Origin of the sequence: Marinobacter algicola DG893, from assembly GCF_000170835.1 — a bacterium.
In the GTDB taxonomy this organism is placed as follows: Bacteria; Pseudomonadota; Gammaproteobacteria; order Pseudomonadales; family Oleiphilaceae; genus Marinobacter; species Marinobacter algicola.
On sequence record NZ_ABCP01000028.1, the window covers coordinates 1 to 46,238 of the forward strand.

The 46,238-nt window shown below is 58.6% G+C and carries 42 protein-coding genes; 19 read left to right on the forward strand and 23 right to left on the reverse strand.

Features of this window, described 5'->3' with window-relative positions:
• Both MDG893_RS14920 and MDG893_RS14925 read right to left on the reverse strand, forming a co-directional pair.
• Positions 1-510 (reverse strand): sucrase ferredoxin (locus tag MDG893_RS14920; RefSeq protein WP_007154645.1); only part of this gene is annotated, 510 nt, incomplete at its 3' end.
• Complete coding sequence (locus MDG893_RS14925; protein ID WP_007154646.1) at positions 507-1,373, reverse strand: ABC transporter ATP-binding protein; 867 nt, start codon at positions 1,371-1,373, stop codon at positions 507-509. The genes MDG893_RS14920 and MDG893_RS14925, both read right to left, overlap by 4 nt.
• A 111-nt stretch (positions 1,374-1,484) precedes the next feature.
• On the opposite strand from MDG893_RS14925, the gene MDG893_RS14930 reads away from it, so the two are divergent.
• From MDG893_RS14930 to MDG893_RS14940, 3 genes are read left to right on the forward strand one after another with little or no spacing between them, the layout of a single operon-like run.
• A complete protein-coding gene (locus tag MDG893_RS14930; RefSeq protein WP_007154647.1) occupies positions 1,485-2,441 on the forward strand; it encodes an ABC transporter substrate-binding protein in 957 nt (318 codons plus the stop codon).
• The gene (locus MDG893_RS14935; protein WP_007154648.1) at positions 2,435-3,439 is read left to right on the forward strand and encodes a FecCD family ABC transporter permease; all 1,005 of its coding nucleotides are present in this window, start codon (positions 2,435-2,437) and stop codon (positions 3,437-3,439) included. The genes MDG893_RS14930 and MDG893_RS14935 overlap by 7 nt, the downstream gene beginning before the upstream one ends.
• Positions 3,436-4,482: a FecCD family ABC transporter permease gene (locus tag MDG893_RS14940; RefSeq protein ID WP_007154649.1), complete on the forward strand. Its 1,047-nt coding sequence runs from the start codon at positions 3,436-3,438 to the stop codon at positions 4,480-4,482. The genes MDG893_RS14935 and MDG893_RS14940 overlap by 4 nt, the downstream gene beginning before the upstream one ends.
• Before the next feature lie 50 nt (positions 4,483-4,532).
• On the opposite strand, the gene MDG893_RS14945 is transcribed toward MDG893_RS14940, so the two are convergent.
• Together MDG893_RS14945 and MDG893_RS14950 are read right to left on the reverse strand one after the other, a co-directional pair.
• Complete coding sequence (locus MDG893_RS14945; RefSeq protein ID WP_007154650.1) at positions 4,533-6,671, reverse strand: TonB-dependent receptor; 2,139 nt, start codon at positions 6,669-6,671, stop codon at positions 4,533-4,535.
• Positions 6,672-6,840: 169 nt separating this feature from the next.
• Entirely contained in the window at positions 6,841-7,470 is a 630-nt protein-coding gene (locus tag MDG893_RS14950) for a YbhB/YbcL family Raf kinase inhibitor-like protein (RefSeq protein WP_007154651.1), read from the reverse strand.
• A gap of 165 nt (positions 7,471-7,635) precedes the next feature.
• Between MDG893_RS14950 and MDG893_RS14955 the strand changes: the two genes are divergently transcribed.
• The gene (locus tag MDG893_RS14955) at positions 7,636-8,166 is read left to right on the forward strand and encodes an ankyrin repeat domain-containing protein (protein WP_007154652.1); all 531 of its coding nucleotides are present in this window, start codon (positions 7,636-7,638) and stop codon (positions 8,164-8,166) included.
• Here the strand turns inward: MDG893_RS14955 and MDG893_RS14960 are convergent.
• Positions 8,144-9,091 (reverse strand): putative RNA methyltransferase, encoded by a 948-nt coding sequence (locus MDG893_RS14960; protein ID WP_341857562.1) that lies wholly within the window; start codon positions 9,089-9,091, stop codon positions 8,144-8,146. The two genes, MDG893_RS14955 and MDG893_RS14960, sit on opposite strands and share 23 nt — an antisense overlap.
• 11 nt (positions 9,092-9,102) lie before the next feature.
• Here MDG893_RS14960 and MDG893_RS14965 point away from each other — a divergent pair, with 11 nt between their 5' ends.
• Positions 9,103-9,840, forward strand: a complete 738-nt coding sequence (locus MDG893_RS14965) for a spermidine synthase (RefSeq protein WP_007154654.1) — start codon at positions 9,103-9,105, stop codon at positions 9,838-9,840.
• 137 nt (positions 9,841-9,977) lie between these two features.
• The gene (locus MDG893_RS14970; protein WP_007154655.1) at positions 9,978-12,080 is read left to right on the forward strand and encodes a NosR/NirI family protein; all 2,103 of its coding nucleotides are present in this window, start codon (positions 9,978-9,980) and stop codon (positions 12,078-12,080) included.
• A gap of 31 nt (positions 12,081-12,111) precedes the next feature.
• Here MDG893_RS14970 and MDG893_RS14975 read toward each other — a convergent pair whose 3' ends face one another.
• Positions 12,112-12,666 carry a carboxymuconolactone decarboxylase family protein gene (locus MDG893_RS14975; protein ID WP_007154656.1) on the reverse strand — a complete coding sequence of 185 codons (555 nt, stop codon included), beginning with the start codon at positions 12,664-12,666 and terminating at the stop codon, positions 12,112-12,114.
• A gap of 122 nt (positions 12,667-12,788) precedes the next feature.
• Between MDG893_RS14975 and MDG893_RS14980 the strand changes: the two genes are divergently transcribed.
• The 5 genes from MDG893_RS14980 (at position 12,789) to MDG893_RS15000 (ending at position 17,807) form a co-directional block, all read left to right on the forward strand.
• Positions 12,789-13,394, forward strand: a complete 606-nt coding sequence (locus tag MDG893_RS14980; RefSeq protein ID WP_007154657.1) for a TetR/AcrR family transcriptional regulator — start codon at positions 12,789-12,791, stop codon at positions 13,392-13,394.
• 166 nt (positions 13,395-13,560) lie between these two features.
• Positions 13,561-14,871, forward strand: a complete 1,311-nt coding sequence (locus MDG893_RS14985) for an NAD(P)/FAD-dependent oxidoreductase (RefSeq protein WP_007154658.1) — start codon at positions 13,561-13,563, stop codon at positions 14,869-14,871.
• Between the two features lie 51 nt (positions 14,872-14,922).
• The gene (locus MDG893_RS14990; protein WP_007154659.1) at positions 14,923-16,638 is read left to right on the forward strand and encodes a potassium/proton antiporter; all 1,716 of its coding nucleotides are present in this window, start codon (positions 14,923-14,925) and stop codon (positions 16,636-16,638) included.
• Between the two features lie 217 nt (positions 16,639-16,855).
• Entirely contained in the window at positions 16,856-17,302 is a 447-nt protein-coding gene (locus MDG893_RS14995; RefSeq protein WP_226910032.1) for a L,D-transpeptidase family protein, read from the forward strand.
• 223 nt (positions 17,303-17,525) lie between these two features.
• Positions 17,526-17,807: an Lpp/OprI family alanine-zipper lipoprotein gene (locus tag MDG893_RS15000; RefSeq protein ID WP_007154661.1), complete on the forward strand. Its 282-nt coding sequence runs from the start codon at positions 17,526-17,528 to the stop codon at positions 17,805-17,807.
• Positions 17,808-17,872: 65 nt separating this feature from the next.
• On the opposite strand, the gene MDG893_RS15005 is transcribed toward MDG893_RS15000, so the two are convergent.
• The 7 genes from MDG893_RS15005 to MDG893_RS15035 all read right to left on the reverse strand — a co-directional run bounded on the left by MDG893_RS15005 (position 17,873) and on the right by MDG893_RS15035 (position 25,487).
• Entirely contained in the window at positions 17,873-18,667 is a 795-nt protein-coding gene (locus MDG893_RS15005; protein ID WP_007154662.1) for a slipin family protein, read from the reverse strand.
• A 58-nt stretch (positions 18,668-18,725) separates the two neighbouring features.
• A complete protein-coding gene (locus MDG893_RS15010) occupies positions 18,726-20,198 on the reverse strand; it encodes an NfeD family protein (protein ID WP_007154663.1) in 1,473 nt (490 codons plus the stop codon).
• Between the two features lie 42 nt (positions 20,199-20,240).
• On the reverse strand, positions 20,241-21,308 hold the full coding sequence (locus MDG893_RS15015) for a L,D-transpeptidase family protein (protein ID WP_007154664.1): 1,068 nt from the start codon (positions 21,306-21,308) through the stop codon (positions 20,241-20,243).
• A gap of 44 nt (positions 21,309-21,352) precedes the next feature.
• Complete coding sequence (locus MDG893_RS15020; protein ID WP_040474664.1) at positions 21,353-21,922, reverse strand: TMEM165/GDT1 family protein; 570 nt, start codon at positions 21,920-21,922, stop codon at positions 21,353-21,355.
• Positions 21,923-22,153: 231 nt separating this feature from the next.
• The gene (locus MDG893_RS15025) at positions 22,154-23,545 is read right to left on the reverse strand and encodes a DHA2 family efflux MFS transporter permease subunit (protein WP_040474661.1); all 1,392 of its coding nucleotides are present in this window, start codon (positions 23,543-23,545) and stop codon (positions 22,154-22,156) included.
• 39 nt (positions 23,546-23,584) lie between these two features.
• Complete coding sequence (locus MDG893_RS15030; protein ID WP_007154667.1) at positions 23,585-24,010, reverse strand: MarR family transcriptional regulator; 426 nt, start codon at positions 24,008-24,010, stop codon at positions 23,585-23,587.
• A 190-nt stretch (positions 24,011-24,200) separates the two neighbouring features.
• Entirely contained in the window at positions 24,201-25,487 is a 1,287-nt protein-coding gene (locus tag MDG893_RS15035) for an MFS transporter (RefSeq protein ID WP_007154668.1), read from the reverse strand.
• A gap of 307 nt (positions 25,488-25,794) precedes the next feature.
• Between MDG893_RS15035 and MDG893_RS15040 the strand changes: the two genes are divergently transcribed.
• From MDG893_RS15040 to MDG893_RS15055, 4 genes are all read left to right on the forward strand, one after another.
• Entirely contained in the window at positions 25,795-26,700 is a 906-nt protein-coding gene (locus tag MDG893_RS15040; RefSeq protein ID WP_007154669.1) for a BrxR family helix-turn-helix transcriptional regulator, read from the forward strand.
• Between the two features lie 9 nt (positions 26,701-26,709).
• Complete coding sequence (locus tag MDG893_RS15045) at positions 26,710-28,476, forward strand: ExeM/NucH family extracellular endonuclease (RefSeq protein WP_007154670.1); 1,767 nt, start codon at positions 26,710-26,712, stop codon at positions 28,474-28,476.
• A 102-nt stretch (positions 28,477-28,578) separates the two neighbouring features.
• Positions 28,579-29,481: an alpha/beta fold hydrolase gene (locus MDG893_RS15050; protein WP_007154671.1), complete on the forward strand. Its 903-nt coding sequence runs from the start codon at positions 28,579-28,581 to the stop codon at positions 29,479-29,481.
• A gap of 121 nt (positions 29,482-29,602) precedes the next feature.
• On the forward strand, positions 29,603-30,676 hold the full coding sequence (locus MDG893_RS15055; RefSeq protein WP_007154672.1) for an AraC family transcriptional regulator: 1,074 nt from the start codon (positions 29,603-29,605) through the stop codon (positions 30,674-30,676).
• Positions 30,677-30,681: 5 nt separating this feature from the next.
• Here the strand turns inward: MDG893_RS15055 and queE are convergent, their stop codons facing one another.
• Both queE and queC read right to left on the reverse strand, forming a co-directional pair.
• Positions 30,682-31,338, reverse strand: a complete 657-nt coding sequence (gene queE, locus MDG893_RS15060; RefSeq protein WP_007154673.1) for a 7-carboxy-7-deazaguanine synthase — start codon at positions 31,336-31,338, stop codon at positions 30,682-30,684.
• The gene (gene queC / locus MDG893_RS15065; protein ID WP_007154674.1) at positions 31,338-32,003 is read right to left on the reverse strand and encodes a 7-cyano-7-deazaguanine synthase QueC; all 666 of its coding nucleotides are present in this window, start codon (positions 32,001-32,003) and stop codon (positions 31,338-31,340) included. The genes queE and queC overlap by 1 nt, the downstream gene beginning before the upstream one ends.
• A gap of 165 nt (positions 32,004-32,168) precedes the next feature.
• Here queC and MDG893_RS15070 point away from each other — a divergent pair, with 165 nt between their 5' ends.
• Positions 32,169-32,705, forward strand: a complete 537-nt coding sequence (locus MDG893_RS15070; RefSeq protein WP_007154675.1) for a 3'-5' exonuclease — start codon at positions 32,169-32,171, stop codon at positions 32,703-32,705.
• Between the two features lie 35 nt (positions 32,706-32,740).
• Here the strand turns inward: MDG893_RS15070 and MDG893_RS15075 are convergent, their stop codons facing one another.
• Positions 32,741-32,980: a hypothetical protein gene (locus MDG893_RS15075; RefSeq protein WP_040474662.1), complete on the reverse strand. Its 240-nt coding sequence runs from the start codon at positions 32,978-32,980 to the stop codon at positions 32,741-32,743.
• Between the two features lie 606 nt (positions 32,981-33,586).
• On the opposite strand from MDG893_RS15075, the gene MDG893_RS15080 reads away from it, so the two are divergent.
• Positions 33,587-33,856, forward strand: a complete 270-nt coding sequence (locus tag MDG893_RS15080) for a hypothetical protein (RefSeq protein WP_036207831.1) — start codon at positions 33,587-33,589, stop codon at positions 33,854-33,856.
• Positions 33,857-33,880: 24 nt separating this feature from the next.
• Here MDG893_RS15080 and MDG893_RS15085 read toward each other — a convergent pair whose 3' ends face one another.
• The 3 genes from MDG893_RS15085 to MDG893_RS15095 are packed head-to-tail and all read right to left on the reverse strand — an operon-like array spanning position 33,881 to position 38,464.
• Complete coding sequence (locus MDG893_RS15085; RefSeq protein WP_007154679.1) at positions 33,881-34,294, reverse strand: response regulator; 414 nt, start codon at positions 34,292-34,294, stop codon at positions 33,881-33,883.
• A gap of 45 nt (positions 34,295-34,339) precedes the next feature.
• Positions 34,340-34,900, reverse strand: a complete 561-nt coding sequence (locus MDG893_RS15090; protein ID WP_007154680.1) for a hypothetical protein — start codon at positions 34,898-34,900, stop codon at positions 34,340-34,342.
• A gap of 42 nt (positions 34,901-34,942) precedes the next feature.
• Positions 34,943-38,464 (reverse strand): response regulator, encoded by a 3,522-nt coding sequence (locus tag MDG893_RS15095; RefSeq protein WP_007154681.1) that lies wholly within the window; start codon positions 38,462-38,464, stop codon positions 34,943-34,945.
• Positions 38,465-38,602: 138 nt separating this feature from the next.
• Between MDG893_RS15095 and MDG893_RS15100 the strand changes: the two genes are divergently transcribed.
• Complete coding sequence (locus tag MDG893_RS15100; RefSeq protein WP_007154682.1) at positions 38,603-39,607, forward strand: hypothetical protein; 1,005 nt, start codon at positions 38,603-38,605, stop codon at positions 39,605-39,607.
• Here MDG893_RS15100 and MDG893_RS15105 read toward each other — a convergent pair.
• A complete protein-coding gene (locus tag MDG893_RS15105) occupies positions 39,601-39,855 on the reverse strand; it encodes a hypothetical protein (RefSeq protein ID WP_007154683.1) in 255 nt (84 codons plus the stop codon). The genes MDG893_RS15100 and MDG893_RS15105 overlap by 7 nt on opposite strands.
• A 364-nt stretch (positions 39,856-40,219) precedes the next feature.
• On the opposite strand from MDG893_RS15105, the gene MDG893_RS15110 reads away from it, so the two are divergent.
• On the forward strand, positions 40,220-40,564 hold the full coding sequence (locus MDG893_RS15110) for a hypothetical protein (protein ID WP_007154684.1): 345 nt from the start codon (positions 40,220-40,222) through the stop codon (positions 40,562-40,564).
• 4 nt (positions 40,565-40,568) lie between these two features.
• On the opposite strand, the gene MDG893_RS15115 is transcribed toward MDG893_RS15110, so the two are convergent.
• The 3 genes from MDG893_RS15115 to MDG893_RS15125 form a co-directional block, all read right to left on the reverse strand.
• Entirely contained in the window at positions 40,569-41,855 is a 1,287-nt protein-coding gene (locus MDG893_RS15115) for an EstA family serine hydrolase (protein ID WP_007154685.1), read from the reverse strand.
• 115 nt (positions 41,856-41,970) lie between these two features.
• Entirely contained in the window at positions 41,971-43,545 is a 1,575-nt protein-coding gene (locus MDG893_RS15120) for a sensor domain-containing diguanylate cyclase (RefSeq protein WP_007154686.1), read from the reverse strand.
• 185 nt (positions 43,546-43,730) lie between these two features.
• Positions 43,731-45,974 carry an NADP-dependent isocitrate dehydrogenase gene (locus MDG893_RS15125; protein WP_007154687.1) on the reverse strand — a complete coding sequence of 748 codons (2,244 nt, stop codon included), beginning with the start codon at positions 45,972-45,974 and terminating at the stop codon, positions 43,731-43,733.
• Between the last annotated feature and the right edge of the window lie 264 nt (positions 45,975-46,238).

Sequence of the window (46,238 nt, forward strand, 5' to 3'; positions counted from 1 at the left end):
GCATCCGCCCAGATGGGAACTCTCCCAGACCTCAAACGGCAGGTCCCGGTCAGCGACCGCGCGGGCAAGCGCCTGATAGGTCGCATATCCAAACTTGGCGCAGCACTTGTCCTTGCGGCCATGGGTGCAACACAGCACCAGGGAGCCTGTCATTGCCTCACTGTTCCAGCCGCTCAGGTCATTACCCGCCGCCAGGGCATCCAGAAACGCCGGCAAGTCGCTCCGCTCAACATCAAAGCTGCGGCCTTCCGGCAACAGGTAGAGCCGGTGACTGAGCTCCGGACGACCACGCTGGTGAATCAGGTTCACCCGCCGCCCGCTGGCCGCAAGACGGTTGATCTGTGATGCCAGGTCGTCATCCATATCACGGGCGACTCGCAGGCTTCGCGACCACTTTGGCCGCGGCCAACTGATCAGCAGATTGCTCTCGGCATGGGTTGCCGTGCCGGCAAGAGGATCGCCGGCCTTAATACTGTCAACAGCGCAGAACCGATGGGCGGAGGCATTCATACCGTTGCCACCGACGAGGCGAAAGAGGCGGTCTCTGCCACGGTTCGTTTTACCGGCACACAAACTGGCCGGCCAGCCAAAGGTTCACGGATAACCTGGGCATCAAGATCAAATACCTGCTTGAGGTTATCAGCGGTAAACACAGTCTCCGGCGGGCCATCGTGCAGAATCCTGCCCGCCTTCATCATCACCAGCCGGTCGGCGTAGGCAGCGGCCAGGTTGAGGTCGTGGAGCACAACCAGCAGGGTCCGGCCCTGCTTGTGAGCCAGGGATACCAGCAGTTCCAGCAGGTCCACCTGCACCTTCAGATCCAGAAACGTGGTGGGTTCATCAAGCAGAAGCAGGTCGGTTTCCTGGGCCAGAACCATGGCGATCCAACAGCGCTGACGCTGCCCACCGCTGAGCGCATCTACCGGCCGCTCTGCAAACGTCGCAACATCAGCCACCCTCATGGCCTCCTCAACGGCGGCTTCGTCGTGTCGGGACCACTGACGCATCAAGCTCTGATAGGGAAAACGGCCCAGTCCTACCAGCTCCCTGACGGTCAGGCCATCCGGTGCGGAGGGGCTCTGTGGCAGTATTCCGAGCCGTTGCGCAACAGTCCGGGTGGGTTGACGATGGATATCGTTACCGTCGAGAAACACGTTGCCAGCGCTGGGAGCCAGCGTGCGGGCCAATGTTTTGAGCAGCGTGGACTTGCCCGAGCCATTCGGTCCCAAAAGAACGGTGACACTGCCCTCGCGCACCGTGAAATCCACGTCCGTCAGCACCTGCCGGCCGTCGTATCCCGCACACACGGCTTCACCCCGCAGTCGCGGCTGACCATCGTAATCCGGGGATGAGGAATGTCGATTCAGGGGCATATTGGCGTCGCTTTCAAGTAAAGTCGGATGATATTATCTCCCATTCTCATTATCAAATCGGCACCATCAAATCAGCCCCTAGTTGCTGTTCGCCAAACAACCGGATTTACCATGCATCGCTACGCCAGCTTTCTGCTGATCGTTACCTGTCTCTTTCAATCTCCCGCTGCCATCGCTGCCATTGCAACTACCCCGGTAACCATCGTGGCGCATGCCCTTGGTGAGGCAACCATCGCTGGCCATCCTGATCGCGTTGTCTCTCTGTATCAGGGCGCCACCGATACCGCTGTGGCTCTTGGTATCAAACCCATAGGCGTGGTGGAATCCTGGACCGAAAAGCCGATGTATCAGTATCTACGTGAAGCCCTTCAGGGCGTGACCTATCTAGGGCTGGAAACCCAGCCTGACCTGGAGCGCATCGCCTGGCTGTCGCCAGACCTGATCGTCGGCGCCAGGAACCGGCATCGCACCATCTACCCATTGCTGAAGCGCATCGCGCCCACGGTCATACCGGGCGATGTCTACGATTTCAAGGCGCTGCTTACGCTGATGGCTAAAGCCACCGGCCGCACGGCTCGTGGTGAGGAACTGCTGACGCACTGGCAGGAACGGGTTGAGGATTTCAGAACCCGAATCCGCCAAAAGCTGGATGAACAGTGGCCCCAGGAGGTGGCCATCCTGAGTTTTCGGGCCGACCATGCCCGCATTTACTATGGCGGTTTCGCCCGCTCCGTGCTGGACGAGCTTGGCTTCACCGCGCCTGCGTCCCATCGCCAGGAAAGCTGGGGCATAAAACTCACCAGCCAGGAAAGCATCCCGGCCATGGATGCCGAGGCCGTCTTCATCTTCATGGAGGACGACCCCGCCGTTCAGCGCACGTTCAACACCTGGTCCAGCCACCCACTTTGGAAAAACCTGAAAGCCGTGCGGCATAACGACGTCTATCAGGTGGACCCGGTCACCTGGAATATGGGCGCTGGCATCATCGCCGCCAACCGGATGCTGGACGAACTCTACCAGCACTACGATCTCCATCAGCCAGAACACCGGGGGTGCATTCAATGCTGACCACCCCACATGCAAGAACGCTGGGGACCCTGGTTTGTCTCGGTCTTCTGCTATCAGCCACGGTATCGAGCCTGATATTCGGCCACATTCCTGTGTCGCTGGAGATGCTGATCAATAGCCTGACGGACTACGACCCCGGATCCCTCGAGCATCTGGTCATTCACTCCGAACGCTTTTCGCGCACCGTGACCTCAGTGATCGCGGGGGCTGGCCTGGCCATTGCCGGGGCGCTGATGCAGACGCTGACCCGCAACCCACTGGCATCACCCGGTATTCTTGGCATCAATGCCGGCGCCATGTTTTTCGTTGTCGTCGGCGCCACACTGTTTTCGCTGACCTCGCCGTCGCAACTGGTGTGGGCCGCCTTTGCGGGCGCGGCCACGGCCGCCGCCCTGGTGTACTTCCTGGGGCAGGAAGCCGGGCGCGGTGTTTCCCCCGTGCGCACAGTGCTCGCCGGCGTCGCGATTACAGCGCTGTTCGTATCCTTTGCCCAGGGGTTGCTGATCCTCAATCAGGACCGCTTCGAAAGCATCCTGTTCTGGTTGGCGGGCTCGGTTTCAGGGCGCGAACTGGATACAACCCTGCCATTGCTGCCAATGTTCGGCGGAGCCCTGATTCTGGCGTTGCTGTTGTCCCGGCAACTGAACCTGCTAGGGCTGGACGATGAGGTCATCCGCGGCCTGGGTTTAAGGGTGGGGCAGGTACGACTGTTGATCGGCCTTGTGGTGATCGTACTGGCTGGCACCTCTGTGGCCATGGCAGGGCTGATTGGCTTTGTCGGTCTGATCGTGCCGCACATGGCCCGAGGGCTCTTTGGTACGGATCACCGCTGGCTGCTACCCCTGTCGGCCATTATCGGGGCCACTCTGCTGCTGGCTGCCGACACCATCGCCAGGCTGGTGATTCCCCCTCAGGAGATTCCTGTGGGCGTCATGACGGCGCTGCTAGGCACACCGCTGTTCCTCCACCTCGCCCGACATGTGAGGAAGGTGTCATGAACCGTACCCTGATTCTTCGCTCCCGCAATGACCGCTGGTCGGTCAAACTCAATGCCAGGGTTCTATTGGTCACGGTGGTTCTGGCAGCACTACTGGCCATCAGCAGTGTCCTCGCACTGACGTCCGGCAGCCATCCCACGTCGGTTACGGACGTACTCGGCACTCTGGTCGCCCCGAACCAGTCAGAGCTGGCCCTGATTATTCTGGAAATTCGCCTGCCGAGAATACTCATGGCCATTCTGGTGGGCGCGGCGCTGGGCTCAGCCGGACTGATCCTGCAAGGTCTGGTGAGAAACCCACTGGCGTCGCCGGATGTGATTGGCATCACCAGCGGGGCGTCGGCCGCGGCGGTGCTGTTTCTCTGGCTCGGGGGCATCACCGGCACCTCGCTGCTATTGGCACCCGTCGCCATGGGGGGCGCCTTTGTCGTGGCCCTGGGCATTACGGCTCTGGCCTGGCAGAGGGGGATCAGCCCCGCCAGGCTGGTGCTGGTGGGCGTCGGGCTGGCAGCCGGGCTCACCGCCGTGACCACCCTGCTATTGGTACTGAGCCCCGATGCCACCGCCATGAATGCTTATATCTGGCTCACTGGCAGCCTCTACGCCTCGCAGTGGCACGACGTTATTGCCCTGGCACCCTGGCTGATGGTGTGCTGGCCCCTGGCGCTGATCAAGCTCCGACACCTCGATGCACAATCCATGGGGGAAGAAATGGCGCTGGGTCTGGGCAGTGCCTTGCAGGGCCATCGGTTACTGTTCCTGGTATTGGCGGTGGCGCTGGCAGGCTCCGCCGTGGCCTATGCCGGTGCGATCGGGTTCATCGGCCTGATTGCGCCACACATGGCTCGGCGGCTGGTCAACAGTGGCCACACGGGGCTGCTGCCCATCGCCGCACTGATCGGCGCGTTGATTCTTCTCTATGCGGACTGGGTGGGTCGGGTTGCGTTCATACCCAGGGATCTACCGGCAGGCATTTTCGTTGCGGGCATCGGCGCGCCCTTCTTCGTCTACCTGCTGTACCGACTCAGGCGGGAACTGGGGTGACCGTATAGCCCGGAGCACTGAGATGCCCCGGGCTTTCGCAGGTCGACTGATCAGAAGTCGAGCTGATAACCGAGGGTGACGGTGCGGCCACGGCCCTGGAAATAGTACTCGTCACTCACCCGGGCAGACTGGGAGTAGTAAGTGAAGTAGTCCTTATCCAGCAGGTTCTCGATGCCCAGGGAGAGCTTCCCGGCACCGGTCCGGTAGGCGACAGAGCCATCCACCAACCCGTATCCGTCGAAGTCCAGGTCATCCCCTTCGATGTCGCGGTCCAGGAACTGGGTGAACTGAAGGTGGCTCGACAGCGTCTTCGTCCAGGCAGCTGACCAGCTCAGTTTCAGGGTTTCCGGGGCAATATTGATACCGCTCAGCTCTGTATCTACATCACCATCACCGTCGGTGTCGGATTCACCATCGGCATAGGTGTAGGAAAACGCCAGATTATGCGCATCGTTCAGGTCCGCGTCGGCGGTGACTTCCACACCCTGGATCTCGGTTTTTTCCCGGTTGCCGACCCAAGTGCCGTTCACTTCCGTCAGGCGCTCGCCAAGGTCCGAATCCGACTCGTAGTAGCTGACTTCCAGGTGGTAGCGGTCCCAGTTGAAACGCCCTCCAACCTCGCGGTTGTCGGTCACAATGGGTACCAACTTAATCAGGTTATCCACATCCTGTCCGGAAACATCAATACCCCGCAAAACACGCCCAACATCCGGCATGCCAAAGCCTTCGGAATAGTTGGCAAACAGTTGCAGTTGATCCGTCGCCTGGAACACCACGCCTGCGTTGAACAGGGTTTCGTTGAAATCCGGATTGCCGCCCTGGACGGTGACGTTGTCATCAGTGACGTCGCTGCGGTCGATGGTGTTGTAGGTGTCGACCTTAAGCTCCGCATGTTCATAGCGGACACCGGTGTGCAGGGTCAAACGGTCAGTGACCGCAACATCGCCCTGCAGGAAGGCGGCGTAGTTGCGGAACTGCGATTTGGGTACGTAGGTACGCCCGGTTTCCACCAGCGTCTGCCGGGTTTCATCCTCAAGGACATCCAGCCCTGTTGTCAGTGTCAGGTAATCGTTGAGCAGGCCATCGCGGGTGAGGGTGAACTTGGCGCCCAGCTTGTCGGATTCATTGCGGGTCTGGTCGAGCTGGTCGTTGCCATTGGCGTCCACGTAGGGGAAGAAAGGCGTGGTGGCAAACCGGGCCCGGAAAGTCTGGCTGTAGAACTGAGTATCCACCTGATTGCCGAACCAATCGCCGTGTGAGTACGACAAGCGAGCGGTTGTCACCTCATTCTCTCCGGGCTTACCGTCAATGATGCCCGGGCGCGCGGTTGTGGGCACGCCGCGGTCACGGTCTCCAGGTTTTGGCTTTACCGGTACGTATCCACCCTTGCCTTCCAGTTGGAAGCGGTTGATGAAAAACTCCACGTTCTGGTCGTCGTCCAGCCAGTAACCCAGCTTGGCCAATACGTCATGGCTTTCGGTGTTCTGGAGTTCACCGGGATAGGCCACACCGATCAGGCGGTCCTCACCGTCGTAGAACACGCCGCGCTCCTGGATGTTCCCGCCCAGAAGATAGTCCCAGCGGCCCTGCTGACCGCTGATCCGGTAGCCTACCTTGTAACCCTGACCATCGGAATCCACATCGTCGTCACTGGTCACGCTGGCCGACACAGACTGGGACATCACCCCGCTGTCAGGCCTGCGGGTCACAAAATTGATGATGCCGCCCGTCGCGCCCAGGCCGTGCTCGGCGCTGGCGCCGTGGATGACTTCGATACGCTCCACCATATCCAGATCGATGGTGTAGCTGTCCCGTGCACTGTCTCGCAGCGGGTTGCTCTGGGGCACACCGTCCACCAGAAACAGAGGTGAACGGCCCCGGAAGGTTTCACCGGCATTGGACAGCTTCTGACGGCCCGGAGAATAGGAAGGAATCAGGTTGCTCAGCACCTGGCCGGGGTCGTTGGAAATCGCCTGCTGTTGCTCGATCTGCTCGCGGGTAATGATGGTTGTCTTCTGCGGAGTCTCTCCCGCTGTGCTCTTGTTGCGGGTGGCGGTAATAACCAGGTCAGGTAACGCTTTGGTGTTGTCGCCTGACTGGGTATTGGAGGAAGATTGCGCCAGCGCAGGGCCGTGGACAGCCGCTACAGCCAAGGCCAGCAACAGGGGACGTGACTCCGGAGTTTTCATAGACAAATCTCGAATGGTTAATGCATTTTGCCCACACCCACATGAATGACAGGCATTACCTCATGTTAATGAGGCGCAAATGCTAACAATTCTCATTGTCTAAATCAAAACCCCCATTCGCACACCGATAGGCGTTTGACCGCCAGCCGGGAAACAGTATTGTGGCCAGTCAGTCTTTGCGTAAATCCGGATTCAGCGTGTAGGTACCGGTCACCCGGGCACTGGCCAGAACGTGGCCTGCCATGGCTTCACGAACCGCGGCACCATCGAACTCACCATCCAGCCCCAGAGTTTCAACATCCAGCGCGTGCACTTCGTAGTGGTAATGATGAAGGATTTCATCGTTCCAGGGCGGGCACGGACCATCGTAGCCGGCATAGGTCCCCGCCATGTCTGGATTGCCAGCCAGGAACTGGGTGTAGTTGTTTACGCCACGGAGTCCGATCGGCCCCGGGCCGGGCTCCTTGCCCTTGGGAATCACTCCATCGCTGTCCTCACCCTCGGGAATGCGGGATGTGGAGGCCGGCACGTCCACCAGCAGCCAGTGGAAGAAATCCACCCGGGGAATGTCCTTCGACACGGTTTTGCCTTCCTGATTGACGTCGTCCGCCACGCTGGGCACGTCCGGGTCAAACATCATCACCACAAAACTTTTGGTGCCCTCCGGTGCATCCTCCCAGACCAGTTCCGGGTTGCGGTTGGGGCCAAAGCTCATGTGGTCCTGTTCGTTGTAGACGCCGAATGCGAATTTCTCCGGCACCAGCTGACCTTCTTCAATACCTCGAACCTTGATTTTCACAGACCTGTTCTCCTGTACCCTTGATGGTTTTGCTTACCTGATAGCACGGTTTTAACAGTGGTGTTGTGGGTCTGTCCAGATCCATACCGTACCCAAGTCCAATTCTTGGCTGGCTTCTGGCGTGTTACGGTTGCCCAAGATTCGCTATGAAACCAGAGGAAAACCATGAGCCACGACAAGCCAACCAGGCCCCAAAACCCCGACAACCAACAGGACGAAGACGCCATTGCGTTCGCCCAGGGGTTGTTCGAACTGGCCCGGAATGGCGGCGCCGGCCCGCTCAGCGTGATGCTCAACGCCGGCGTGCCCGTGGACATCCGCACCAACACCGGCGACAGCCTGCTGATGCTCGCCTGCAGCAACGGCCACAAGGATACCGCACGCCTGCTGCTGGAACAGGGTGCCGACCCCAACCTGGCCAACGACCAACTGCAAACGCCATTGGCCAGCGCGGTGTATCAGGGTAATACCGACATTGTAGACCTGCTGCTGACCTCCGGTGCCAACGTCGACCATCGCCCGGCAGGCGCAAAAACGCCGCTGATGGTCGCCGCCATGTTCAATCGGGTAGATATGGTTGAGCGTTTGCTCGAAGCGGGATCGGATAAATCGTTAAAGGATGAAGATGGGCAATCGGCAGAGGATCTGGCCCGGACCATGGAAGCGAACGAAGCTATCGAGGCGTTGTCGTCGTAACGGCAGAATCCCGAACCCAACGCCTCAGCTTGACTTCCACCGTCACCGTCAAGGTTTCCAGTGTCTCGGCACGAACCCGCCCCTCCGCCGGCGCGCGGTAAAAATGCGGCGTCATCGCCAGCAGGTCGGCAATGGCAGCCTGATTTTCCAGGGTCAGTGAATATCGAACCGTTTCTGTGCCCAAGTCCGAAAACCCGTCCGGTACCTCTGCCATCGGCGGTTTCTCAGGCTTGATTGACGGATAGATAATCTCCCGCAGTTCCCGCAGATGATCCGGGCCAGCGTCGGCCTGGATGACCATGCCGCCAGGCTTCAACGCGCGTGCAAATTCGCTGTAGACGGGAAAGCCAAACAGGCAGAGTACGCAATCCAGGGTACCGCTCAGGACCGGCAGATTGGCGTTGCTGCCGACCAGCCAACGGGGGCGCTTGTCCTGCTTCGCGGCAGCCAGGATCGCCCACTTGGAGATATCCACCCCCACCAGCGCAAGAGACCTGTCCATGTTCGACGCTGCCAGTTGTCGGAGGTAATAGCCTTCACCACACCCAGCGTCCAGGCAGGCCAGTGGCTTGGCATCGCCGGCGTCGGTCGTCACTGCCTTGTTCACGGCCTCTGCAACGGGCTGATAGAAACCGGCATTCAGAAAACGCCGGCGCGCTGCCACCATGTCCTTGCTATCACCCGGGTCCAGCGAGCGCTTCTTCTGGACAGGTAGCAGGTGCAAATAGCCCTGGCGGGCAACATCAAAACTATGGCCCGCCGGACAACGCCAGCAGGTACCGGACTGGCTCAGGGGCTCACCGTCCAACGGACAAGCGAGGGCGTCGAACGTATCCATGTTCACAGGTGCGCGGCCTCCGGCCCTGACGTGTGGCTTGAGAAGCGGTGGATAAATGCCCAGAATAACGACGCAGCGATCAGACAAGGGACGCCACCGTGAAGGGCGAGATTATCCATTACACCCGGGACGCACTCGGTGGCATTCTGGTGGTCGACTATCGCAAACATCGGGTGATGACCTTTGATTCGGTGTTTGAGCAAAGCAAGATAGATCGCCGCAGGCCCCATCTTCCCGTTCATGAGTACAGCCGCGCCATGCTGTTGCCTGTTGCCTTTGCGCAACCCGCACACGCCACGGTTCTCGGCCTCGGCGGCGGCGTAATGGCCAGTGCACTGTTGCACCTTCTGCCTGAGTGCCAGGTGCATGCGGTGGAACTGCGGCCCCGGGTGCTGGAAGTGGCCCGCGAGTACTTCAGCCTGCCGCATTCCGCCAACCTGATGATGACCATTGGCGATGCCAGGAACGCCCTCGGCAAAGCGCCGGATGGTAGCAGCGATCTCATCCTGGCCGATATGTACAACTCCGACCGTATGAGCCCGGCCCAGGCCCAGCGGCAGTTTATCAGACAATCCAGCCGGGTACTCGGCGGCAGTGGCTGGCTTGCCATCAACTACCATCGCACACCCGACATCAATGGCCCGTTGTTCCATCAACTTCGCGCGGAATTTGCAGTCCTGCTGCTGTTCAAGAGTAAAACCAACAACACGGTGATCTTCGCCAGCAAGCGTCCCTTCGAAGCCCTGCACACCAAAGACCCCACCCTGGTGGAGCTGGAAAACCGGCTGCCCATCGACTGGCGGCGATTGATGGGGCGGGTGATTCGACTGAACTGATCAGCTTCAGCGTTCCTCCTCACCCCCGCTTTCTCCTCACAAAGTAGCATCTGCCCGGCCCGGAGGTCGCATTGTGCCGGCATAGCAAATCTCTAGCATGGATCTGACCAACAACAATAAATCGATGGAGAAACACCATGCGCGGGCGGCTGTTGCTGCTGTTGGTCCTAGCCTGTTTTCCCCTGGCGACGTATGGCGCTCTGGACGATGAGAAGCACGCGTTAATACAGGAACTGTTCCCCAAGGCCACGGACATTCGCGACCGGTTGCCGGACTACCCGGTGTATCCGGTGTATCAGCTTCAGGAACTAATAGGCTACGCTTACGAATCCCGCGATATCAGCCCGCTCCAGGGCTTTGCCGGGAAACCCGTCAGCATGTTGATCGGGCTCGACAGCCGTGGTCGCTTTACCGGTATCCGCATTCTCAACCACCACGAGCCGGTGTTTCTTCACGGACTGGGCGAGGAGCCGCTGTTCGAGTTCATCGACCAATACGAGGGCCGCTCACTCACCGAACAGATTGTTATCGACACGTCAGGCTCCCGCAGCGGCAAAAGCCCGGATGGCAACGTGGTGCATTTCGATGGCGTGAGTAAGGCCACGGTGTCTGTGCTGATCATCAACGACACCGTCCTGTCATCGGCTCTCAAGGTGGCCCGCAAAAAGCTCGCCGGATTTACTCAGGAAGCGCCAACCCGAGCGAGGACCGATTTCTACCAACCGCTGTCCTGGGCGCAGCTGATCGACCGGGGCTACCTCGGCCACTGGCAGATCAGCCCGGCGGAGATTGAACAGAAGCTGGGCTCGCCCCTGGTGGATTACCCCGACGCGCCGCAACCGGACCCCGGCGAGCCCTTCACTGAGCTATTTTTTGGATACATCAATGCGCCGATGGTGGGCCATAACCTGTTGGGCGACGAGGGCTTCGAGCGACTGAAAGAAAAGACGGGGCCGGACGCCCAGATACTCGCTGTGATGTCCCGTGGACTTTATCCACACCTACCGGATGATTTCACGCCAGGAAGCTCCCCAGATCGCCTGGGATTGCAGCAAAACAATCTGTCGCTGGACATTCGCGACATCAACGTGTTCGATCAGAACATACAGATCACCGCCGACGGCATGCCGGAGTTGGGCAGGACAACCCTGTTCCGGGTCGGCGGCAACGCCGGCTTCAATCCCGGTGCCGAAGCGACCCTGAAGCTGGGCGTTACACTGCGGAAGAATCACCTGGTGGCCGACAGCACCGAGCTGGAGATCCCGATGGCCTTTGCCCAGGACCTGTTCGAAGCCGTCGAAGTGGCACCCCGGCCGGAGGACAGTCGCCAACCGGTGTGGATCGGATTGTGGAAGGAACGCTGGCTGACCATCTCCCTATTGGTCCTCAGCCTCACACTCCTGACGGTGTTCTTCGCGCGCCAGCGTACCCTCAGACGGCATCCGAAACTGATACATCGGTTTCGCTGGGGCTTTCTGTTCTTCACCCTGTTCTTTATCGGCTTCTATGCCCAAGGACAGTTGTCGGTGGTGAATATCTACACCCTGTTCCTGGCCATCTGGGATGGTTTTTCCTTGAACGTGTTCCTGATGGACCCGGTGTTGTTCATTCTCTGGATCTATACGTTCGTCAGCCTGTTTATCTGGGGGCGCGGGCTGTTCTGTGGCTGGCTATGCCCCTTTGGCGCACTGCAGGAGATGGCGGCCTGGCTGGGTGAGAAACTGAAGTTCCGCCAGGTAAAGGTGCCGGAGAAATGGCATCGTCGGCTGATTCTGCTGAAATACCCGATCCTTCTGGTGCTGGTGGGAACGGCCTTCTATTCACTGGAACTGGCGGAAAAGCTGGTGGAAGTGGAACCCTTCAAGACCGGCATCACCCTCTTCTTTGTGCGCTACTGGCCCTTCGTGGTCTATGCCGTTGGCCTGCTGGTTGTGGGTATGTTCATCCACAAGTTCTACTGTCGCTACCTGTGCCCGCTCGGCGCCGGCCTGGCAGTTCTGGGCAAGCTGCGCCTGTTCAGTTGGCTCGATCGGGTGGAGCTTTGCGGCAAGCCCTGTCAGCACTGCAAGAACAGTTGCGGTATCAATGCGATCCATAAGGATGGTCGAATTGACTACAACGAATGTATCCAGTGCCTGGAATGCGTGGTCATTCTGAAGGACGAGAACCAATGCGTGGACAAGGTGCTGGAGCAGAAACGCCAGCGGCAGGCGCGGATACTGGCAACGGATGCGGGCTGAACCGCACCCGTAACGTCAGGGAGTCATCCTGTTACTTCTTCTTTTCCCAGGCGAACTTCTGGAACGGCTCATCAACCGGCGTTTCCGCAATGTGGTTGATGTAGTTGCTCATCACTTTCTGGGACAGCACCAGGATCACTTCCAGTACCTGACGATGCTTATATCCAGCACCATAGAACGCGTCCAGGTCTTCCTTGCCGACATTGCCTTTCTTGTGCATGACGGCAAGAGTAAATGTCCTCAAAGCCTCAAGTTTATCGCTTGGCAACGGCGTTTCATCGCGCAATGCGTTAATAATGTCGTCTGATACTTCCATCATCTTGGCGATTCCGGTGTGCGCCGGTACGCAGTAGTGACAGGCGTTCTCCACGTTAATGGTCTGCCAGACCACCGTGGTCTCCTCGTTGTCAAAGCTGCTGTCGAGTACCAACTGATGAAGGGTCTGGTACGCCTCGAGAGTGCCAGGTGCCTCCGCCATGATTCCATGCAGGCCCGGAATCATGCCAAACCCCTTCTGGGACTTTTCCAAAAGCGGCTTTGATTTTTCCGGGGCGGACTCGATGTCGTGAATTGGGAAATCTGTCATAACACTCTCCTCATTGACAATATTGAGCGTTCGTTCAATTACGGATTCACCCTAACTGTTTTTGAGCGATCACTCAAGTTATCATTAGTCCACGTTCAATTATCAGATGTTGACAGATACCCATGGCCAGAAACGCCCGTTACGATCGACAAATAGCGCTGGACAAAGCAATGAACCTGTTCTGGGAACGCGGCTATGCAGGTGCTTCCATGAAACAGATTGAGCAGGCTCTGGACATGCGCCCAGGTAGTATCTATGCAACCTTTGGCAGCAAGGATGGTCTGTTCAGCGAAGCGCTGGCTGCCTATGCACAAAGAAGCGGGCTGGAACTGCGCGAACATCTGGCTGGAAATTCGTCGATACTGGATGGGTTGCAGGAGCACCTTCGTTGCATCGCACGACAGGCCAGCCCGGGTGGTGAGTCGCCATCCCGCGCCTGCATGGTCGTTAAAACCCTGCTCGAGGCCAGTAACACCAACGCTGCCATTGCAAACCAGGCAAATTCGATCCTGAACGCCATTGAGCAGGCCCTGACTGATCTTCTGGAACAGGCGAAACTCCAGGGCGAACTGGCACCGGGAACCCACTGCGCCCGGCTGGCAAGACTACTTCAGGCACAGATCATTGGCCTCCGGTCTTTTGCCCAGCGGGAGATCCGCTCTGAACAGGTCGCGGAGCTTGCCGAAGACATGGCAGCCATGCTCGATCACTATCGTGCCCGCCACTAGAGCCCGCCGGCTCAGGGCCTGCCCCGGATATAGGTACTAACGGCGAATTGTCCCTGTCACAACAGTGCGTTAGCATTACCGCTCTGTGTCGTTGCCTTCCCCAGTGAGGACAGCCAAGGGTTTTTGACGAGAGTTCTTGGCTATCTTCACTTCAGGAACCCTTGTCATGGATAATCTGCATCATATCGTCGTCGTAGGCGGCGGCGCGGGCGGTCTTGAGCTGGCCACCCGCCTCGGTAACAAACTCGGAAAGAAACGCAAAGCCCGTATCACCTTGGTCGACGCCGGCCTGACCCACGTCTGGAAACCCCTGCTTCACGAAGTGGCCTCCGGCTCGCTGGATGCCAACGCCAACGAAATCAACTACCGGGCCCACGCACGCAAGCATCACTATGAATTCCAGCTCGGGCGCATGGACGGCCTGGACCACAACGCCAGGGAAGTGATCATCGCCCCATTCCACGATGAGGACGGCGACGAAGTCGTGCCGGAACGTCGCATCGGTTATGACACTCTGGTGATTGCCGTGGGCAGTACAGCGAACGACTTCGGAACCCCCGGCGCCCAGGATCATTGCCTGTTCCTGGACAGCCTCAACCAGGCCCGGCGTTTCCACAACCTGATGCTCAATGCATTTTTGCGTAAAAACCACGAAGCCCAGTCCGGCAGCGGCCATGAACTGCCCATCACCATCATTGGCGCCGGCGCAACCGGCGTTGAGCTGGCGGCGGAACTGCGACTGGCGTCCAGGGAACTGCCGATATACGGCATGAATCACCTGCGGCCGGAGGACGTGTCTATTACCGTTGTCGAAGCCGCTGACCGCATTCTGCCAGCACTGCCGGGCCGGCTTTCCGAGGCCGCGACCCGCGAACTGGATCACCAGAATGTCAGGGTGATGACTGGCGAGCCCGTCAGCGAAGTCCGTGATGGCGTGGTGGTGCTCAAAGACGGCACGGAAATCGCCTCGGAGATGACCATCTGGGCCGCCGGCATCAAGGCGCCTGCGTTTCTGGCAACCCTGGACGGCCTGGAAACGAACCGTGGCAACCAGATCAAGGTGAAGCAAACCCTGGAGGCCACCACGGCACCGGACATCTTTGCCTTTGGCGATTGCGCCGAGTGCCCCCAGCCCCAGTCAGAACGGCCCGTACCACCGCGTGCTCAGTCCGCGCACCAGCAGGCGGACACTCTTTTCAAGACCCTGTGTCATCGACTGGAAGGCCGTGAGGCGGTTCCGTTTGTCTACAACGACCATGGCTCGCTGATCAATTTCAGCCGCTACACCACCGTGGGGAACCTGATGGGGAATCTCTCCGGTCGTAGTATGTACATCGAGGGCAAAGTCGCGCGCCTGTTTTACCTGTCGCTCTACCGCATGCACCAGGTCGCGCTGCACGGCGTCGTTCGAACCGGAATCATCTGGTTGATGGACCGGATAAGCCGAGCCATGCACCCGCGCCTGAAACTGCACTGATCCGCTCGTGACCCTGCTATCATCGAGACATAATCCCAGGCCGGAGCAGGAATGGATCCGCTAGTTACTCTGATCGGCGCTCTGATGCTGGTCATCAGCATCATGCTCAGCCCGCTGTCCAGCAGGCTGGGCATGCCGGTACTGCTGATATTTCTCGTGGTCGGCATGATGATGGGGGAAGACGGTCCCGGTGGCATCCTGTTCGACGACTTCGAGCTGGCGTTCCTGATCGCCAACCTGGCGCTCGGCGTGATCCTGCTGGATGGCGGCATGCGCACCCGGGCAGAAACGTTTCGCGTTGGTCTCCGCCCGGCATTGGTACTCGCCTCCGTTGGCGTGTTCCTGACCGCCTCCGGGGCCGGCCTGGTGGCCTGGTGGGTGTTCGATATGCACTGGATGGCCGCACTGCTGCTCGGCGCCATTATTTCCTCAACGGATGCTGCAGCGGTGTTCTCCCTGCTTCAGGGGCGCGGGCTTCATTTGAATGAACGGGTCAGTGCGACCCTTGAAATCGAGTCCGGCAGCAACGACCCGATGGCCATTTTCCTGACCCTGATGCTGGTCACCATGATCGCGGCAGGCGGCACGTCCGAAGGCTGGATGGCGCTGCTGATGCTGGTGAAGCAATTCGGCATTGGCGGCGCCGTGGGCGTAGCCGGCGGCTTCATCGTGGTGGAACTGGCCAACCGGGTTCGGCTGACCCCGTCGCTTTATCCTTTGCTGGTGGTGGCAGCCGGCATCATGGTGTTCTCCGGCACCAACGCGCTCGGGGGGAGTGGCTTCCTGGCGATCTACCTGGCCGGTGTGGTCGTTGGCAACCGGCCGGTGCGAATGATGCCGATGATTCTCCAGGTTCACGATGGCCTCGCCTGGCTGGCCCAGCTATGCCTGTTCCTGATGCTGGGGTTGCTGGTCACGCCCTCGGAACTGTTGCCGCTCGCCGGAGGCGGTCTGGTTCTGGCGCTGGCGCTGATTTTCCTGATCCGGCCGCTGACAGTCATGGCGACACTCTGGCCCTTTGGCTTTAATCGACGCGAACTGGGCTTTATCAGCTGGGTTGGATTGCGAGGCGCCGTGCCCATTGTGCTGGCGCTATTCCCGATCATCGCCGGGCTGCCGGAGGCCCAACTCATTTTCCACGTTGCCTTCTTCATCGTGCTGGTATCGCTGGTGGTCCAGGGGACCACCATGGCGCCACTAGCCAGAAAGCTGCGCCTGGAAGTTCCTGCCGGTGAAGATCCCTACCGCCGCTTGCCCCTCGATGTCCCGGCCGCCGGGGATCATGAACTGATGCTGTTCCCGCTGCGGGGCGGGGCCTGGGAATCACCCCGACCTCTGGGCCAGCTCCGGTTGCCGGACAACACCGCCATTGCCGGCGTGTTCCGTGAACGAACGTGTTATCAGCCAAGCCCTGATATGGAAGTCGCCACTGGCGATGTACTGGCGATGTTTGCAACCCCGGCGATGCTTTCCGAGCTGGGCAAAGCCCTCAGTGGTCGCCACGCTCCCAAATACCTCGCTGAGCGCGCCTTCTTTGGCGACTTTGTGCTCAATGGCGATGCACTGCTGGGGGATGTGGAGCAAGTCTACGGCATCGAGTTTGACCAGTTGCCCCCGGAGCTGTCGCTGGCCGAGTGCTTTGCACGGCGCACCAAAGGGCATCCGGTGGTGGGTGATAAGGTGGTGCTGGGCCCCGTCACCCTGGTCGCAAGGGCCACCGACGCCGACCGGGTGACGAAAGTGGGCCTGAAAATGGACAACCAATAAAAATCTTTAACAAAAACACTCAAAACCCTGGTTCGATTCACAAAAATCCTGTGCTATAACGTGTACAAAGATTAATCATTGACTCTTTATGCTACTAAAAATGCCGATTTCACTCTCCGGCGCCGGCCGGTTTTACATTACCACTGCCCGCTTTCTGGCCTTTGCTTTCTCGTTGTCGCTGGCGCCCCTATACCCGCTGTCGGCATCAGAGCTGCCGATGGGCGCCATGGATGAAACGCCGGAAGTCAGCGAGGTTCTGGTTCGCAAGGAAGAGCGCAGACTTTACCTGCTGTCCGGTGACCAGGTGGTGCGCAGCTACCGTATCGGGCTGGGCGACAATCCCTCAGGGCACAAGCTCTACGAGGGAGACAAGCGTACCCCCGAAGGCAAATATGTGTTGGATTGGCGTAACTCCAACAGCGATTTCTACAAATCCATCCACATTTCCTATCCCAATGCTGAGGACCGGGAACAGGCTTCTGCCTGGGGGCTCGATCCCGGCGGCAGCATCATGATTCATGGTTTGCCGAACGAGGCTGGTGATATGGCATTCGCTTTCCTAGGCCTGGACTGGACCGATGGCTGCATCGCCGTCAGCAACGAGGAAATGGACGAAATCTGGCAATTGGTGGCCGACGGCACGCCAATACGGATTGTCCCCTGACACTGATCCAATCCCCGCTTCATGCGTAGATTCTTGCTGCAATATTAAGTTGTTGTCATAACCTAGGAACTTTTACGTATCCTTAGTTAACATTTCTGTCTAGACTGATTTACACTGTTTGACGATGTCGTTGGCCAAACGCTAACGACCCCGTTTTGACAGAATGTCTGCACCAACGACTTCTGGAACGCAGGAAATAAAACGACCAATAAGGGGATTTACAATGCGTAAACTGACGATTGCAGGGTTTGCACTGGCCACCGCACTGACCGCAGGTTGTGCGACAACTGACCAGGGCGCTCTCGACGAAGCAAATGCAACCGCTTCTTCTGCCGAGCAGACCGCTGAAAATGCACTGAACACCGCTAACAGCGCTTCCAGCGCTGCTCGCTCCGCTCAGCGCACTGCTGACGAAGCACTGGCTGCCGCCAAGGCTGCCCAGAAGGCTGCTAACGAAGCCAACGAGCGCGCCAAGCGCATGCTCGAGCGTGCCAGCCAGAAGTAAGGCTGTTGCGTAAAGAAAAGGCCGGGTTCATCCCGGCCTTTTTTGTGCGCGCCTGATAAGCCCCATCAGGATTCGTCGTTATCGCTCTTCGGCTTCTGTGGTGAGGGCGTGTTGCTCATAAAGGCAGACATCATTTCCATCGGCAGCGGGAACACAATCGTGGAACTGTTGTTGGTACTCATATCCGCCAGAGTTTGCATGTAACGCAACTGCATCGCTCCGGAGTTGGCGGACATAACTTCGGCCGCTTCAACAAGCTTTTTCGATGCCTGCAGTTCCCCCTCCGCGTGAATCACCTTGGCACGACGCTCCCGTTCTGCCTCCGCCTGTCGGGCAATGGCACGGATCATCGACTCGTTCAGGTCCACGTGCTTGATTTCAACGTTGGCAACCTTGATGCCCCATTCCTCGGTCTGGGCGTCGATAATACTCTGGATATCCGAATTCAGCTTATCCCGTTCGGACAGCATTTCGTCCAGATCGTGTTTGCCCAGTACCGAACGCAACGTCGTTTGTGCCAGCTGACTGGTGGCAGAGCCGAAATCCTCGACACGTATGATTGCCCGCTCTGGGTCGACCACCCGGAAATACAGCACGGCATTGACCCGAACTGTCACGTTGTCTTTCGAGATCACGTCCTGGCTCGGCACATCCAACGCAATGACACGCAAATCCACTCGGGTTATCTGTTGGATACCGGGGATTACGATGATCAGGCCTGGCCCTTTGACACCTTGAAAGCGCCCCAGGAAGAAAACCACGCCACGCTCGTATTCCGGCAGAATCTTGATGGCCGACCCAAGAATCAGCAGGAGCACTACCGTGGGTGCAATATAGGGAATCAGGTCAGTGATGTTCATAAGGCCTCCTTCGTTGGCTTGATCGCCGGGTAACCTGTCAACATTCTCCAGCCCGGCTTCAGGGCTCCGCCTTATCCGCTTCAACGCACACCGTCAAACCTTCCAACGCAGTCACCCTCAACTTGTCACCGTTGCCTACCGGGGATTTACAGGCGGCATTCCAGCGTTCACCGCTCATACGCACGTGCCCCCTGAAATACCCATCGTCTTCCTGAAAGTCGTCGAGTGCGGTCACTCTCTCGTGGACAATCTGTTCGCTTCCGCTGACCGGGTGCTTCCGGCGCAAGCCGATGAATTTGATGACGGTCCATAGGATAAAGCCGGCCGCGACCAGTGCCGTGCCACCGATGGTGGGCAGTGAAATCTCTTGATGGCTGCCGTCCATCAGTATGATGGAACCGGCCACAAACGCGACAATCCCCCCTATGCCCAATATGCCGAAGCTGGGCATAAAGGCCTCGCCGACAATGAAAGCAAGCCCCAACAGAATCAGCGCCAGGCCCGCGTAATTGACGGACAGCACCTGGAAGGCAAACAGCGCGAGGATCAGGCAGATGGCGCCAATCACACCCGGGAAGACAGCACCGGGGTTAGACAGTTCGAAGATGATGCCGTAGAAGCCGATGATCATCAGGAAGTAAGCGACATTCGGATTGGTGATCACCGATAGCAGTCGAGTGCGCCAGTCCGGGTCTGCCCGCGTCAATTCAATGTTCGCGGTGGCCAGCGTTTTCTCGCCATTGGCCATTTTCACGGTGCGCCCGTCGATCTGTTGCATCAGGCTGTCCATGTTGTCAGCCACCACATCAACCACGTTCTGCGCCAGCGCTTCTTCGGCACCCAGGTTTACAGCTTCGCGCACCGCCTGCTCCGCCCAGTCGGCGTTGCGGCCATGTCGCTCCGCCAGGCCACGGATGTAGCTGACAGCATCTTCCAGAACCTTGCGCTCCATTGCCGTGCCGCCCCGGCGTTTATCGGAGGCGTCATCCTGCGCCGATTCCTCGTTCCCGGCGCTTTCCTTTTCATCGGGATTGGCATCCCCGGTGTCTTCTGAAGGCTTCTGATCCTCGGAGCCTGGCAGCCCACCCATCTGGACAGGTGTGGCCGAGCCCAGATGGGTAGCCCCAGCCATTGCCGCCACGTGACTGCCATAAAGAATATAAGTACCGGCACTGGCGGCACGCGCCCCCGCCGGCGACACCCAGGTCACCACGGGTACGTCTGAAGAAAGGATTTCCTTGATGATACCGCGCATGGACTCCATCAAGCCGCCGGGGGTATCCATCCGGATAACCAGCAACTCCGCACCTTCGGACTCGGCGCGGCGAATGCCACGTACCAGGTAGTCCATGGTGGCGGGGCCGATAGCACCGTCGACGGTCATCACAAGACCTGTCGGCGCGTCGTCCTGCTGGGCGATGACCGTGTGGGAAAGAGAGACCAGGGCAAGCACCAGGCCCAGCAGGAACACGGCCAGCCACCAGGGCTGGCGGCTGGTGGGGTTTGGTGGGTTGGGTCGGTTAGCGATCATCACTCCTCCCCGGATCCGTTCAGCGGATCAGAGCCTTCGGTATCAGAACCAGAGGCGTTGTTTCTCACCTTTATTGCCATCTGGGGTACTTCGCATCGGCCCGGCGGAGTCATCCGCGACGCGGGTCAGACGTTCACCCACCATCCGCGGCAGGCCGTCCGCCTGGTCCACAGCCAGTTCAATGGCCATGCGCTTCACTTCCACACCGGGCATTTTCTGGCGGAGGTCTTCCACCTTTTTCTGCACCTGCTTCCACAATTGTTCACGGTCCTGCTGACTGTAGTCTTCTTCAGGGCGATGTACCTCCAGCCAGACCTCATTACCTTTCAGGCCGATTTTCACGGGCTCGCGGATAACCTGCACCGGCGTGCCCTTACTGACTTCATAGACAAACCGCGATATGTCCTCGTTGTACATGCGGAAACAGCCGTGACTGACCTGCATGCCCACACCGAACAACTTGTTGGTACCGTGAATCAGGTACCCCTTCTCACTGAGCATCAGTGCGTGGGACCCCAGAGGGTTGCCCGGCCCCGGTGGAATCATCCTCGGCAGGTACTCCCCCGCAGCTTCGTATTCGGCGCGGATGCTTGCGGGCGGATACCAGGCCGGCGACTCCAGTGGCATGGTCACTTTGGCGTTGGTCAGTGGCGATGGGTTGTCGTCGGTACCTACCCCCACCGGATAAACCTGCACCTTTCCCTCAGTAAAGTAGTACAAGCGGTATTCCGCCAGATTAATGATGATGCCCTCGCGCTTCACGTCCGGTAATACATAGTGTCGGGGCACGGTTATCCGGGTGCCATCACCGGGCAGCCAGGGATCAACACCGGGGTTGGCCTTGACGAGCTCCAGGTAACCGAGACTGTTCTGATTGCCAATGGCCGCAAAGGTGTCCTCATAGCGGGTGGTCATCACCGACAGCTCCCCGGCCAGATCCCCGTCAATGGAAAACCGGGGAACTCGGGGTTTATCGGGGGTGTCGCTTTTTCCTTCCGGCGTAGTCAGTTCCTGACCCGCGGCCTGCGCCTCTGTTTCGGCACCAACCACGCTGGCCGACATCAGGGCCAGCAAAACCAGCAGAAAACCTGTCAACTGCGTTCGATACATAGCGTCTCAATCCGATATCCGGTCTGCGGCGACAACAACGTGCATCAGACCGACGTCAGGGCTGTCCAAACGGTGGCAACAGCCAGAATCACGAATAGAAGGCTGGCTCCAATTCTGGCCGTAGCCAGTGGTAACCGCTCCATCAACCATTTACCAGCCATGATAACCGGTATATTAGCCAGCAGCATACCAACGGTGGTGCCCATAATCACCCAGAAGGTATCCGTATATCGCGCGGCCAGCACCACAGTTGCGATCTGGGTCTTGTCGCCGATTTCCGCCAGGAAGAACATCACCGTCGTGGCCATGAAGGCCCCCATACCCAGGAACGCCGAATCGCCATTGTCATCCTTGTCCGGAATCAACAACCAGAGCGCAATGGCGACAAAGCTGATGGCCAGGATCCAGGGTAACCAGGCTTGCGGAATCCACTCGGCGATCCAGGCGCCCAACAGGGCCGACAAGGCATGGTTCAGCAAGGTGGCGACCAGTATGCCAAGAATGATGGGCGTACGCTTGGCGTAGCGGGCAACCAGGAAGAGAGAGAGCAGTTGGGTCTTGTCGCCGATCTCCGCAATGGCGACCGCAAACGTTGAAGCGAGGAAAGCGTCCATGAAAAACTCCGGGGCGGATATTTCAGACATGAGACAGCCCACCTTCCGCCCTGGGAGGTGAAACTGCCTCAGGTCTTGCCAATTTCACCGGTTTACCGATGAAACATGATAGCCACGGAGATTGAGCCCCAAGTATGTTGACTACCATCCGCCCCTGAAAATGGGTTCCGTTGCGGAGGCTACTCCCCTGAAGAGTGCGGAAATGTTAATCAATACCTGGCCGGATGGCAACTATACGCGCATTTTCCAAACTGGGATGGCCGCCATCGCGACGAATACAGCGACCAGCCACCAGGCTGTATGAAACGCCCCAATGGTGGGGATACCGCCGCTGTGATCACCAAACTCAATGGTCAGGGCCACGATATTGACACCAAAGGCCCCACCCAACTGGCGGGTAAAGTTGATGGTGCTCGAACCGGCACCCAGCTGTTCTGGAGCCAGAGGGTTCAGGGCGCCCGTTGAAAGCGCTGGCAACATAAACCCAATGCCGATTCGTCCCAACACGGTCCATAACGCCAGCCAGCCAAAGGCGAGCTCAATGTCCGATACCGCAAACAACATGGCCGACATGGCGAACAGGACAATGCCGAATATCACCAGTTTACGGGCGCTCAGGCGGTCCGCCAGCCTTCCGGCCAGTGGAAAGGTCATGCCCAGCACGATGCCCGCTGGCAGCATCAGCAAACCGGCTTCGGTGGCGGTGAATTCCAGGGCCGTCTGTACGAACAGAGGTACCAGGTAGGTGGAGCCAAACAAGGCGAGCCCCAATGCCATGGCGCCCAAATTGGCGTAAACAAAGGCCGGGTTGCGCAGAAGCCCAATGTTCACCAACGGGTGGCGGGCACGTCGTTCACGAATCACAAACAGCACCAGGGCAATGGCGGCAACAGCACCCCCGATCGCAATTCGTACTTCCTGCCCCGCCAGCTCCTGCAGCCGGTTGAGGGTGTCCAGGGACAGACCGATGGCAATGCCCAACAGCACCAGCCCAGGAAAGTCAAAACGGTAGGGAGCCGGGCGGGACACCGGCAGCGGCAGAAAGCGCCATGCCATAAACACGCCGATCAGGGTGACGGGCACAGGGGCAAACATCACATAGCGCCAATCCCACTGGTCCACCAGGAAGCCCCCGAGAACCGGGCCCAGGGCCGGGGCAAGAATCACACCCATGCCGTAGATCCCCATGGCCTGCCCACGACGGTTGCGGGGGAAAATCCGGAATACCAGATACATACCCATGGGCTGCATCAGCCCCGCCATGGCACCCTGGCCAATGCGGGCGGCAATCAACTGTTCCGGCGAGGTGGCAAAACCACCAAGAAGCGAGATCACCGTGAACAGGAACATGGCCGTGGCCAGGGTCTTGCGCACTCCGAAGTGATCCAGCAGCCACGAAGAGGCCAGCATGGTGGTGGTCATGGCGGCGATGAACCCGGTGGCCAGCCAGTGCACCTGGCCTTGCCGGATACCGAATTCCAGCATGATGTCGTGTAGGGCAACATTGACCACGGTTGCGCTGAGCACCGTTGCCATGGTGCCCAGCATGACCGTGGCAACCGCCAGCCAACGCCAGCGCTCGCCGTAACGGGCCCTTAGCCCCTCAACCGTGTTATCACTCAGACCAAAACCCCTTCAGACGGATATATTGACCGCACACCTTTACCGTTGCCGCTCTGCATTCTCCAGGATCTTGTGGAACACCTTGACGGCACCTTCGATATCCCGGTCGCTGATACCGTCCAGCATCTCTTCACGCAGGCGAGCCGCACGCTCGGTCAGGACATTCATGAACTCGGTTCCGTCCTTGGTGAGGTGAAGACGGCGTGCACGACGATCATTGGGACAGGGGCGGCGCTCAATCAGACCCTGTTGTTCCAGGCTATCCAGCAACCGCACCAGCGTCGGGTTTTCAATGGCCATCAGGCGGGCAAGTTCACGCTGGGTCAGCCCTTCTCCCCCTTGTTGCAGATAGACCATGGTGGTCCAACGAGCCTGGGTAACACCCAGATCCTTAAGGCGTTCATCCAGCAATTTGCGCCAGCGACGGGTGACCCGGGCGACGGCAAAGGGAAACTGATCTCTCATGATCTGGGACTCCGGTAATAGGTATCGACTGCTGTACTACCTGTAACGAATACCACTGCCGAAACAGTGCAGTGACGAACGAAGCTACCAATAGTAAGCTAACCATTATGATAAAAACAGATATGCAAGGTGAAACAAAATTGGGGAAAACCGAGAGACTCAGCCCGAGGTTCGAAAGAGACCGGTCCAATCAACCGGTCTTTCGCATGTCCTCTTCGTGAAACTCAGTCGCTTCCGCGGACTGGTGAAACTCCTCGTTACGGGGGTCCATTTCCGTCAGCACCGGCGAAGTCTCAGGCATGGCGGGGATGAAGTGTTCCTGCTCCGCCACCGGCACATCGTCGGTGTGGCTGATGCGATAACTGGTTATAACCGCCAACACCACCAGGAACCCGGCGTTACCGAAGAACAGCCCCCTGGGGCCCAGTATGCCCACCAACTCTGCCATGACGATGGGGCCGATGACACTGCCCACGCCATAACTCAGCAGCAGTGTTGCGCTGGCGGCCACGATACGATTGCTTTCCATCCGGTCGTTGGTAATTGCAACCGCGATCGGATAGAGCGTCGCCGAGAGGCCCGTAAACAGGCCAACCAGCAGGGTCAGTAGCCACATCCGTTCGGCCCCGAGGATGCCAACCGACACCGCCGCGGTGCCCGCTGTTACCGCCACCCAGAACATGACGCGGCGCCGGTCAAACCGGTCACACACCAGCCCCAGCGGCCAGGCCAGGAGCATGGCCGCGACGATGGCACTGGCCATAAAGGTGGACACCCGGCTGACCTCCAGCCCCACCAGGGTGGCGTAGACCGGGCCGAGCGCATAAAAAGAACCGATCATGACGCCACAGATCAGCGCACCGGAAACCCCGGTGAACGACTCCCGCGCCAGGGTAAAGAACGACAGCCGCTCGGACTGCTCGATCACCGGCGCATCCATCCGCGTCAACGACAATGGAATCAGCGCCAGCGTCAGCAGGACAGCGGCGAGTGAAAACGGTATGAACGAAGACGGCTCACCGACGTTGATCAACAACTGCCCGCCGGCGGCGGACAGGTAGAACACAATCTGGTAAACCGCAAAAAGGGCACCCCGGTTGGCGTTGGTGGCGCGGCTGCTGAACCAGCTCTCAATCACCACCAGCACGCCCGCCACACTGAAACCCGACAACGCACGCAAAATGGCCCAGAACACCTCGGACACGGCCATGGGGTACAGCAGGGCGCACACCGCCGCCATCGCGGCAAAGACTGCGAAAGCCCGGATATGCCCGACACGTCCGATGATAAGATGCACGTAAAGCGTGCCCAACACGAAGCCAATGGAGTAGCACACCAGGATCCAGCCGATAATGTTCGGCGAGACCGCCTCAATACTCAGTCGCACACCCAACAGGGTCATTAGAAAGGCGTTGCCACTGACCAGCAGGACAATACTGAGGATCAGGGCTGAAAGCGAGGTGACCATTCGGGTCATCAGTCAGGCTCCGGCGTACTTGAAACAGGTTGATACAGGAATGTAATGAAAGTAGCAGCAACGCCAGAACATTGCAGAGCGCGAATTAGAACAGGGCGCAATCCACAAAACCACTACGCAGTTCCCGAAATTCCCAATACCGCTTGCAGCGCCGTGATGGCTGGATTTAACATCATTTTACATTAAGGTGACGTAACACACGCTGGTGGCCTGAAGGGTTAACATGTGGGTAGCTTGATCGCTGCCTATTTGAACCCACGAGAGTCTTTCATCTCATGCAATCCACGCTAACCATGAGCGCCTGGTTATGAAAAAAACGGACTGGCCCATTCGATGGGATCTGTTGCTTCGCTACCGGCTGATTGAAATCATCGCCCTCTGGGAAGGACGGCTCACCACCAATCATATCTGCCACAGTTTCGGCATCGGGCGACAGCAGGCTTCCAAGGATATCAACACCTACCTGCGCGAACTGGCACCAGACAATCTGGTTTACGATCGCCATCTTAAAGGTTATGTGCCATCGTCCAGTTTCAAACCGGTGGTCACCAAAGGGCACGCCAGTGAGTACCAGGATCTGCTGGCTCGCCAGGACAGCCTCAGTAACACCTTCGAGTCGCTCAACATCAGCCTGCCTGACAATACCATCGTCCGCGGCCCGGAGCGGGTTGTTAAGCCGGAAGTCATGCGTGCTGCAGTTGCAGCAGCCCGCCACGGCCGGGTGATGAAGGCAGAGTATGCCTCCCTCAGCCCTGCTGGCGTTTCCCAGCGTACTCTGGAACCCCACACCCTGGTGTGCATTGGTCAGAACTGGCATCTCCGCGCCTGGTGCGACGCCAACCGGGAGTTCCGGGACTTCGCCCTCAGCCGTTTCCGTGGTAAGCCGGAAACCACCCGGCAACGCAGCCGTCACACCATCCAGCATGATGATGACTGGAACCGTCAGATTTCGCTGGTGATGATGCCTGACAGCCGTTTGAACAAGGCACAGCAGGATATTGTTGCCACCGATTACGGCATGATCAGCAACCGGCTCGAGTTCACCATTCGCGCGGCCCTTGCACCCTACGTACTGTCCCGGCTCGGCCTGGGCTCAGACAGCCAGCACCCGGACCCGATGGTCCAGCAGCTGGAGCTGGCCAACGAGGAGCAACTGGGCATTGCCGAGTCGGCTCGCGAACGCGCTATTAAAGCCGTGGCGGGGCTCTGCTAGACTGAGCGGGTGATCACAACCAACTCTTTCCTGTCCTGGCGTCTTGCCCTCATCCTCCTCATAGGCCTGCCCGCTTTTGCAGCGGGCGATTGCGGTACCGGGGTTATCCCGGTTTCCCGCATTCAGGGCACGGGAGATCATTCCCCGTTCGCCGGCCAGACCGTTTCCGTTGAAGGCATCATAACCATGGATGCACGCCAACAAGGCGGCTTCCGAGGTTTTTATCTGCAACAAGCCGATGGCGAAACGGACAACGATCCGCAAACCTCCGAGGCACTGTTTGTTTACACCCATCGCACCGATGGACAGCGCGGGGATAGGGTGCATGTCTCTGGGCGGGTGAAAGAATTCCATGGCCTGACCGAGTTCACTGATATTACGGCCATCACCCGTTGCGGGGACGGCCGTCTGCCAGAGCCTGTCTCCGTCACGCTGCCGTGGCAGGATGGCCAATCTCCGGAACACCTGGAAAACATGCGGATCAACATCGCCGACAAGCTTACGGTTATCGATCACTATAACCTGGCCCGTTACGGTGAACTGACCCTCGCGGCAGAGCCCCAGACGATAGCCACGGAAATCCAGGAACCTGGGCCGGGCGCTCAAACACGCCACAGGCAACAGACGATCAACCGACTGTTGCTTGATGACGGCCTGGGTGTGCGCAACCCGCGCCCGATTCCCTGGCCCGGACCGCCATTGTCCGCCGGCATCACGATTCGCACCGGCGACAAGGTCAGCGGATTAGCAGGCATACTGGATTTCCGGTTCGGCGCCTGGCGGCTGCAGCCGCAATCAGCACCGACATTCAGTCCAACCAATCCACGCCCACCGGCACCCAGGCGGCCAGAGTCGGCCACGCTCAGGGTAGTCACACTCAACCTTGGCAATTTTTTCAACGGTGATGGCCGTGGCGGTGGTTTTCCAGCAGCACGAGGCGCCCAATCCGCCACCCAGTTTGAACAGCAGAAAGCACGCCTGGTTGCCTCACTGACAATCCCGGACCCGGATATCCTCGCCGTAACAGAAATGGAAAACGACGGCTATGAGGGCGACAGCGCCATTGCCGAACTGGCCAGGGCTTTGGGCCCACACTGGCGCTACGTGGACACGAACAACAACACTGGTAGCGATGCCATACGCACCGATCTGCTGTACCGCAGCGACCGGGTAGTCGCTGAAGGCTCTGCCAGCCGCCTGACAACGACACCGTTTGATCGCCGTGGCCGGCCACCCGTGGCCCAGATATTCCGCCCGATAAACAGCGATCGAGCCCTGAGGATTGTCGTTCCTCACCTGAAATCCAAGGCCTGCCGTGGCGCCAAGGGCCCGAACCGGGATCAGGACGACGGCCAGGGCTGCTACAGTCATCGCCGCGAGCAGGCGACCCGTGCCATCATCCGTTGGACCCATGCCCTGCCGCACCCGAATGGCCTGGCTGGCACCATGATTACCGGCGATATGAATGCCTACGCCAGGGAAGCGCCGCTGCAACTGCTGGAAGCGGCCGGCTTTATCAATACCGTTCATCACTTCCACGGCTGCACCGATACCTCCTGTAAGCACACCAGTTATAGATATCATGGCCGTAGCGGTACCCTGGACTACAGCCTGGTTTCGAATGGGCTACTCCCACAGATTGTCGGTGCCCACACCTGGTCGATCAATTCCGATGAACCCCGGGCGCTAGGCTACAAGGGGCCCGTTACCTTGCCCACAGGCCAGCCCTGGCGCTCATCGGACCACAACCCGGTCATCACCGACCTGTCACTCTGATTCCACCTTGCCCGCGAGCCGCAGTATCAGGGCAGGCAGGCCAAAGCCCGACGTGGGATAAGCGGTACACTGGCTCCAACCCAGTTGAAACGGAAACCGACCGTGAAAATACCCACTCCAAACTTATGGCCCGCCGCCCGCACCGGTCAGCGATGGCTGGTACAGGCAAAACGTCGTGAAACCGTGATCGACGGCCACCGCATGGTGTATCTGGAAAAAGGGACCCCGGCTGCAGGCCGACCCACGGTGATACTGATGCACGGTTTTGCCGCCATGAAAGAGAACTGGGCGCTCTGGCTGCAACGGCTGCCCGAGCATTGGCACATTCTGGTTCCGGATCTGCCAGGGCTTGGAGAAAGCGAGTACCGTTCGGACGCCATTTACGGCTATGAGGCACAGGCGTCACGGCTGGAAGCCTGGATCGATACCCTGGCCACCAACAACCTTCACCTGGTCGGGAGCTCCATGGGCGGTGCCATCGCCACCGTCCTCGCCCATAAAATGAAGCCCGCACCCGCTTCCCTGACAGTCCTGAACAGCGCCGGCATACCCGAACACACAGACGTGGACCTCAACGCACCCTTCAAATCCGACCGCGACGCCATCCTCATCCCCCGGGACTGGGCCGGCGTCTACCGCATGTTCAACAGCGTCGGCAGTGGCAGGCCAACGGCAATGGGCGTCGCCATGACCGGACTCCTGGGGCCGGACCTACTGCAGCGAACTGTGTCCTTGCGCCACATTTTCAACGATATGCTCGCCGACGCATTGGCGCCAGCACGCTACCTTGGCCACCGCACACCGCCCCTTCAGGTCCAGTGGGGGGACCGGGACGTGATCACTCCCACGCGCTGTGTGGACTGGTATCGAAAGGTTACGCCCGAAGCCGATATCCACGTATTCCGACGGGTGGGCCACCTGCCCATGCTGGAAAATCCCGGCCGCTCAGCCCGTAAACTGGCAGCCTTCATCGAACGCCACTCAGCGGGCGACCAGCATCGCTAATTGGCCTGCATATCCTGTTGACCCGTCAGCGAAGTCATGGGGTGGAAGGAACATTCCGTTCATAATCGTGGAAGAAGTTTCATCCCTGACATAACAACAACAGGAAACACGAGGAAATCCCATGCGCGCCTCAGTATCTACCACTCAGGATCTGGGCATGCCGGCCATTTACCTGCACTTGCTGGCGGAGTTGCTTAGCACCATCGGCGTCGATGAAAAAGCGCTGCTCAAGCGTGTCGGCCTGGACCCGGTGCGTCTGCAATCAACCGATTTAAGAGTCAGCCAGTCACAGGCCAGCGAATTTGTGACCCGCGCTATCATCGAAAGCGGCGAGCCCGGGCTCGGCATCATGCTGGCCCGGGAGCTTCGATTGCCCCTACACGGAGCCCTGGGCACTGCGGTCATGAGCAGCCGTACCCTGGCGGAGGCTCTGGACCTGATGACACGCTATCTGACCCTGCGTGCCCCACACTTGCACGTCAAGCGCCGGCAGCACGATGGCCAGGCTATCTACGCCATCTCCTGTGGCATTGATCTGGGCCCGTTGCAGGGCTTTATCATGGACGCCATGCTGTTCGGCTGCGCGTCCATGGGCGCACAACTGACTGGCTCACCGGTCGCCGGCTCGTCGATTCAGCGACGCGGACCGGAACCCGCTTACTTTCATCGCTTTCGCCAGCAAATACCCATCCCCGTGGTGTATGGCGCTGGCGAAGATGCGATTGTCATTCCCCATTCGCAGCTGGCCTTGCCCATCCGCTTTTCTGACGATCAGTTGGCCGCCTCCTCGAAGGCCCAGTGTGAGGAGGCCTTGCGGCGTCTGACGGAAGATGCCGGCTTTGCCTGTCGGGTCAGGCGGGTGATTGAAACCAGTCACCCGTTCCCACCGAAACTGGCCAGGGTGGCCACAACCCTGTTTGTGTCGGAACGCACCCTGAAACGGCGTTTACAGGCGGAGGAAGCGAGTTTTCAGCATCTGGTGGATCAGGTACGGCTGGAAAGAGCGGGTGAGTTGCTGCAACAGACGGCCATGAACCTGAGCCAGATTGCCGACGCCCTGGGCTATGCTGACGCCGCCAACTTTACCCGCGCGTTCAAGCGCTGGACCGGACAGAGTCCCAGCCAGTACCGAAACCAGGAGTCGCTGCCAACAGCGACGTCGGTCAGGAGAACACCAGCCAGTGCGATGGTCTGAAACACTCAGTCGATGCCAATGATCTTGTGCATCTGCAGGGTCAACCGCCACCGCGGGTGCGTCAGGCAGTAATCCGTGGCTTTGCGGGTGTTACTTTGCTTGATAGGGTCAGGCTCACCCTCTGAGACGGTCGGCGACGCCATTGGCGAGAGGAAATAGTGGCTGGCCTGAATGTCGGTGAAGCGCTCCGGCATTGCCAGGGGTTGAGGGTACACCACTTTCAGCTCGTCGCACTGGCGCAACACCACCGGCGCGTCCGCCTTGGGGCTCACGCACAACCAGTCAATACCGGACGGTGCCGGCAGCGTGCCGTTGGTTTCAACGCCCACTTCAAAGCCGGCCCGGTGAAAGGCGTCCACCAACTGATCATCCAGTTGCAGTAACGGTTCTCCACCCGTGCACACCACATAGGGTCGTCCAGGCGCATCCGGCCAGAGGCGACGAATATGCGCCGCCAGCGCGTCTGCGGTTTCAAACTGGCCGCCGTTCTGACCATCGGTACCTACGAAGTCGGTATCGCAGAAGCTGCATACGGCATTGGCCCGGTCCTTTTCACGACCGGTCCAGAGATTGCACTTGCTGAAGCGGCAAAACACCGCTGCCCGCCCGGCCTGGGCACCCTCACCCTGCAATGTATAGAACGCTTCTTTTACCCGATACATCAGGTTTCCACCTCATACGGCAAAGGGTCTGAGACGCCGTTGGCGGCAAACGCCTCCAGACGCTCCACGCAGGAACCACAAACGCCACAGGCCCGGTCCCGGCCGTTGTAACAGGTCCAGGTTCTGCTGTAATCGAGCCCCAGCTTCAGGCCCTCGGCAAGGATCGCACCCTTGTCCGAGCCCATGAAAGGAGCTTCTATTTTCACCGGCTCATAGTTGGCCACCTGGCAGACAGCGTCCATTTTTTCCACGAACTCCGGTCGACAGTCCGGATAGATAGCGTGATCGCCGCCATGGGCGCCGTACCACACAGCAACAGCGCCGGCGGTAACCGCGTAGCCGGTGGCCAGCGACAACAGAATCATGTTGCGGTTGGGCACCACTGTGGCCTTCATGTTGTCTTCTTCGTAGTGCCCCTCGGGCACGTCAACTGCGTCCGTCAGGGCCGATCCAGCCATGACTTCACTAAGCGCACGAATATCGATCACCTTGTGTGGCACCGATAACGCTTCGCACACCTGACGGGCGCATTCCAGTTCGCGAACGTGCCGCTGGCCGTAGTCAAACGACAGAGCATGAACCCTATACCCTCGGGCACGGGCAAGGTGGAGCAGGGTGAACGAATCCATTCCCCCAGAGTAGATTACAACGACAGTTTCGGTCATCAGGTCATCCCGGTTTCAGACAGCCAGCAGGGCGTCACTGGATTGTTATAGGGTCGGAGTAACATCCGTGGACACATTGTAACAGTGGAATGCGACGATGGGTTCGCGTCTGCAAGAGCGTGCGGGTAAACTCTGATGACGGCACATCAACAAAAACCAGGCGGAATGAGAACCAGAACCAGCCCAGCCTTTATTGACTTCGAGGCCTCCAGCCTCGACCTGATCGCCAGCTATCCGATCGAGGTGGGCATATGCTTGCCCGACGGCACCTTGCACAGCTGGCTGATACAACCCCATGTACTTTGGCAGGACTGGTCAGAAAGTGCCGAGCAGGTTCACGGAATCACCCGGGAAACCCTGAAAACAGAGGGTACACCGGTGTCGGAGGTTGCAGCGCACCTGAACCAGTTGCTCTCCGGGCAGGTATTCTGCGATGCCTGGACGTTTGACAGCTTCTGGCTCCATCGCCTGTTCCGAGCCGCCAACACCCGCGCCAGCTTTCAACTGGAATCCATTTCCATGTTGCTGGACGCCAATCAGGTAAGGCACTGGTCAGGATCGCGCCAGCAGGTGATCAACCGTCTGGGGTTACCCGTGCACCGGGCGGCAAACGACGCGCTTATCCTCCACAGAACCTGGGAAGAGATCCAACTGTTCGCTGTGGATGACGAACCGCTTCATGGTCGCAGTCGGCAGGTCTGAGGCTTCCATCATGGAACTCTGCGCTGGCAGGGAACTCAGCGCCGGGAGCTATTCACCTTGAGGGCGAGGACTTCGAGGCCGTCACGCAGGGTGTTCAATGTCCAGTAGGTCACCAGCACCATCAGCGCCGCCCCGATGACGGTAAAGGAAAGATCGTCACCCACCATCTGGCTGCGGGCAATGAGCAGGTAAACGGCGAGCGCCAGGACAAGCAGCACTTCGACAATGGCGTGTGACTGTAACCGGTTTTTTGCAGATCCGTTTTCTTCGGACATCTTACTGGGTTTCAACCTCTGATTTCTGACGATACATTGCATTAATTAGTGTGCAAATTATCGCCAAAGAAGGCTCGGACGTCTGTACGAACTAGTGGCTACGAGGTTTCCACGATGCCGCCTGGAACACACTTTTCGGGCAGCCAAAAAAAACGCAGCCCGGAGGGCTGCGTATAAAGGAGAGATCCATGCGGTACGCCACAGATAAAAGGTGGGCACCGGAGGATTGCACAACGTAAAACACGTGACAGGACGAATTATGATCGCTTCGAGGAACCGCGTCTGTAGGGGTTTGCCGAAGCACTCTGCCCCTTGCAAAGCCATGGGCAAGCGATACACTGATGACAGTACCGAAACCGATATGCCCGGCGAACGATGCCGGAAAAGGCCCATGACTATGCTTCAGAAATACCAGTATCTGATGATTGATGCGATTGCGCACCGCAAGGGTGAGACCTGTGCGCACTCCATGGTGAACGACATCTAACGGCTTTCGGTCAGTCCCGGGAGCCTTTGGAGCGACCGGGCAAGCTTCTCCGCGAGACCCCGGTTGCCCAGAGCGCCGGGGTTTTGTTTTTGCAGCCGCAAAACGACAAGGAGAAGACCATGAAGAGACATCCGACAAAAGCAGCAAACCAGCCGGCGAGCAGCCGCACGGGGCCTATTCGGCGCCCGGAAAAGCTGCCGCTGCTGGATGCCATCTGCAAGAAACTGAACCAGCGCGTCAACCTGGATGACGAACAACGGGTGCTGGGGCTGTATGAGCGAGGCTGGATATTCAAGGGTGTTCTGGGCAATCTGAACGATGGCGAAGCCCGATATGTGCGTGCTCTTGCCACTCGATACGGTTCCTGGATCGCCCGCCAGGTTGCGTGATGGAAAACCCGATGGGCCGAACCGTCAGTGCTGGCGGTTCAGCCCCTTTATCATGGCTGCATCGCCGCCGTGCACCATGGCGTAGTTGTTCACCACATCGTGGATTTTTTCCTGGGAATAGGGTTTGACCACGTAACCGTTGGCCCCGGCACTGATTGCTTTCTGGATGCTGTCGATGGAATCATCAGCTGTCACCAGGACAATGTGCTGATCCTTACGCTTGGCCTTGAACTCCTCCATCAACTGATGGCCATTGCCGTCCGGCAGTCCCAGGTCCAACAAGATGATCTGGAAGACATCAGCCTCAAACGCGGCCCTGGCACCCGCAATGTCCGGACACTCAACCACGCTGCTTGCACCAGCGGTGTAGAGCATATCCACCAACCGCTCCCTCATGACCGGCTCGTCTTCCACCACCAATATTCTCATGTCACTCATACCCTGCCTCCTGATCCTATTTTATACCCGGCCCCACAGGGCACTTCAAAGGGAATCACCGCCGGTTCGCCGGGGAATGGCCAGCGGCTCATGCTGGGCAGTGGCTGGCGCAGGTTCTCCAGTCTCGTCCTGACGAAAGCCAGCGGTGCGGGGCGAGCTGGCGTCAGCCCCGCCGGACCGGGTCAGGATGTTACTGATACTGACGGCCGTGGTGTAGAGGGAAATCGCGATGATCAGCAGGATAGGCTGAACAAACGCCACGAATCCGGGCACTTCGCGATGACCCGCGATACTGAGCATGAGGATGATGGCCGGCCCCAGCACGACAAACAGCGTCAACGCAATAAAGAACACAATGCGCTCCTTGTAGCGGCCCAAGTCACGGTTACTGACCAGCCCAAGTACGAATTTTCCGATGGCCAGCCCGGCCAGTATCGCAGCCGCAATGCTCAGGTCAGGCCTTAGTAGCGTTTCGTAAAGCTGGCCATCCCATAACCGTTGCATGCTGATGACCAGGAACGGAAAGAGTACGAACAGAATGTCGGCGTAGGTGCCGTACATCATACTCAGCGAGTGCTGTTCGCTTTGCTGGAGGTTTTCACTCATCAATCACGATTCCTGTTTTGTCGGTAGCCGAAGTATCGGTTGTCATAGACGTGCCTCCCGTCCCTGCAGTGCCTTGTCAATCATGTCGCCCAGGGCTTGCAGTTGGCTGCGAATGTGGCTCCAATCACGGTCTTCTGCGTTCACGCAAGCCTCCAGTTTTCCCGCCTGCCGTGTCATCTCAGGGTAGCCCATGGCGCCAGCGGTGCCTTTGATCTGATGAGCTTCGGATGCCAGCTGCTGCTGGTCACGACGCTCGGCCGCGGCTTCCATGGCCGCTTTTCGGGTCACCAGCCCATCGAGGAAGCGTTCGGCCAGGTGGCCGATGTCGTCATCTTCCGTCGAGTCTCTGTTCAGGCCATTGGACTCTGTCAGGAAACGGTCCAGCGTGCTCAGCAAATGCTCACTGTCGAGGGGCTTGTTCAGTACCCCGTCGCACCCGGCTGCCAACAACGCATCGGTTTCCGACTGGTCACCGGCGGTGAAGGCGATAACCGGCCGGCGGAAGCCCGTCTGTCGCAGTAAACGGGTAGCCTCCACACCGTCCAGACCCGGCATATGGCGGTCCATCAGGACCATCTGCACCGATTCGGACAGCGCCGTTCGGACCGCGTCATCGCCACTGGCAACGGTGACGACATCCAGCCCCTGGGCCTTGAGTTCCCGCTCCACCAGACGACGGTTGTCTTCATCGTCCTCCGCGACCAGTATCGTGCCGTTATAGCACCGGTGGCCATCGGGGTCGCGCTCCGGCTGCACCACCAGATATCGGGCCATGACTTCGTAGAAACGCTGTTTGTCGATGGGTTTGGCCAGGTGGTCATTACAGCCTGCGAGTCGATAGTCTGCAATATCCTCCGCCATTACGTTCGCCGTCAACGCGATGACCGGGATGTTCAGGCCAGCTTCGCGAATGGCCGCTGTGGCATCCCGGCCGTTCATTACCGGCATCTGTATGTCCATCAGAATCAGATCAAAGGGCTCCCTCAGCGCCAGATCCAGTGCTTCGGCGCCATTGCCAACATGAACCAGCTCAGCGCCCGTGCGGCCCACCAGCAGGGACACCAGGCGACGATTCACGTCATTGTCCTCCGCCAGCAGGATACGGCCGGAAAGCCGTGGCGCACTCACCATGGGAATACTGCGCCGGCGTTGCGACAATTCGGACGCGTCGCGCAGAAAGTGGGCATCCTCCATCGGACCGGTGGCAATGGAAAGCTCAAACTCGCTGCCCTCGCCATAGGTGCTGGTAACGGATATGTTGCCACCCAGCAACTCCGCAAGCCGGCGGGAAATACTCAGCCCGAGTCCGGTTCCTCCATATTGCCGGGCAATAGCGGCGCTACCCTGGGCAAACGGGTCAAACAGCCGGCCCAGCTGCTCAGGTTTCATGCCGATGCCGGTGTCCACCACCCTGGCCACCAGGGCCTGACGTTGCCGATCGCATCGCACATTCAGGGAAATCGACCCCTTTTCCGTGAATTTAAGCGCATTTCCGCACAGGTTGATGATGATTTGCCGAAAGCGGGTCGGGTCCGTCGAAATCTTCTCAGGCAGGGGATACTCGCAGATGATATGAAACGCCAGCCCCTTTTCCCGCGCCCTGGGTGCAAAGAAAGCACGGATTTCATCCAGCAGTTCCGGCAGGTTAACCGACACAATATCCACATCCAGCTTGTTGGCGTCGATCTTCGAGTGATCCAGGATATCGTTGATCAGATCCAGCAGATGGCGACCACTGCGCACCACCGTTTCCGCACTGGTGTGCTTCTCCCTCTCGGTCAGGTCCGGATCGAGCAGGGTCTCGCCATAACCAATAATCGCCGCCAGCGGTGTGCGGATTTCGTGGCTCATGTTGGCCAGGAACTGGCTTTTTGCTTCGGCCGAATTGCGGGCCAGTTCTTTTTCCAGACGCTCCTGCTCCCGCTCCCGCTCGATACGCTGGCGCTGATGGCGCTCGGTGGCGTCAATGCAGGTTCCCTCAAGATGGGCGGGATCGCCATCGGGGGTATACACGGTATGTAACGAAATGGTGGCCCAGCGCTCTTCACCGGAACGGGTGTAATACCGCGCCTCGATACCCTTGACGGTGCCCCGGGATTCCAACTGCCCAATCACCCAGCGGCGCACGCGCTCATCCGCAAAGCAGGTCTCCAGTGCGTCCGGGTCAAGATCCAATAGCTCCCGGCTGCTGGTGTAACCCATCAACTTCGCCATGGCGGGATTGGCGGTGACGAAACGCCGGTCCAGCGACATCTGGAACACACCCTCTATGGCGTTGTCGAACAGCGACTGGTATCGACGCAGGTTGGCCAGTGCCCGCTGACTCCAACCCAAGGCTTCACCCTGCACCTGTTTGATCCGATCAGCCAGGGCAAAGGAGAAGAGGATGATCTGGGCTGTCAGACCAAACTGCGGCGCATAAGAAGTGAACATGTTCAGCGGCAGGTAGCCCATCACGGTCAGGCCATAGATACCAAAACCCACAAGCGCCAGGGTCCATGCAAAAAAGTAGGAGCGCGCCGCCGGGTTGTAATAGCGCCAGGACAGGTAACTGACCACAATCAGGATAATACTGAGCAGGATCGAGGCCAGCACGATCCATTCCATCGCCGTGTGATAGGGCAGGAACAGGGATAGCACAAAGGTCGCCACAATAGCGTACAGGCAAAGCTGAATCACCTTGTCCAGGTCCGCCGACCGTTCCCGGGTTTCCAGCAGGGACCGGGCCATCAACAGCCCCCAGAACCAGGTATTGATGATCTGGTAATGAAGGTATTCCTTGTGCAACAGCGCAGGGCGATTCTCCAGTAGCTGGATACCGTGCACCTGCTCGGTGGCAATGAACACCGTGGCCGATACCAGATACATCACGTAGTAAATATTGCTGCGTTCGCGCACGGACACGGCGACAAACAGGTTGTAGGCGAGAATGGCCAGGATGCTGCCAAGCAGAATGCCCCGTACGGCTTCATCGACCGACACCTTCTCGATGTAAGCGTCGGGGTGCCACAGGGTAATCGGCAGGCGGAAAGTGTTGGTATTGGTGATGCGCAAATAGATGCGGGTTGAGCTTCCCGGCTCCAGTGACAATCGGAACGTGGGGTTGGGCACGGCCAGGTCACGCCCGGACCAGTCGCCCTCGTAGCCGGCACGGCGCTGCTCTATCAGCTCGCCATCCCGGACCAGGTAGAGCACTACCTCATCCACCAATGGCAGGGCCAGCTCCAGTATCCAGTCTGTCAGTGCTGCACCGGCGCCCACCTCGACATCGAACCTGGCCCAGTAAGCCGATTCCGTGTAGCCAAAGTTCAGCACACCGCCTTCGTGACGGGTAAAGGGTGCGGTATCGCCACTCAGAATGTCGTTGAAATCGAGGGTGTGCTCCGGGTCCTCCAGGTACCAGATACAACTACCCAGATCACGCACACTGCTGGTGGCGCTGTTCAGAACAATCTCGCCGTCCTGGCATCGCTCCTGCGCAGCGGCGGAGGCCGGAATAACAATAGCCAGAACCGCAAGCGCGATGTAACGGAACCATCGGACGTGGCATTCCCATTGCTGCAAAATGTGATCTCCGCGAGGGCAGATGCCTTTTTTATGGTTTATTGTCAGCAGTCACGCAGGTGCCGAATGAATTCAGCGGCACCCTGGCTAAACACTTTAGCGTTTTACCGACAACGACGCATCTCAGGGTCACTTGAAATGAGACATTCCTGCATTTTCGCCGCCATTCCCCTGTTTGCCCTGACGCTGGCCGGCTGTGGGCCGGACGACTCCTCAGACAGCAACTACATCAATCCGGCGGCCAGTGTGTCGTTGTCTTTCGAGAGTTTTGCTGTCAGCGACGAGGATGGCCTGCCACCGGTACTGCCACAGACCACTTTCTACGATGTGTACCGGGGTATTAAACCCGCAGACGGCGAGGACGACGAAGGCGTGGTTGCACAGCTCCGCGATCGCTTCGAACGGCTGATGGGGCTGACACCAAGTGATGATGGGACAACCTACACCCACGCCCGAAATCCGATGGACTTCCTCCACTACGTGATCAGCACAAACCAGGTGAACACCTTCAATGATGGCCGTCGGCTGATGCGCGACAGCATCACCCGAGGCGAGGGTTCCCGCTATAACAGTGCAGCGAACGATGCGCTGATCCGCTTTACCGAGACCGGCGGCAACAATGGCGAACCGCCCGAGCCGGATCAGATCTGGGTGTACGTCCTGCTGGACTGGACCAGCAACCCGCAGCTTAACAAAGTTTTCCGGGCGGCCCAGTTTGTCGCGAGGACACCCGCCGATGACGACACCTCTCCCCCTGAGGTGAGCAGCGCAGTCTGGAGCGGCCGTTTTCATGGTCCGGATTTTTCAGTCAGCGGTTACAACCAGCCAGAGTATGCCGTTATCAGTCTGACGGGACGGGAATTTGGCAATGCGGAAATGCGACAGGAGTTTATCGGCAACAAACGCGACACGCTGTCACTGACACAGACCTCAGGAATAACCATTGACGGTGAAGAGCCCGATTGTATCCGGGTGGAGGTGAACTATGAGAACGCCCGGGTACGTGTCTTCACGTCCTCCGATGAGCCGCCTAGCAGCACCAACAACGGGGAAACGACACCCAACCCGGCCCACTGTGGTAACCAGCAGAACGGTGACGAGGCGATTGTCTACGAGTCCGTGGTTATCAGCGAGCGTCAGTAAACGGCACGATCCTGCATGTCCCAGTTCTTGAGGAACCCTTTCTTGCGGTCGATCATGCGCTCGTAGGTCGAGATCATGATGGCGGCGTGGGGGGCTTTGGTCAGTCGGAGGGTTTCAATACGGCGCTCAAGGCGCGCCACTTCGGTACTGACCTGCTGGCAGACGTGGGACCGAACACTGTCGTGATGGTCAAGCTTGACCGGACGTGGCTGCTCGGGCCCGGGTTGTGGCTGTGTGTGTTTATCCATGATCGTCCTCTTCCACTGAGTATCCAATGATCAATACGCCGAAACCGATGATTCCGCCCATGTCTGAGTGGCTCTTTCTGGCCGGGCTGGAAGTCCTTTTATCCTTCTGTTTCGTCGGGCTTTTCCAAAGCCTCGGTACATACTGTAGCAGGCTTTGTCCACGATGTATGATTTGGCGTAATTCTGCACAACTGTCGGACAAAACTCAATAAAAATGAATAGAGTTTCATATTTTTTGCAGCGAATACGACTCCGCCACCCAAACTACACGAACAAACCCCTGCTATAGTTCCCTTCAGATCACCACATATGCGAAGCCATTTGCCATAACGACCCCATTCCATCCGGGCCAGGAAAACCGCTTATGAACCAGACATCTGTTGCCGACACACTAAGGGAATACCTTTCCCTGCTGGAGCTGCTTGACGATGCGTACTGGGAAGCGAGCTCCATTCAGCACAAGGACATGCTTTACGACATCATCAGCATCTTCAGTCAGGAAGTGGCTGAGATCAACAAACTCAGCGTTATGGACCACCATTACCCCTATGAAGTTATTACGGAAGGAATCCGGCGGGTGGTCCCCAAGCTGGAGCGGCTGGATGAAAGTCGTGAGGATGTGATCCAGCGAACCCAGACACTCACCGACTTCCGGGATATCCTGTCGTCAGTGCTGGGAATACTGGAGGAACAGCTGGCAACCCTCTAAGGGCTCAGGCCGCCACCAGGGGCCTGCGGTTTTCCGGCATCAATGGAAAGCGGTCGCACACAGTGTAGACAAACCTTGCCAGCGCCGGCAGGTGATGGCCAACAATGGGGATGCCGGTGTTGAGCAGGCTGACGGAAATATCCCGGGCCGCATCGGCCCAGCACAGTTTGTTGATCAGACCAATGTGACCAAAGGCATGCCTGCTTTGCTGGCCCCAAAGCCCCACAGGGTTGCCTCCTAGCATCATGCCAGCACTGAAGCGCATGGGAATCATCATGGTGCGATCAATCTGTAGCGAGCCAAACTGTTGGATGGAGCGTCTGACGGTCATCTCGCTGCAAATACGCTTGCCATTCCAGACCCCGCCATTGAGCATCATCTGAAAGAAACGCCCCATTTCCTCGGCGGTGCCACACAAATTGCCCGCGGGGATAACGGCCTCCTGGAAGCGGGGATCATTGGAGACCCGCTCCACGGTGCGTATATCACCTCCCAGCGCCCGGTTCACGATCCAGGATACCGGAAAACGCGGCGTTGGGCCGGTCGCATAGTTGCCGGCCAGCTTGTCCACGTCTGCGGGCGCAATCCCGTAGGTAAACCACTTCATCCCCATGGGCTTGCGGAGGTGTCGGTCGATATACACCTCGATGGTATCACCGGTCACTTTTTCCAGCACCCGCTGCAACACGAAGCCCCCGGTGATGGCGTGGTACGCCACTTTGGCACCATCCACCTCCACCGGCTTCGCCTCACACAGCAGGCGCCAGATTTCATCCCTGTTCCAGAGCACATCAATGGGGGTTTCCCGGGGTATCGCCGGAATGCCACCGCGGTGGGACAGCACCTGGTGAATGGTGATGGTGCGCTTGCCACCCCCGGCGAACTCCGGGCAGTAATACGACACCGGGTCCATTAGGTTGACCAGCCCCTGTTCTGCCAGGATGTGGATGAGCAGGGCGGTGACCGCCTTGGAGGCTGAGAAATAGCAAACAGGTGTCTCGGTGGTCATCGGCACCTTCAGCGCATCCACACCGTCATGGGGCCCATTACCGCTGGCATGGCCAATGGCTCGATGAAGGATCTGTTCGCCCCGGTGCCTGACCGACAGCTGTATCCCCGGATGCACCCCGGTTCGGTACAGCCGCTCGACGCTGTGCCAGATGGCCTCAACAACCTCGGGGCTCACTCCGGCCAGTTCCGGTTTCTCGCCGGCCTCATCGCGGTGGGTTACTGACGCCAGGTCATTGGGAACAGCAGAGGTGTGGAGCGCACGGCGGGCAATTCGGTTCATCGCTTGACCTTTGATTCCGGAGACTGTCTTTTTGTACATCCTGACGCTGGAGGCCACCCGGTACATTGGCCGGATCGCGGGCCCGGCAGCGTCAGCTCATCCAGCTCGATCGTCTTCAGGGATTATGGGCTTCCTCGGTCAAAGGCGCCAGCACCACCTGATTGCGGCCATCGGCCTTGGCCTGATACATGGCGCGGTCGGCTGCCGCGCACAAGGCATCGGCGCCCTCGCCATGGTCCGGGAATACGGAAACGCCGATGCTGATGGTCATTGTGACCGTGTTGCCATGCCCCAGAGGCTGTGGGGTATCACACACCAGCCTGCGCAGTCGTTCTGCGGTTTCCAGCGCCTCGCGACGGTCCATTTCCGGTAACAGGATCACGAACTCTTCGCCGCCAAACCGGCCGACACTATCCACACTCCGCACGCTCTCGGCCAGCAGACCGCTTGCTGCCTTAAGCACGGAGTCACCGGCAGCGTGTCCATGATCATCATTAATGGCTTTGAAATGGTCAAAATCGATCCACAACAGGGCCAGCTCGCGGTCGTATCGTTTGGCCCGGGCGATTTCCTCTTCCAATATACGGGTCATCTCCCGGCGGTTCAGCACTCCGGTCAGCGAATCACGGGTTGCCAGTTCCGACAGCTCCTCCTCCAGCTCCTTACGATCCGAGATGTCGAGAACAATCCCCTCGAGCACCAGTTCGCCCTCTCCCTCGACACCCCGTCCACGCTCCCAGACCCATATTTTCCGGCCATCCTTACGGGTGATCGAATACTCAATGGAAAATGGCTCGGCGTTACCAATGGCGGACTCTACTGTTCGCAGGATGGTTTCGTTGCCAGCCTCGTCGATGAGTTCTGCGTAGCTGACCAAGCTGTTATTCACCAGCTCGTCAGGCTCATAACCAGTCAACTCGAGGCAACCGTTGGATACGGACAGCATGGTCCAGAACTCATCATACCGGCAGCGGTAGGCCATTCCGGGCAGGTTGTCCATGATCGTGGAAAGCTGGCGTTCACGCCATCGAAGGGTGTTCTCGGCATTGCGGATATCGGTGATGTCCTGGCCGATGGCAATGGACCCGGCAATCTCGCCAGCGTTGTTCCGAAGGCTGCGTGAATTCCACGACAGCTGACGCTCGTGGCCGTCGCGAGTGGTAATCCAGGTTTCGTAACCCACGACTTCGCCCTCGTCACGGAGAATCTCGTCGGCTCTTTCGCGGATTCGCGCCCGGTCTTCCTCATCCGGGTACAACCATTGCCATATGTCGTCCGAATCCATGACCTCTTCCCTGGGATAGCCGCTGATATCTTCCGCGGCCTTGTTCCAGAGTACGACCCGTCCTTTCGAGTCCAGCACATTGATCCAGACATTGGCCCGCTCAATCACGCTTTCACGGAACTGGTTCAGTTCGCGAATCTCTTCCTGCTGATGGACGTTCAGAGAAAGCAAGGTTCGGTCGCTGATGAATTGACGGAGCAACGACAGGAAAAGTACCAGCGCCGTCACAAGGACGAATAGCGCCCCTTTATAGGTCTGCACCCGGCTCAGCGTCTCCGGGTCGGGGAACCACCGCTGCGCCAGATAGTCGGAAAAGGTAATCCACAACCAGCCTACCAGCAGATAGGTTCCGACAATCCATAGTGATCGCCGCAGTGGCGTATGGCGCCCTTTAATCTTCTCCATTTAAGTCTTTCCCCGGGTTCCGGCTGCTTCCCTGTCGGTGTGAACACCTCGGGCCCAAATCGAAGGCATTACACCCTGAAAATAGTCACAGACGGCGCCGCCGTCGAGCGAATACTGCAATTGATAAGGCATTAAAAAACCCGGAGGGTGTTTTCACCGTCCGGGTTTTGCCAGGCTTTGTAAACTTACTTCACCTGAGCGCGAGCCTCTTCAAGAATGCGGTTGAAGGTCTCGCTGGGCTGCATGATCTTGCAGACCTTCTCGGCCGGTGGGTGATAGTAACCACCGATATCGGCCGGATGGCCCTGGATCACACTCATTTCTTCCAGGATCTTGTCCTTGTTGTCTTCCAGTTGCTTCGACAGCTTGGCGAAGAAATCCTTAAGATCCTTGTCGTCATCCTGGTTGGCCAGTTCCTCCGCCCAGTAACGGGCCAGGTGGAAATGGCTGCCGCGGTTGTCCAGCTCACCGGTGTTGCGCGACGGTGACTGGTTGTTCTCCAGCAGTCGCTCGGTGGCCTTGTCCAGGGTCAGGCCCAGCAGGCGCGCACGCTCGTTGTTCTGCTTCTCGCCCAGTTCCTCCAGGGAAACAGCCGTGGCCAGGAACTCGCCCAATGAATCCCAGCGCAGGTGGTTTTCCTGCAGCAATTGCTGAACGTGCTTGGGCGCGGAACCGCCGGCACCGGTCTCGTAAAGGCCGCCACCGTTGAGCAGGGGTACGATGGACAGCATCTTGGCGCTGGTACCCAGTTCCAGGATCGGGAACAGGTCAGTCAGGTAGTCGCGCAGGACGTTACCAGTGACGGAGATGGTATCCAGACCACGAATCAGTCGCTCCATGGTCCAGCGGATGGCACGTACGGGCGACTTGATGAGAATGTCCAGGCCGTCGGTGTCGTGTTCCTTGAGGTACATTTCCACTTTCTTGATCAGCTCGGCGTCGTGCGGACGCTCGTCGTCGAGCCAGAACAGGGCCGGCATGCCGGTGGCACGGGCACGGTTTACAGCCAGCTTGACCCAATCACGGATCGGCAGATCCTTGGTCTGGCAGGCACGCCAGATGTCGCCTTTCTCGACCTTGTGCTCGGTCAGCACGGCGCCGTCTTCGGCGATAACACGAACAACCCCATCTTCCTTGATTTCAAAGGTCTTGTCGTGGGAGCCGTATTCCTCGGCCTTCTGCGCCATCAAGCCAACGTTCGGCACCGTACCCATGGTGGTGGGATCAAACGCGCCATGGGTCTTACAGAAGTTGATCACTTCCTGGTAGATGGTGGCGTAGGTGCTCTCAGGCATCACCGCTTTGGTGTCCTTGAGCTTGTTGTCCCGGGCCCACATCTTACCGGAGTTACGGATCATCGCCGGCATGGAGGCATCAACGATGACGTCGCTAGGTACGTGCAGGTTGGTGATGCCCTTGACGGAATCCACCATGGCAATTTCCGGGCGATGCTCATAGCAGGCGTGCAGATCTTCGAGGATCTGTTCCTGCTTGGACTCAGGCAATTGCTTGATCTTCTCGGTCACACTGGAAAGACCGTTGTTGGGATTCACGCCCAGCTCGTCGAACAGTTCACCGTACTTGTCGAACAGTTCTTTGTAGAAAATCTTCACCGCGTGACCGAAGACGATCGGGTGGGAGATCTTCATCATCGTGGCTTTGACGTGGAGGGAGAACATCACGCCGGTCTTCTCGCAATCTTCGATGCAATCATCGAAGAACTTGCGCAGTGCCTTGCAGCTCATGAACATGCCGTCCAGCACTTCGCCTTCCTGCAGTGGCAGCTCACTCTTGAGAACAGTCTGCTTACCTTTGGCGTTCTCGAAAACGATGCGGGCGTTGGTGGCCTTGTCCAGTGTCAGAGACTGTTCGTTGGAGTAGAAATCACCACCGCGCATGTGAGCCACATGAGTACGTGACGCCGGGCTCCACTCGCCCATGGTGTGGGGGTGTTTGCGGGCGAAGGCTTTGACGGCGGTCGGGGCACGACGGTCGGAGTTGCCTTCACGCAGTACCGGGTTTACAGCGCTGCCCAGAACTTTGGAGTAGCGGGCATGGATTTCTTTCTCTTCGTCTGACTCAGGGTGTTCCTTGTACTCGGGAACCTTGTAACCCTGGTCGTTGAGTTCCTTGATGGCAGCGCGCAGCTGGGGAATTGAGGCGCTGATGTTGGGAAGCTTGATGATGTTGGCTTCCGGGTCCTTGGTGTAGTCACCCAGCTCTTTGAGGTCGTCCGGAACTTGTTGCTTTTCTTCCAGGTAATCAGGGAAGAGCGCGAGAATACGGGCAGCAAGCGAGATGTCGCTGGTGCCGAACTCGATGCCTGCGGGCTTGGCGTAAGTTTCGAGGATGGGAAGAAGTGACCGTGTCGCGAGGGCGGGTGCCTCATCGGTCAGTGTGTAAATGATCTTGGCTTTGGATGATGTCATTTTCGTCCTCAGGCTGATGGGTGAGTTCAGGACGGTCACCGCAGGGTCAGCCGTCTTGTGAACGTCTGGCTTGAGCGATGACTGATTCGGGAACTTTTGATAGACCTACTAAGATAGCATTTTTTTGCCAATTCTGGTTACGATCTTAGTATAAGAACCGACTAAAAGTTCGCTAAAAGCCGTTACAGAGTGATGAAAAGGCAGGAATTTACGAAACTTTCGGACATTTTGGGTTTAGTTGGGTTTGGGAGTGTCGCTCTGGAG

Coding starts and splice junctions, on each gene's coding strand:
- MDG893_RS14925 (WP_007154646.1), bottom strand. CDS start 1,373: ATGCCCCTGAATCGACATTCCTCATCCCCGGATTACGATGGTCAGCCG.
- MDG893_RS14930 (WP_007154647.1), top strand. CDS start 1,485: ATGCATCGCTACGCCAGCTTTCTGCTGATCGTTACCTGTCTCTTTCAA.
- MDG893_RS14935 (WP_007154648.1), top strand. CDS start 2,435: ATGCTGACCACCCCACATGCAAGAACGCTGGGGACCCTGGTTTGTCTC.
- MDG893_RS14940 (WP_007154649.1), top strand. CDS start 3,436: ATGAACCGTACCCTGATTCTTCGCTCCCGCAATGACCGCTGGTCGGTC.
- MDG893_RS14945 (WP_007154650.1), bottom strand. CDS start 6,671: ATGAAAACTCCGGAGTCACGTCCCCTGTTGCTGGCCTTGGCTGTAGCG.
- MDG893_RS14955 (WP_007154652.1), top strand. CDS start 7,636: ATGAGCCACGACAAGCCAACCAGGCCCCAAAACCCCGACAACCAACAG.
- MDG893_RS14970 (WP_007154655.1), top strand. CDS start 9,978: ATGCGCGGGCGGCTGTTGCTGCTGTTGGTCCTAGCCTGTTTTCCCCTG.
- MDG893_RS14975 (WP_007154656.1), bottom strand. CDS start 12,666: ATGACAGATTTCCCAATTCACGACATCGAGTCCGCCCCGGAAAAATCA.
- MDG893_RS14980 (WP_007154657.1), top strand. CDS start 12,789: ATGGCCAGAAACGCCCGTTACGATCGACAAATAGCGCTGGACAAAGCA.
- MDG893_RS14985 (WP_007154658.1), top strand. CDS start 13,561: ATGGATAATCTGCATCATATCGTCGTCGTAGGCGGCGGCGCGGGCGGT.
- MDG893_RS14990 (WP_007154659.1), top strand. CDS start 14,923: ATGGATCCGCTAGTTACTCTGATCGGCGCTCTGATGCTGGTCATCAGC.
- MDG893_RS14995 (WP_226910032.1), top strand. CDS start 16,856: ATGGGCGCCATGGATGAAACGCCGGAAGTCAGCGAGGTTCTGGTTCGC.
- MDG893_RS15000 (WP_007154661.1), top strand. CDS start 17,526: ATGCGTAAACTGACGATTGCAGGGTTTGCACTGGCCACCGCACTGACC.
- MDG893_RS15005 (WP_007154662.1), bottom strand. CDS start 18,667: ATGAACATCACTGACCTGATTCCCTATATTGCACCCACGGTAGTGCTC.
- MDG893_RS15010 (WP_007154663.1), bottom strand. CDS start 20,198: ATGATCGCTAACCGACCCAACCCACCAAACCCCACCAGCCGCCAGCCC.
- MDG893_RS15015 (WP_007154664.1), bottom strand. CDS start 21,308: ATGTATCGAACGCAGTTGACAGGTTTTCTGCTGGTTTTGCTGGCCCTG.
- MDG893_RS15020 (WP_040474664.1), bottom strand. CDS start 21,922: ATGGACGCTTTCCTCGCTTCAACGTTTGCGGTCGCCATTGCGGAGATC.
- MDG893_RS15030 (WP_007154667.1), bottom strand. CDS start 24,010: ATGAGAGATCAGTTTCCCTTTGCCGTCGCCCGGGTCACCCGTCGCTGG.
- MDG893_RS15035 (WP_007154668.1), bottom strand. CDS start 25,487: ATGACCCGAATGGTCACCTCGCTTTCAGCCCTGATCCTCAGTATTGTC.
- MDG893_RS15040 (WP_007154669.1), top strand. CDS start 25,795: ATGAAAAAAACGGACTGGCCCATTCGATGGGATCTGTTGCTTCGCTAC.
- MDG893_RS15055 (WP_007154672.1), top strand. CDS start 29,603: ATGCGCGCCTCAGTATCTACCACTCAGGATCTGGGCATGCCGGCCATT.
- queE (WP_007154673.1), bottom strand. CDS start 31,338: ATGTATCGGGTAAAAGAAGCGTTCTATACATTGCAGGGTGAGGGTGCC.
- queC (WP_007154674.1), bottom strand. CDS start 32,003: ATGACCGAAACTGTCGTTGTAATCTACTCTGGGGGAATGGATTCGTTC.
- MDG893_RS15070 (WP_007154675.1), top strand. CDS start 32,169: ATGAGAACCAGAACCAGCCCAGCCTTTATTGACTTCGAGGCCTCCAGC.
- MDG893_RS15075 (WP_040474662.1), bottom strand. CDS start 32,980: ATGTCCGAAGAAAACGGATCTGCAAAAAACCGGTTACAGTCACACGCC.
- MDG893_RS15080 (WP_036207831.1), top strand. CDS start 33,587: ATGAAGAGACATCCGACAAAAGCAGCAAACCAGCCGGCGAGCAGCCGC.
- MDG893_RS15085 (WP_007154679.1), bottom strand. CDS start 34,294: ATGAGTGACATGAGAATATTGGTGGTGGAAGACGAGCCGGTCATGAGG.
- MDG893_RS15090 (WP_007154680.1), bottom strand. CDS start 34,900: ATGAGTGAAAACCTCCAGCAAAGCGAACAGCACTCGCTGAGTATGATG.
- MDG893_RS15100 (WP_007154682.1), top strand. CDS start 38,603: ATGAGACATTCCTGCATTTTCGCCGCCATTCCCCTGTTTGCCCTGACG.
- MDG893_RS15105 (WP_007154683.1), bottom strand. CDS start 39,855: ATGGATAAACACACACAGCCACAACCCGGGCCCGAGCAGCCACGTCCG.
- MDG893_RS15110 (WP_007154684.1), top strand. CDS start 40,220: ATGAACCAGACATCTGTTGCCGACACACTAAGGGAATACCTTTCCCTG.
- MDG893_RS15115 (WP_007154685.1), bottom strand. CDS start 41,855: ATGAACCGAATTGCCCGCCGTGCGCTCCACACCTCTGCTGTTCCCAAT.
- MDG893_RS15120 (WP_007154686.1), bottom strand. CDS start 43,545: ATGGAGAAGATTAAAGGGCGCCATACGCCACTGCGGCGATCACTATGG.
- MDG893_RS15125 (WP_007154687.1), bottom strand. CDS start 45,974: ATGACATCATCCAAAGCCAAGATCATTTACACACTGACCGATGAGGCA.